This is a genomic window from Halobacillus sp. Marseille-P3879, from assembly GCF_900240285.1.
GTDB lineage: Bacteria > Bacillota > Bacilli > Bacillales > Halobacillaceae > Halobacillus_A.
Map to the genome: position 1 here is coordinate 861,722 of NZ_OESS01000001.1, position 57,671 is coordinate 919,392.

57 protein-coding genes (2 of these 57 running past the window's edge) are annotated in these 57,671 nt (G+C 41.6%); 48 read left to right on the forward strand and 9 right to left on the reverse strand.

Features of this window, described 5'->3' with window-relative positions:
* From C1A12_RS04315 to C1A12_RS04335, 5 genes are all read left to right on the forward strand, one after another.
* On the forward strand, positions 1 to 1,257 hold the 3' portion of the coding sequence (locus C1A12_RS04315; RefSeq protein ID WP_101842602.1) for a sodium:solute symporter. 249 nt of this gene lie to the left of the window's left edge; only the last 1,257 of its 1,506 coding nucleotides appear in the window; its start codon lies beyond the left edge, outside the window; its stop codon occupies positions 1,255 to 1,257.
* A gap of 19 nt (positions 1,258 to 1,276) precedes the next feature.
* Complete coding sequence (locus C1A12_RS04320) at positions 1,277 to 2,440, forward strand: iron-containing alcohol dehydrogenase (protein ID WP_101842603.1); 1,164 nt, start codon at positions 1,277 to 1,279, stop codon at positions 2,438 to 2,440.
* 18 nt (positions 2,441 to 2,458) lie between these two features.
* Positions 2,459 to 3,907, forward strand: coding sequence for an NAD-dependent succinate-semialdehyde dehydrogenase (locus tag C1A12_RS04325; protein WP_101842604.1), 1,449 nt, complete (start codon positions 2,459 to 2,461; stop codon positions 3,905 to 3,907).
* A 354-nt stretch (positions 3,908 to 4,261) separates the two neighbouring features.
* Positions 4,262 to 5,725 (forward strand): flavin monoamine oxidase family protein, encoded by a 1,464-nt coding sequence (locus tag C1A12_RS04330; protein WP_101842605.1) that lies wholly within the window; start codon positions 4,262 to 4,264, stop codon positions 5,723 to 5,725.
* A gap of 215 nt (positions 5,726 to 5,940) precedes the next feature.
* Positions 5,941 to 6,387 carry a CHRD domain-containing protein gene (locus C1A12_RS04335; RefSeq protein ID WP_101842606.1) on the forward strand — a complete coding sequence of 149 codons (447 nt, stop codon included), beginning with the start codon at positions 5,941 to 5,943 and terminating at the stop codon, positions 6,385 to 6,387.
* Between the two features lie 316 nt (positions 6,388 to 6,703).
* Here the strand turns inward: C1A12_RS04335 and C1A12_RS04340 are convergent, their stop codons facing one another.
* Positions 6,704 to 7,975, reverse strand: a complete 1,272-nt coding sequence (locus tag C1A12_RS04340) for a TRAP transporter large permease (RefSeq protein ID WP_101842607.1) — start codon at positions 7,973 to 7,975, stop codon at positions 6,704 to 6,706.
* A gap of 50 nt (positions 7,976 to 8,025) precedes the next feature.
* Positions 8,026 to 8,538, reverse strand: coding sequence for a TRAP transporter small permease (locus tag C1A12_RS04345; protein ID WP_101842608.1), 513 nt, complete (start codon positions 8,536 to 8,538; stop codon positions 8,026 to 8,028).
* Between the two features lie 315 nt (positions 8,539 to 8,853).
* On the opposite strand from C1A12_RS04345, the gene C1A12_RS04350 reads away from it, so the two are divergent.
* The 3 genes from C1A12_RS04350 (at position 8,854) to pcaC (ending at position 11,694) form a co-directional block, all read left to right on the forward strand.
* Complete coding sequence (locus C1A12_RS04350) at positions 8,854 to 9,870, forward strand: DctP family TRAP transporter solute-binding subunit (protein ID WP_101842609.1); 1,017 nt, start codon at positions 8,854 to 8,856, stop codon at positions 9,868 to 9,870.
* An 81-nt stretch (positions 9,871 to 9,951) separates the two neighbouring features.
* A complete protein-coding gene (locus C1A12_RS04355) occupies positions 9,952 to 11,298 on the forward strand; it encodes an MmgE/PrpD family protein (RefSeq protein ID WP_101842610.1) in 1,347 nt (448 codons plus the stop codon).
* A 15-nt stretch (positions 11,299 to 11,313) separates the two neighbouring features.
* On the forward strand, positions 11,314 to 11,694 hold the full coding sequence (gene pcaC, locus C1A12_RS04360) for a 4-carboxymuconolactone decarboxylase (RefSeq protein ID WP_101842611.1): 381 nt from the start codon (positions 11,314 to 11,316) through the stop codon (positions 11,692 to 11,694).
* A 97-nt stretch (positions 11,695 to 11,791) separates the two neighbouring features.
* Here the strand turns inward: pcaC and C1A12_RS04365 are convergent, their stop codons facing one another.
* Positions 11,792 to 12,715: an AEC family transporter gene (locus C1A12_RS04365; RefSeq protein ID WP_101842612.1), complete on the reverse strand. Its 924-nt coding sequence runs from the start codon at positions 12,713 to 12,715 to the stop codon at positions 11,792 to 11,794.
* A 116-nt stretch (positions 12,716 to 12,831) separates the two neighbouring features.
* Between C1A12_RS04365 and C1A12_RS04370 the strand changes: the two genes are divergently transcribed.
* The 8 genes from C1A12_RS04370 to C1A12_RS04405 all read left to right on the forward strand — a co-directional run bounded on the left by C1A12_RS04370 (position 12,832) and on the right by C1A12_RS04405 (position 20,596).
* Positions 12,832 to 13,761 carry a hydroxymethylglutaryl-CoA lyase gene (locus tag C1A12_RS04370; protein WP_101842613.1) on the forward strand — a complete coding sequence of 310 codons (930 nt, stop codon included), beginning with the start codon at positions 12,832 to 12,834 and terminating at the stop codon, positions 13,759 to 13,761.
* A gap of 11 nt (positions 13,762 to 13,772) precedes the next feature.
* The gene (locus tag C1A12_RS04375; RefSeq protein WP_235001532.1) at positions 13,773 to 14,570 is read left to right on the forward strand and encodes an enoyl-CoA hydratase/isomerase family protein; all 798 of its coding nucleotides are present in this window, start codon (positions 13,773 to 13,775) and stop codon (positions 14,568 to 14,570) included.
* A gap of 37 nt (positions 14,571 to 14,607) precedes the next feature.
* Positions 14,608 to 15,960, forward strand: coding sequence for an MmgE/PrpD family protein (locus C1A12_RS04380; protein ID WP_101842615.1), 1,353 nt, complete (start codon positions 14,608 to 14,610; stop codon positions 15,958 to 15,960).
* Positions 15,961 to 15,987: 27 nt separating this feature from the next.
* Complete coding sequence (locus C1A12_RS04385; protein ID WP_101842616.1) at positions 15,988 to 16,539, forward strand: Fe-S-containing hydro-lyase; 552 nt, start codon at positions 15,988 to 15,990, stop codon at positions 16,537 to 16,539.
* Between the two features lie 59 nt (positions 16,540 to 16,598).
* Positions 16,599 to 17,486 (forward strand): NAD(P)-dependent oxidoreductase, encoded by an 888-nt coding sequence (locus tag C1A12_RS04390; protein ID WP_101842617.1) that lies wholly within the window; start codon positions 16,599 to 16,601, stop codon positions 17,484 to 17,486.
* A 19-nt stretch (positions 17,487 to 17,505) separates the two neighbouring features.
* Positions 17,506 to 18,186: a GntR family transcriptional regulator gene (locus C1A12_RS04395; RefSeq protein ID WP_235001533.1), complete on the forward strand. Its 681-nt coding sequence runs from the start codon at positions 17,506 to 17,508 to the stop codon at positions 18,184 to 18,186.
* A gap of 19 nt (positions 18,187 to 18,205) precedes the next feature.
* Positions 18,206 to 19,270 (forward strand): tartrate dehydrogenase, encoded by a 1,065-nt coding sequence (locus C1A12_RS04400; protein ID WP_101842619.1) that lies wholly within the window; start codon positions 18,206 to 18,208, stop codon positions 19,268 to 19,270.
* A 132-nt stretch (positions 19,271 to 19,402) separates the two neighbouring features.
* Positions 19,403 to 20,596: an acyl-CoA dehydrogenase family protein gene (locus tag C1A12_RS04405; protein WP_101842620.1), complete on the forward strand. Its 1,194-nt coding sequence runs from the start codon at positions 19,403 to 19,405 to the stop codon at positions 20,594 to 20,596.
* A 5-nt stretch (positions 20,597 to 20,601) separates the two neighbouring features.
* On the opposite strand, the gene C1A12_RS04410 is transcribed toward C1A12_RS04405, so the two are convergent.
* Positions 20,602 to 21,486, reverse strand: coding sequence for a LysR family transcriptional regulator (locus C1A12_RS04410; RefSeq protein WP_101842621.1), 885 nt, complete (start codon positions 21,484 to 21,486; stop codon positions 20,602 to 20,604).
* A gap of 67 nt (positions 21,487 to 21,553) precedes the next feature.
* Between C1A12_RS04410 and C1A12_RS04415 the strand changes: the two genes are divergently transcribed.
* The 11 genes from C1A12_RS04415 to C1A12_RS04465 all read left to right on the forward strand — a co-directional run bounded on the left by C1A12_RS04415 (position 21,554) and on the right by C1A12_RS04465 (position 32,875).
* The gene (locus tag C1A12_RS04415; RefSeq protein ID WP_101842622.1) at positions 21,554 to 22,405 is read left to right on the forward strand and encodes a CoA ester lyase; all 852 of its coding nucleotides are present in this window, start codon (positions 21,554 to 21,556) and stop codon (positions 22,403 to 22,405) included.
* A 168-nt stretch (positions 22,406 to 22,573) separates the two neighbouring features.
* Positions 22,574 to 23,419, forward strand: coding sequence for a fumarate hydratase (locus tag C1A12_RS04420; RefSeq protein ID WP_200816546.1), 846 nt, complete (start codon positions 22,574 to 22,576; stop codon positions 23,417 to 23,419).
* A gap of 25 nt (positions 23,420 to 23,444) precedes the next feature.
* Positions 23,445 to 24,599 (forward strand): CaiB/BaiF CoA-transferase family protein, encoded by a 1,155-nt coding sequence (locus C1A12_RS04425; protein ID WP_101842624.1) that lies wholly within the window; start codon positions 23,445 to 23,447, stop codon positions 24,597 to 24,599.
* Positions 24,600 to 24,886: 287 nt separating this feature from the next.
* Positions 24,887 to 25,630, forward strand: coding sequence for an IclR family transcriptional regulator (locus tag C1A12_RS04430; protein ID WP_101842625.1), 744 nt, complete (start codon positions 24,887 to 24,889; stop codon positions 25,628 to 25,630).
* Between the two features lie 16 nt (positions 25,631 to 25,646).
* Positions 25,647 to 26,387 (forward strand): type I 3-dehydroquinate dehydratase, encoded by a 741-nt coding sequence (gene aroD / locus C1A12_RS04435; protein WP_101842626.1) that lies wholly within the window; start codon positions 25,647 to 25,649, stop codon positions 26,385 to 26,387.
* Positions 26,388 to 26,492: 105 nt separating this feature from the next.
* Complete coding sequence (locus C1A12_RS04440) at positions 26,493 to 27,701, forward strand: CaiB/BaiF CoA-transferase family protein (protein ID WP_101842627.1); 1,209 nt, start codon at positions 26,493 to 26,495, stop codon at positions 27,699 to 27,701.
* Entirely contained in the window at positions 27,701 to 28,663 is a 963-nt protein-coding gene (locus C1A12_RS04445; protein WP_101842628.1) for a hydroxymethylglutaryl-CoA lyase, read from the forward strand. The genes C1A12_RS04440 and C1A12_RS04445 overlap by 1 nt, the downstream gene beginning before the upstream one ends.
* A gap of 161 nt (positions 28,664 to 28,824) precedes the next feature.
* A complete protein-coding gene (locus C1A12_RS04450; protein WP_101842629.1) occupies positions 28,825 to 29,859 on the forward strand; it encodes a TRAP transporter substrate-binding protein in 1,035 nt (344 codons plus the stop codon).
* A 42-nt stretch (positions 29,860 to 29,901) separates the two neighbouring features.
* Positions 29,902 to 30,468, forward strand: a complete 567-nt coding sequence (locus C1A12_RS04455) for a TRAP transporter small permease (RefSeq protein ID WP_101842630.1) — start codon at positions 29,902 to 29,904, stop codon at positions 30,466 to 30,468.
* Positions 30,465 to 31,736, forward strand: coding sequence for a TRAP transporter large permease (locus tag C1A12_RS04460; protein ID WP_101842631.1), 1,272 nt, complete (start codon positions 30,465 to 30,467; stop codon positions 31,734 to 31,736). The genes C1A12_RS04455 and C1A12_RS04460 overlap by 4 nt, the downstream gene beginning before the upstream one ends.
* A gap of 122 nt (positions 31,737 to 31,858) precedes the next feature.
* Positions 31,859 to 32,875: a LacI family DNA-binding transcriptional regulator gene (locus C1A12_RS04465; protein ID WP_235001535.1), complete on the forward strand. Its 1,017-nt coding sequence runs from the start codon at positions 31,859 to 31,861 to the stop codon at positions 32,873 to 32,875.
* A gap of 243 nt (positions 32,876 to 33,118) precedes the next feature.
* On the opposite strand, the gene C1A12_RS04470 is transcribed toward C1A12_RS04465, so the two are convergent.
* Entirely contained in the window at positions 33,119 to 33,673 is a 555-nt protein-coding gene (locus C1A12_RS04470) for a shikimate kinase (protein WP_101842633.1), read from the reverse strand.
* A 208-nt stretch (positions 33,674 to 33,881) separates the two neighbouring features.
* Here C1A12_RS04470 and C1A12_RS04475 point away from each other — a divergent pair, with 208 nt between their 5' ends.
* A complete protein-coding gene (locus C1A12_RS04475; protein WP_101842634.1) occupies positions 33,882 to 34,934 on the forward strand; it encodes a hypothetical protein in 1,053 nt (350 codons plus the stop codon).
* Complete coding sequence (locus C1A12_RS04480; protein ID WP_101842635.1) at positions 34,918 to 35,241, forward strand: hypothetical protein; 324 nt, start codon at positions 34,918 to 34,920, stop codon at positions 35,239 to 35,241. Before C1A12_RS04475 ends, C1A12_RS04480 begins: the two co-directional genes overlap by 17 nt.
* Before the next feature lie 2 nt (positions 35,242 to 35,243).
* Here the strand turns inward: C1A12_RS04480 and C1A12_RS21030 are convergent, their stop codons facing one another.
* Positions 35,244 to 35,402 carry a hypothetical protein gene (locus tag C1A12_RS21030; protein WP_159462137.1) on the reverse strand — a complete coding sequence of 53 codons (159 nt, stop codon included), beginning with the start codon at positions 35,400 to 35,402 and terminating at the stop codon, positions 35,244 to 35,246.
* Positions 35,403 to 35,706: 304 nt separating this feature from the next.
* Between C1A12_RS21030 and C1A12_RS04485 the strand changes: the two genes are divergently transcribed.
* From C1A12_RS04485 to C1A12_RS04535, 11 genes are all read left to right on the forward strand, one after another.
* A complete protein-coding gene (locus C1A12_RS04485; protein WP_101842636.1) occupies positions 35,707 to 37,134 on the forward strand; it encodes an aldehyde dehydrogenase family protein in 1,428 nt (475 codons plus the stop codon).
* A gap of 47 nt (positions 37,135 to 37,181) precedes the next feature.
* Positions 37,182 to 38,189, forward strand: a complete 1,008-nt coding sequence (locus C1A12_RS04490; protein WP_101842637.1) for a zinc-binding dehydrogenase — start codon at positions 37,182 to 37,184, stop codon at positions 38,187 to 38,189.
* A complete protein-coding gene (locus C1A12_RS04495; RefSeq protein WP_101842638.1) occupies positions 38,177 to 39,937 on the forward strand; it encodes a thiamine pyrophosphate-binding protein in 1,761 nt (586 codons plus the stop codon). Before C1A12_RS04490 ends, C1A12_RS04495 begins: the two co-directional genes overlap by 13 nt.
* A gap of 21 nt (positions 39,938 to 39,958) precedes the next feature.
* Positions 39,959 to 40,195, forward strand: coding sequence for a hypothetical protein (locus C1A12_RS04500; protein WP_101842639.1), 237 nt, complete (start codon positions 39,959 to 39,961; stop codon positions 40,193 to 40,195).
* A gap of 42 nt (positions 40,196 to 40,237) precedes the next feature.
* Positions 40,238 to 41,095 (forward strand): sugar phosphate isomerase/epimerase, encoded by an 858-nt coding sequence (locus C1A12_RS04505; protein WP_101842640.1) that lies wholly within the window; start codon positions 40,238 to 40,240, stop codon positions 41,093 to 41,095.
* Between the two features lie 177 nt (positions 41,096 to 41,272).
* Entirely contained in the window at positions 41,273 to 41,515 is a 243-nt protein-coding gene (locus C1A12_RS04510; protein ID WP_101842641.1) for a hypothetical protein, read from the forward strand.
* Between the two features lie 36 nt (positions 41,516 to 41,551).
* Positions 41,552 to 41,980: a hypothetical protein gene (locus tag C1A12_RS04515; RefSeq protein WP_101842642.1), complete on the forward strand. Its 429-nt coding sequence runs from the start codon at positions 41,552 to 41,554 to the stop codon at positions 41,978 to 41,980.
* Between the two features lie 812 nt (positions 41,981 to 42,792).
* Positions 42,793 to 43,983: a sodium:proton antiporter gene (locus C1A12_RS04520; RefSeq protein ID WP_101842643.1), complete on the forward strand. Its 1,191-nt coding sequence runs from the start codon at positions 42,793 to 42,795 to the stop codon at positions 43,981 to 43,983.
* Between the two features lie 127 nt (positions 43,984 to 44,110).
* A complete protein-coding gene (locus tag C1A12_RS04525) occupies positions 44,111 to 44,398 on the forward strand; it encodes a YrhK family protein (RefSeq protein WP_101842644.1) in 288 nt (95 codons plus the stop codon).
* Positions 44,399 to 44,652: 254 nt separating this feature from the next.
* Positions 44,653 to 44,994: a hypothetical protein gene (locus tag C1A12_RS04530; RefSeq protein ID WP_101842645.1), complete on the forward strand. Its 342-nt coding sequence runs from the start codon at positions 44,653 to 44,655 to the stop codon at positions 44,992 to 44,994.
* 93 nt (positions 44,995 to 45,087) lie between these two features.
* The gene (locus C1A12_RS04535; protein WP_101842646.1) at positions 45,088 to 45,270 is read left to right on the forward strand and encodes a YjzC family protein; all 183 of its coding nucleotides are present in this window, start codon (positions 45,088 to 45,090) and stop codon (positions 45,268 to 45,270) included.
* Between the two features lie 186 nt (positions 45,271 to 45,456).
* Here the strand turns inward: C1A12_RS04535 and C1A12_RS04540 are convergent, their stop codons facing one another.
* Positions 45,457 to 45,636 carry a type Z 30S ribosomal protein S14 gene (locus C1A12_RS04540; RefSeq protein ID WP_101842647.1) on the reverse strand — a complete coding sequence of 60 codons (180 nt, stop codon included), beginning with the start codon at positions 45,634 to 45,636 and terminating at the stop codon, positions 45,457 to 45,459.
* Between the two features lie 71 nt (positions 45,637 to 45,707).
* Positions 45,708 to 46,406: a DUF421 domain-containing protein gene (locus C1A12_RS04545; RefSeq protein WP_101842648.1), complete on the reverse strand. Its 699-nt coding sequence runs from the start codon at positions 46,404 to 46,406 to the stop codon at positions 45,708 to 45,710.
* Between the two features lie 308 nt (positions 46,407 to 46,714).
* Here C1A12_RS04545 and C1A12_RS04550 point away from each other — a divergent pair, with 308 nt between their 5' ends.
* Positions 46,715 to 47,764: a 2,3-butanediol dehydrogenase gene (locus C1A12_RS04550; RefSeq protein ID WP_101842649.1), complete on the forward strand. Its 1,050-nt coding sequence runs from the start codon at positions 46,715 to 46,717 to the stop codon at positions 47,762 to 47,764.
* Between the two features lie 415 nt (positions 47,765 to 48,179).
* Here C1A12_RS04550 and C1A12_RS04555 read toward each other — a convergent pair whose 3' ends face one another.
* Complete coding sequence (locus C1A12_RS04555) at positions 48,180 to 49,133, reverse strand: nucleoside hydrolase (protein ID WP_101842650.1); 954 nt, start codon at positions 49,131 to 49,133, stop codon at positions 48,180 to 48,182.
* Positions 49,134 to 49,383: 250 nt separating this feature from the next.
* Between C1A12_RS04555 and C1A12_RS04560 the strand changes: the two genes are divergently transcribed.
* The 7 genes from C1A12_RS04560 to hutU form a co-directional block, all read left to right on the forward strand.
* On the forward strand, positions 49,384 to 49,974 hold the full coding sequence (locus tag C1A12_RS04560) for a YdeI family protein (RefSeq protein ID WP_101842651.1): 591 nt from the start codon (positions 49,384 to 49,386) through the stop codon (positions 49,972 to 49,974).
* Between the two features lie 149 nt (positions 49,975 to 50,123).
* On the forward strand, positions 50,124 to 50,543 hold the full coding sequence (locus tag C1A12_RS04565; protein WP_101842652.1) for an Rrf2 family transcriptional regulator: 420 nt from the start codon (positions 50,124 to 50,126) through the stop codon (positions 50,541 to 50,543).
* Between the two features lie 67 nt (positions 50,544 to 50,610).
* Entirely contained in the window at positions 50,611 to 51,198 is a 588-nt protein-coding gene (locus C1A12_RS04570; protein ID WP_101842653.1) for a class I SAM-dependent methyltransferase, read from the forward strand.
* A 181-nt stretch (positions 51,199 to 51,379) separates the two neighbouring features.
* Positions 51,380 to 52,873 carry a helix-turn-helix domain-containing protein gene (locus C1A12_RS04575; RefSeq protein ID WP_235001536.1) on the forward strand — a complete coding sequence of 498 codons (1,494 nt, stop codon included), beginning with the start codon at positions 51,380 to 51,382 and terminating at the stop codon, positions 52,871 to 52,873.
* Positions 52,874 to 53,140: 267 nt separating this feature from the next.
* Positions 53,141 to 54,721, forward strand: coding sequence for a BCCT family transporter (locus C1A12_RS04580; protein ID WP_101842655.1), 1,581 nt, complete (start codon positions 53,141 to 53,143; stop codon positions 54,719 to 54,721).
* A gap of 16 nt (positions 54,722 to 54,737) precedes the next feature.
* On the forward strand, positions 54,738 to 56,276 hold the full coding sequence (gene hutH, locus C1A12_RS04585; protein WP_101842656.1) for a histidine ammonia-lyase: 1,539 nt from the start codon (positions 54,738 to 54,740) through the stop codon (positions 56,274 to 56,276).
* 29 nt (positions 56,277 to 56,305) lie between these two features.
* Positions 56,306 to 57,671 carry the 5' portion of a urocanate hydratase gene (gene hutU / locus C1A12_RS04590; RefSeq protein ID WP_101842657.1) on the forward strand. Its footprint extends 314 nt past the window's final position, so the window shows 1,366 of its 1,680 coding nt (coding positions 1–1,366); the start codon lies at positions 56,306 to 56,308; its stop codon lies off the right edge, out of view.

Consider the following 57,671-nt stretch of genomic DNA (forward strand, 5'->3'; position numbering starts at 1 on the left):
CCCGTGGCGACTGTGATCGGGATGTTATTTGTCGCAAAAACGATTAAAAAATATGGGGATGAATTCGGAACACGGACGATTCCTGAATTTATCGGAGATCGTTTTAAAAGTGAATTCCTGCGCATTGTTTTAACGGTGATTTCTATTCTATTAATCTTCTATGTCGTTTCCCAGCTTGTTGCAGCTGCCACGATGTTTCAAATTATGATGGGGGTAGAATACCACTGGGGTATTATGATTACGGGGGTTGTACTGGCGATTTATGTGTTTATGGGTGGCTCCCATTCAGACATTCTCACCGATTCGATTCAAGGTTTTCTCATGTTGATTACATCCCTCGTCGTCGTTGGCGTTTTCGTATTTAGTGTTGGAGTGGAAGGTGGCTTTGGGGATATGATCTCCACGATAAAGGAAAGGAACCCGACTGGCGGCTTTGATCAGCTGTTCCTTCCTGGTGACAATACGTATGGCTCATTTTGGCTGGTGGCCCTACTGTTTATCGCCCACCTTCCCTTTGGTATTTTACCACATTTAGGGAACAAATTCTTAGCCGTAAAATCCAACAAAGATATGAAGAAGTTAATTATGTACTGCACGATTTTCGCAACGGTTCTTCCTTTAATGGGTCTTGGCGGTATGCTTGGGATCGCCGTGATTGATCCAGGGATGGAGATTCGGCCCGATCAGGTCATTCCTGTTTTATTTCAGGAGATTTTTCCTCCATTCCTGGCAGCGTTCCTGGCTGTTACGGTTCTTTCTGCGATTATGTCCACCTCGGACGGCTTGATTGTTTCTTTAACGCAGTTATTAGCCAATGATCTCTTCCGTAAGTCTGTTGTTCCGAGAACGAAGATCGGTAAAGATCAAGCAGAGAAAGCTGAACTGGTGATCAGCCGTTACTCTACGTTTGTGGTCATCCTTATCGCTTCCATCATGGCATGGAATCCGCCGCAGTATCTCTCTATCTTCATGTGGATTGGAATTGGAGGAATCGTCTCCGCCACCGCAGGTCCATTAGTGGTCGGAGCGCTGTGGAGCCGGGCGACGAAAGCAGGAGCTATTACTTCTCTGATGGCAGGTACACTTTCTTATTGGTATATTTACCTGCCGATCGGCATGGGAGTCAGTAATCCATTTGCGGCGGCCGGTGCAGGGGTTCTGTTAAGTATGATCACGATGGTGGTATTTACTTTAATAGCCGGGAAGAAAGAGGAATCGACTATGGAATCTACGAAAGAAGTATCGATCAATTCTTAGAAAAGGAGAGTTTTAAAAAATGAATTCTTTCATTACACCGCAGAACATTTATCACGGAGTGAACTCAATTGAACAGCTGAGAACGATCATTCAGGATTTAAATGTGAACCATGTGTTTTTGCTGACAGACCCTATGCTGAAAGAGCTTGAAGTCATCCGCCCGATTGAAGAGATCTTAGAAAAAGAGGGAACGCGATACACGATTTCAACAAACGTCGTCCCTGAGCCTCCTTTAGCCATTGGCAATGAAGTGCTTCATGAAATAAGAGAAAGTCAACCGGATCTTGTGATCGGCGTTGGCGGAGGCAGTGCGCTGGATCTGTCAAAAGCTTCTGCTGTACTCGCGGATCACGGAGGAACGGTAGAAGATTATTTGAATTTAACAGGTACGAGAGAGCTCCACTCTCCCGGGATCCCGACGGTTCTTATTCCCACTACGGCGGGCACAGGAGCAGAAGTCACAGATATTGCTGTTTTTTCCTTAGACGATACGAAAGACGTGATTACTCATAAGTATCTACTAGCGAATTACGCCATCGTCGATCCGCAGTTCACTTACACCCTGCCGGCAAAAGTGACGGCAGCGAGCGGAGTTGATGCTTTGACCCATGCGATTGAAGCCTTTACTTCTGTGAACGCCACGCCGTTAACAGATACTTTGGCTTTAGATGCGATGAAACGCATTGTAGATAATTTAAGAAGTGCCGTCTGGAATCCCAGGGCTTATGAGGCTAGAAAAGAAATGTCACTCGGCAGCTTAATTGCCGGCCTCAGCTTCTATAATGCCGGCGTAGCAGGCGTGCATGGGCTGGCTTATCCGCTTGGAGGATTATTTAAGATCCCTCACGGCGAAGCGAATGCAGTTCTACTACCGTACGTTTACCACAGGATCTGGCCTTCTTGTTTAGAAAAAATGTTTACGCTCGGAGAGGTTTTCTCCATACCTCAAGAAGGGAAGAGTAAACGAGAAGTAGCTTTAGAGGTTGTGGAAGCTCTCCATGAACTCGTAAAAGACGTCGGCCTGCCGACTACAATCTCCGACTACAACATCACTCAGGATGATATCGAACAATTAACGAGCAATGGCACGAAGCAGACCCGTTTACTGGCAAGAAGTCCGATGCCTTTTGACGAGAAAAGCATTCGCAGCGTTTATCAGCATGCGTTTGCCGGATGGAAATAATTTAGAGGAGGAATACTGATGAAAATGCAGCACAGTGAGTTAAATCTATTAAACTATGTAGATGGAGAATGGGTAGGAGAAAACTTGGAAACCTTTGATGTTATCAACCCGGCTACCCAGGAACGAGTAGGAACGATGCCAGTCGGTACGAAGGAACATGTGCTCACCGCGATTGAAGGGGCAAAGAAAGCCTTGGAACATTGGAAGGAATTATCGGCGGAAGAACGAGCCAATTACCTGGAGAAATTCTATCAGCGGGTCATCGAACGCCAGGAAGAAATCGCGCGCATTCTCACGCTTGAAAACGGCAAGCCGCTGAAGGAAGCAAAAGGAGAAGTCTTATATGCCGCTTCCTTCATTAAATGGTACGCAGAAGAAGGAAAACGAGTCTATGGAAGAACCATTCCATCGAAAGGACCAGGCCAGCGAATCCAAGTATTGAAGCAACCCGTGGGGGTTGTCGCAGCCATCACACCATGGAACTTCCCGGCCGCAATGATCACAAGAAAACTGGCACCGGCTCTTGCGGCAGGCTGTACGTTCATCGTAAAACCACCAAAAGAAACACCACTGACCGCAGCCAAATTACTAGAATGCGCCCAGGAAGCTGGTATCCCGCAAGGCGTGGTGAATATGACCGTTGCACCAAACGAACTATTCAGCGAAACCATTCAAGAGAGCAAAGACGTCCGAAAATTGACCTTCACAGGATCCACCGAAGTCGGAAAATTACTCATGAAGCAGAGTGCGGATGAGATGAAAAATATTTCTCTTGAACTCGGAGGGCAGGCCCCGTTAATCGTTTTCGATGATGCGGACGTAGACACAGCTGTAGAAGGAACGATTGCCTCTAAATTCCGAAACGCAGGCCAGACGTGCATCTGCGCCAACCGCCTGTATGTCCAGAGCGGAATCTATGATGAATTCGTAAGCAAGTTGAAAGACAAGATCAAAGAACTTAAAGTAGGGAACGGACTTGAAGAGGGCGTAGACATCGGCCCGCTCATCAACCAAAAGGGTTATGACAAAGTGGTAAGCCATGTTAAAGATGCCAAAGAAAAAGGTGCAGAAGTCGTCATTGGTGGAGACGCCGATCGTTATGAAGCTCCATTTTACGAACCGACCCTTCTGCTTGGTGCCAAAGACAACATGCTGTGTATGACCGAAGAAACCTTTGGACCAGTCGTACCGGTCCAAAAAGTAGAATCCGACGAGGAAGCCGTCCGCCTGGCTAATGATACGCCATTTGGATTAGCTGCCTATTATTTCACGGAAAATATGAACCGCGGTACAAAGATTGGAGAAGCGCTGGATTATGGCATTATAGGCTGGAACCACGGCGCCCCTTCAGCCCCTCAAGCTCCGTTTGGAGGAATGAAGCAAAGCGGACTAGGAAGAGAAGGGGGAGCGGAAGGCATAGAAGCGTTCCTTGAGACAAAATATCTATCGATTGGCATTAAAGAATAGTGTAGGTGTTGAACAAAAAGGTTCTAAGGAAAAGATATAGTGATAGTATAGTTTACCTGCAAAAAGCCTTGAAAAGTTACCATCTTTTCAAGGCTTTTAATGTTTGGAATGGGGATAATGCACTCCACTCCCTCCGGCTGATCCCCCTGTGACAACTCTCCGGTCGAAACGAGAAGGGGTCCGCATAAAAAAAGAGGTGCAGAACTCAAGGAGATCCTTCTGGTTGGTCGGATGTTTCCCTTTCTTCATGCCTCTGGTAATTTTTGTGATTGGGAATTATTGTTTATAGTTTGCCCCGGATGCTCATACATATCTATTAGTACCATAATGATGGTGGGAAAGCAGGTGTCTTTTATGAGAGAAGAAGTATGTGAGTTAGACTATCCAGATGATTTTCTTTCTATAATTAGAAACGGATTAGACAAAATGTCGCAGCCTAGGCAGGTAATAATTATTGGAGGAGGGATGGCAGGACTTGTTGCCGCTTCCCTTCTAAAACAAGCAGGCCATCAAGTTACCATTTTAGAAGGGAATAATCGTATAGGCGGAAGAGTTCATACCGTTCGACAGCCCTTTACTGCAGGCAATTACTTAGACGTTGGCGCTATGCGGATACCGGACAACCATGCCCTTGTGTTGGAATACATTAAAAGGTTTCAGCTGCCTGTTCATTCTTTTATTAATTCTTCGCCTGATGATTTGATTTTCGTAAATAACGTATTAACGACTAGAAAAGAATATGAGGAAAACCCTGATATTCTAAATTTTCCAGTAGAAGAAGATGAAAAAGGAAAAACGGCCCTCGAACTGCTTCTTGAGGCTACCCAGCCATTTTTAGATCTATATAAAGAGAGTTCTCCTGAAGAACAGGAAAGATTAGAAGAGGAATTTGCTGATTATTCCATGGGAGAGTTTCTACGGTTAAATCCGCTTGGGAAGCCACTGTCTTTAACCGCTATTAGAAGTATTGGAGTGATGCTGGGTATTGAGGGGTTCCCTAACTTTTCTTTCGTCGATATTTTAACAGACATCATCTATCCGATCTTTAGTAATACCGTGGAGTTCTTAGAAATTGAAGGAGGAAATGATCATTTACCGTACTCATTTCTAAAGGAACTTCGTCCAAATATCCATCTCAATCGGAAAGTGGAACGTATAGATCAGACAGGGGATCGAGTACGAGTGCAAACTCGAGATCCGCAGACAGGAAAAATTGATCAATACGAAGGAGACTATGCGATTGTAACGGTGCCGTTCCCCGTCTTTCAGTTTGTTGATGTAGTACCCTATCACTCTCTTTCCTTTGAGAAATGGAAGGCTATTCGAGAATTAACGAATATCCCGGCTATTAAAATTGGAGTCGAATTTAAAAGTCGCTTTTGGGAAAAAAGAAAGGCAGGAAATGCTGTATCGGATCGAACAACCCGCTTTTCTTATATTCCCAGTCATGGAATCGGTTCAAAGGGACCGGCTGTGATGCTCGCCAGCTACAGCTGGGGAGAGGATGCTATTATTTGGGCAAGCGTGCCTTCGGATGAGATGACTCGAGAAGTTCTAAAAGACTTGGCCAAAGTTTATGGGGATATTGTGTATAAGGAATATATGCAGACCGTAGCTTTTAATTGGTCATTAAATCCTTATTCAGCAGGATGCTTTACTCTCTTCAGTCCTGGTAAGGGAGAGGACTTTACTGAAGTTATTCGAAGACCTGAAGGCCGGCTTCATTTTGCTGGAGAACATACTTCTTCCTTTCATGGCTGGATTGAAGGGGCCATCGAATCAGGCATACGTGCAGCCTGTGAGGTCAATGCCCGGTAGGCTTTTTAATAAAAAGAAACAGGGAGAACCCATTGACGTTCTTCCTTTTTTTAATGGGCCCGGCTTGGGCATAAACTTTAAGATTCAATCCTCGAGGAGAGTAGATAAGCGTTATTACTTCACTCTCTCTTAATTTCTGAATCTCTAACCTCCTACCTATTCACTTTATTTCGCTTTACATACAATAAAGTAGTTTTACTCAGGAGGTGAAAGATATGGATAAATTTATCGCAAAGCTAAAAGGAAAAAACGAAGTACCTCAACCAGTCGATACAAAGGCAACTGGCTTCGCTAAATTCCTCGCAAATGATGACTGTACAAAAATTAAGTTTGAGCTGGAAGTCTGTGATATTAAAAATTTTGTGCAAGCGCATATCCATCTGGGGGCACCAGGTGAAAACGGGCCTGTGCTCGCTTTCCTTTTCGGGGCGGATTTAATGACTTTAGAGGACCAGCATGGGATCAGCACATGCCGGGGAGTCATCAGGGGAGTGATTACAGATAAAGACATCGTTAAAAATAATGAAGGAATTAAATGTGTGAGAGGCTTACTCGAATGTATGGAAGAGAAAATGACCTACGTAAACGCGCACACTGAACAAAATCCTGACGGAGAAATACGAGGGCAGATTATTCCTCTTCATCAAGAATACGATTGTTAGGTTTACCTACTACTCACTATCAATGCTAACTTTAATTGGAGGTCGTTTCCAGCCTATGGTGACGGGCTCCCTAAGAATAAACACCCCATAAGTATGTAATTAACAAAGGGAAAAACTAAATGCTGCAAAGGTAGCCTATAGAATTATAGGCTGGAGCCATGGTTGCTCGTCTGGAATGAAATGCAACTAAAAGATATTACTCTCAATTGTGTGTCAAAACTCCAAAACAGCTTGTTTAAATAATTAAAGCCTTGAAAAGTCAAAATCCTTTTCAAGGCTTTAATTGAGTTTTAATCGATGAATTCTTAACTTAGAGCTAAAGAATATCAGTAAGGTATAGTGAGATATCAGGGAAGATAACAATTAGAATCAGCACTACAACAAATATGGCAAAGAAAGGAATAACCCCTCGTATGACCTTTTCGACTTTTTCTTCAGTTATCCCGCTAACTACAAATAAATTTAAACCAACAGGTGGTGTGATCATTCCCAACTCCATGTTTACTACCATAATGATTGCAAAGTGAATGACATCTATATCCAGCGTCGCAATGATAGGTAAAAAGATTGGGAGCGTGATCAAAATGATCGCAGTTGGCTCAAGGAACATTCCAAGGATAAAAAACAATATACTGACTATAAGTAAGAATGTCCATTTGTTGAATCCACTGTCGCTTACCCATGAAGCAAAATCCTGAGGTACTTGCTCTGTAGTTAAAAACATTCCAAACACAAGCGCAGCGGCAATAATCAAGAAAATCATCGCAGTTGTATTAATAGATTCTAGTAAGATTGAATTGAATTTTTTAATGGACAGCTCCTTGTAGACTACTACGGAAACAATAAGGGAATATAACACAGCGATAAATGACGCTTCTGTTGGTGTGACTATTCCTGTATAGATGGAACCTAGAATTAAAACAGGCATGATCAATCCCCATGTAGCCTTTAGTGTAGGCATCCACCTATCTTTTAGTGGAACCTTCTCCAACCCGCCGTACCCTTTTCTATATGCGACAAATACAGCATAAGCTATCAATGTTAATCCTAGTAGGATCCCAGGTAAAATTCCTGCAGAGAAAAGTCTGCCCGTCGATTGTTCTGAGACTGATCCATAAAGTATGAGAGGGATGGAAGGGGGGAGTAATATACCAAGTGTGCCGGCAGCAGCTACTAACCCCATAGAATATCTTTTATCATACCCTGCTTTTACCATCATGGGAATCATGATAGCCCCAATTGCAGCAGCTGTTGCCGGGCTTGATCCGGAAATTGCAGCAAATATCATACAAGTTATGACGGTAACAACGGATAAGCCGCCTCTTGTATGACCAATCCAGGCTTGTATGCAACTGATTAAATACTTGGAAATCCCTCCGTTCGCCATGATTAACCCTGCAAATACAAATCCCGGGATAGCCATTAACGTAGTACTGTTGACACCGGTGAACATTTTCTGAATCACGGTATCAATTGAAAAGTCAACCAACCATAGCCCGATTACGCTTGATAAAGCAAGACTAATTGCAATTGGTACACGAAGAAAAGCGAAAAAGAACAATAGCAGTAATACTATACCTGCCTCCATTTACATCCTCCTCCTGGTATTTTAAGTTTTTCATTGACAGTTGAGTTTTGTTACTCAACTTTTCTTACGGGTGTAGATTCATTTTGTTGCTCCTTTGTATAGATCTCTTTCTTAATAAAGAATCTAAAGGCTTTCTCACAAAAACGTATGAACAATAATGTGCCAGCTATCGGCATGATTAAATAATTTATCCATATTGGGAAACCGACGTCTATCGTTTTAATTCCTTGAGCGTAGGCGGTTAATACCATATCGACTCCTGTCTGGATGATAAAAATACTAAAGGCTATCCCAAGCGCTAAGGTCATTACTTCACAAATTTTTCTAAATAAGGGCCCGGCACGATCGTATAAGAGATCAATAGCAATATGCTTGTTATCCCTCAGCGCCGTAGAAAATCCTATGAAGATCGCCCAAACAAGCAACATAGTGTAAATTTCTGTTGCCCAACTCTGTGATTCTCCTACTATGTATCTCATGAATACGGAGTAGAGGCTTACAGAAATACCTACAAGAAAAAATAATCCTGAGAAAGCGTTTTCAATAATGGATAAAACTTTCAAGACAATATCCTCCTTTTAAAGATTGAATTTTGGATACAATTTTCTGAAATCATCATAATACATATAAAACTCCAAAACAACCCCAATATTCACAATAAACAAAAAATTTTGAGTATTCTTTACATTCGGATAGATATTGTGTTAATTTATATATTGTATCCAAAATCCACTGAAGTTTAGGTTGAATCGTTCTATTAGTTTAAATGTTGTTTATAAAGGCTTAATTTTTTTGTTGAAAAATGTAAGCCTTTTCACAGAGAGGAGGATAGGTGAAAAAATTAATTTAGATTAAATCATTAAGGAGGAATCTTACTTATGAAAAAGATTATTGTTTTTGGTTTGTTTTTGGCTGCAGCAATTAGTTTAATAGCTTGTGGTCAGGGAGCATCTGGGACGGATGAAGGTGGAGTAGAGGAAATGAAGATTAAGTTTTCTCACGTAGTTTCCGAGAACACTCCTAAACACCAGGGCGCTTTGGCAATGAAGGAATACATCGAAGAAGAGTCTGATGGAAAAATAGAAATGGAAATTTATCCAAATAGCTCCCTTTTCGGGGATCAAGATGAATATCAAAATCTAGCTTCTAATAACGTACAATTTATTGCGCCAGATTTAACGAAATTTGTGGGTAACAATCCACAGTTTAATATTCCTGCACTGCCATTTTTGTTTCCGGATGATGAATCTGCAATCAAATTCTGGGATGGAGAAAAAGGTGAAGAAGTACTTAGCAGTCTAACGGATGATGGAGTTCTTGGATTATCTATGTGGCCTAATGGAGGAAAACATATCACAAATGCCGAAAGAGAAATTACTTCCCCTGATGACTTTGAAGGACTCAAATTTAGAACCCAGGGTGGACAAGTTTTAGAGTCATTGTATTCAACGATGGGAGCGGGATCTGAGTCAATTCCATTTGGAGAATTATATACTGCCCTTGATCAGGGGGTAGTAGAAGGTCAGGAGAATACCTTTAGTAACATAGAATCCAAAAAGTTTGACGAAGTACAAAGCTATATGACAGTTATGAATCATACACGCGTTGACTATGCAATCTTTACCAACACCGAGTTCTGGGACGGTATGAATGACGAGACGAAAAAGATTGTTGAAGGCGGTGTAGAAAAAGGTACAGAAGTAGCAAGAGCCGAAGCACAAAGTTTAAATGAAGAAGCATATGAAACAATCAAAGAACGTGGACAAGTGGAAATAAAAGAATTATCAGAGGAAGAGATTCAAGAGTTCCAGGAAACGTTGGAGCCGGTATATGAAGAATATGAAGAGGACATTGGTACAGATGTGATTGAAGCAGCTCGTGAAGCAAGCGAATAAATACTTCTTGTTTACTAGATGAAGAGTTAACTGCTCCCAGTCGACTCTTCATCTTCACTAGAATGTGGAGTTGAATCAATAATGGTGACAAAAAAATTAATTGCTAATTGTTTATCAACAACATTTAACCAAATTCCTGAGGAGGTTCAAGTTCACGGTAAAAGGAGCTTGTTAAATTGGCTGGGCGCAGCTATAGGCGCTGCTGAACATTCCTCAATTGACATGCTTGTCGAATTATCCAACGACCTTTCATCCAGCGGTGAAGCCACTATTTTCGGCAGAAGAGAAAAAAGTGATATTTCAACGGCAGCGCTGGTCATGGGAACGGCTTCCCACATCTTTGATTATGACGATACCCATTTAGACACTATCCATCACCCGAGCGGACCAGTTGCTCCAGTAGTTGTTGCACTAGGAGAGCATTTAGAGGCCAGCGGGGAAGAAGCTTTAAAAGCATTTATTCTTGGCTGCGAAGCTGAATTAAGAATAAGTAACGCTGTGTATCCTTCGCATTATAAATTAGGCTGGCACATTACAAGTTCGACCGGGGTTTTTGGAGCTGCCATTGCAGCAGGGGTATTACTGGGACTCGATGATGACGAGCTAAGCAATGCCATGGGGATTGCCGGTACGCAGGCCTTTGGTTTGCGAGCATCATTCGGCACGATGGCGAAGCCGCTTCATCCAGGTAAAGCTGCACAAACTGGGCTGTTATCTGCTTTATTAGCACAAAAGGGATTCACTGGATCACAAGAAATACTTGAAGCTAAAAGAGGATTTGCTAATGTCTTAGCTCCTGAGCACGAGTTAGAAAAGGTGAACTTCAATTGGGGAGAAGATTGGGAACTATTGAAGAACACTTTTAAACCTTACGCATGTGGTATTGTACTCCATCCGTCTATTGATGCCTGCATCTATTTTAAAGAGAGAATATCTTTTGAAGAATTAAAATCTATTCAACTTACTGTAAATCCTTATGTTTTAGAACTTACGGGAAACAGAAATCCAAAGACGGGCCTTGAAGGAAAGTTCAGTATTTATTTTGCAGCAGCAGCGGCATTCATCTATGGTGAAGCAGGGTTCAAACAATTCACGGATGATATAGTATGCCAGCAAAACATTCAGCAGGTGCAAAGAAAAATACAGGTGAAGGTGGATGAGACAATAAAAGAAGAGCAAGTAGTTGCCAGAGCTGAACTTTTTAATGGTGAAACTATGGAGTACAAAGTCGACCATACCACGGGAAGCCTGTTAAATCCAATGAAAGAATCAGATTTAACCAATAAATTCAATGAATTAGCGGGTGAATGGATGGAGCAAAGCCAAATTCGAGATATCGTTTCTAAGCTGTTAGATTTGGAGAATCTCCCTTCTATTAACGAACTGACCGAACTTAATAATTTCACTGTTGCTAAAAGATTTCATTAATAAAGGAGCTTGTTTATGAATAAAGAGTTATTTGAAAAAGGATTAGAAAACAGAAAAAGTGTACTAGGAGCTGAATATGTGGAAGCATCAATAAATAATGCTACTGATTTTAATATGCCTATGCAAGAGCTTGTTACAGAGTACTGCTGGGGTGAGGTTTGGGGGAGAGAAGGACTTTCTAAACAGACGAGAAGTATGCTGAACCTGGCGATGATCACTGCACTGAACCGTCCTCATGAATTAAAGCTTCATGTGAGAGGCGCGATTAATAATGGATTGACAAAAGAGGATATCCAGGAAGTATTTTTACAAGCGGCGATTTATTGTGGAGTACCCGCAGCCATAGATAGTTTTAGAACTGCTCAGCAAGTATTTGATGAAATGGAACAGGAATGAATAATACCCAATTATTAATCAAAGCAGTATGAATCAGCACTAGACTGATTGCATACTGTTTTGGTTATTCTCAGGTTTTGCTAAGCTTCACTGCCATTTATTTAAATAGTATGCCTGATAAGTAAATGACAAGAGTTACTGTGATCACACTGAATATGGTTGAAAATAGCACAGCCTGAGAGGCAAAAGAAGGTTCGTTCTCGTATTCCTGAGCTATAATTGCACTATTGACTGAACTTGGTGCGGCGGAAGCTATAAACATAGCCTGGGCCGTCATGGTATTAACATCCAAAAAGAGAATAATAATATAAGCTGCCAGTGGAGCTACCATGAGTCTTACGCTAATACTCAAAAAGACGTTCCACATGTTTTTAGAAAAATTCAATTGAACCACTTGTGCCCCTAGTGTTAATAACGCTATGCCTATCAAGGCATCAGCAATATAGGAACCAGGTGTGTAAATGAAATCTGGCAGTCTAATATCAAATACATTCAATCCAATTCCAAGCAGCATAGCATATGTAATAGGCATCTTAAAGTAAGGAATCAGTGATTTGAAGAAGCCTTGACTGCCTGCTTGGAGCGTAATAATTCCATATGAATAAACTAATAGATTTTGAAAAGTTAAAATCAGGACCTGTATCGCCATGGCAAAAGGATCTTGTTTAAAGGCAAGGTCGTTTACAGGAACCCCATAGTTTCCAGAGTTAAAAAACATGGTACTATGCGAAAATGCCAGCTGCATTCCACGATGAAAACGAAAAATTTTACTGATTATCTTGGATACAAAATACAAAACTGCACTTAAAGCCAGAAAGAAAATAAGAACATCAGCAAACATATTCCAAGCTAAATCGGTTTCATAAAGTCTTGTAAAGATGAGACCTGGGATTAAATAATAAATGTTGATTTTAGCCAGCGTACTCAAATCAAACTGAAATTGTCGATGTAGAAAGGCTCCAATACTTATTAAGATGAGAATGGGTAATAACACATTTAAAAATATATTTAAGATTTCCAATTGTTTCTCCTTTCTTACAAAAAATAAAGAATAATCAGAATATAACACAATTCTTGGATTTTGGATAAACGTTTTGATTGATCTGCAAGTTTACTCTATATACGGGAGGTTTTAACATGAAGCTGCCGGAAAGTGTTTGTATTAATGAGGTCGTGTTAAGGGATGGGCTGCAGCTGGAGAATCAAGTAGTCGGTGTAGAAAGTAAAAAGAAATTATTTGATCACTTGCTGGAGGCTAATGTAAAAAGCTTTGAGTTCGGCTCCTTTGTTCATCCTAAATTAGTTCCTCAAATGGCTAATAGTGGCGAGTTGTATACCGCAATAAGTGGTCAAAATAAACATATCGATTTAATCGGCCTCGTACCTAATTTAAAAGGAGCTGAAGCTGCCAATCGTGTAGACGTAAAGAAAGTGAATTTTGTTTTCTCAGCCAGTGATACTCATAATCAGCAAAATGTTCGTAAGCGAACGGAACAATCGTTGGAGGAATTGAAATCACTTCAGCATTATTGTGAAAGGAATGATATGGAGGTCGGTGTAGCATTAGCCACTTCCTTCGGTTGTCCTTTTGAAGGAGTTATACCAGCAGAGCGGATTGAATCTATCGTGGATGTTATATCTGATTTAGATATAGCTAATATTACCTTAGCTGATACAACAGGGATGGCTAATCCAAAGCAAGTCTATGAATTACTCGATCGTTTAGTAGATCAATTTCCAAACCAAACGTTTAACTTGCATTTTCATAATACGCGAGGCATGGGTCTCTCCAATATAATGGGCGGCCTGCAGGCAGGTGTTCGAAGGTTCGACACAGCATTAGGTGGGTTAGGGGGCTGCCCGTTTGCACCAGGAGCCACAGGTAATGTGTGCACCGAAGATGTGGTACACATGCTGCACGAGATGGGGATAGAGACGAATATCGACCTTGACCAATTGATCTCTGCTTCCGAGCTTTTAAGTGAAATCCTTAACCACGACACCCCAAGCTACATACGAAAAGCTGGCAAGTCGACTCGCAAATACCCTGTGCCCAATCAAATTTGATGGAGGTTATCATGATGAAATCCTATGAAACAATCAATGTGATAGAAGAACATAAGAGTGACAGTATCGTTGTAATTGAACTGAATCGTCCGGGAGCCATGAATTCCTTAAATACTAAAATGAGTGAAGAGCTTATTGATTGCTTAAAATCTTTAAAAAACAGGAATGATACCTGCGTTCTGATCTTGACTGGTTCGGGTGAAAAAAGTTTTTGTGCAGGAGCTGATTTAAAAGAACGGAAAGGAATGACCAACCAACAGTGGAAGGAGCAGCATGATTGTTTTGAGGAGGCCTATAACCAATTAAGGAATTTTCCGTTTCCGACCATAGCAATGGTGAATGGGTTCGCATTAGGCGGGGGAATGGAAATGGTGCTTAGCTGTGACCTTCGCTATGTTTCTGAAAATGCAAAGATGGGATTGCCGGAAGTGACCCTGGGGATCATTCCTGGAGTGGGAGGTACTCAGTTGCTGCCAAGAACGATATCTGTAAACAAAGCTAAGGAGTTTTTATTTAGAGGGAATCACATATCTTCTCAGCAGGCATTAGAGACAGGGATTGCCAATGGCGTATTTAAAAGTGAAGAACTATACACCCACACCTTAGAAGTTGCTAACGAAATTGCCCGTAATGCTCCATTATCTCTGAAAGCGCTTAAAAAATCTGTTAACTTGGGGACAGAAACAGATTTAACAACGGCATTATCGATAGAACTTGATCAATATTATACATGCGCAAATTCTAAAGACAGACAGGAAGGCATTAAGGCGTTTAACGAAAAACGCGATCCAATCTGGCAAGGAGAATAGTTTTATAAGGATCAATCACTTATCGAGGAGGATGGTTATGGACTTAAGTAAGGAGATGGCCAAATACTGCGTCAACTTGAGTTATGAAGATATTCCAGAAGAGGTTCGTCAATATACAAAGCTTTGTATATTGGATTATTTTAGTTCAGCTATTGCAGGTTCCGATAAAGAACCGATTCGAATCATCAATGAAATGATGCAGGAAATGGGGGGACAGGATCACTCTACGCTTTTTACGGGTGGTCAATCCAGTGTAATAAATGCAGCACTGATAAATGGAGCTTCCAGTCATATCGTAGAGTTGGATGATATCCATAAAGCTTCTATTATACATGCTGCTACCGTTGTTATACCAGCCGCTTTAGCCGTAAGTGAGTGGAGAGAGATGTCTGGGAAAGACCTCATTACTTCGGTCGTTATTGGATATGAAGTTTGTTACAGGATAGGGGAAGCGGTGTCTCCATCTCACTATTACTATTGGCATAACACGGCGACATGCGGAACATTTGGGGCTGCTATAGCGACTGCGAAACTAATTGGCTTAAATGAGAAGCAAATAGTTGCTGCTTTAGGGAATGCAGGAACCCAGGCTGCTGGCTTATGGGAATTTATTGAAGACGGAGCTATGACGAAGCAGCTGCATCCAGGTAAAGCTGCTATGAATGGAACGATGGCTTCTCTGCTTGCGCATAAAGGTTTTACTGGCGCGCAAAAGATTCTTGAGGGAAATAGAGGGTTTTTTAAATCAATGAGCACGGATCCTAAGGCACATAAAATAACCGAGAACCTGGGGGACGAATTCAAGATCTTGGAGAACTCATTCAAAGTTCATGCTTCCTGCCGCCATACCCATCATGCGATTGATATTCTTATGAAGATGTCTGATTCAAATCCTATTCCTATTGAAAAAATTGAAGCTGTAGATGTGCGTACGTATCAAACAGCAATTGATATTACAGATAATCCGTCCCCGGACACCATTTACGCATCTAAATTCAGCCTGCAGTACTGCACCGCTTTAGCTCTATCAAAAAAACAGGCCGGGATTCATGATTTTAATGAAACAAGTTTGTGGGATGAGGAAATACGTGAGCTTATGAAAACCGTAACACTTCACTCTGATCCATTAATTACGGGTGAGTATCCAGAAAAATGGGGAGCTGAGGTAACAATCACCTTCACAGATGGTCGTTCTATTCAAAGCGGAACAGATTTTCCGAAGGGAGATCCTGAAAACCCGGTCTCCACGGAAGAATTAATAGAGAAGTTTCATTCTTTGTCTTATCAATTACCTTTAGAAACTAGAGAACATCTAACTGACAAAATTATGAATGTAGAACAAGAAGAGAACGTAGCAGACGTGATGCAAATATTGAAGCAGCCCGTTTAAAAATATTTTAATGAGGGGGGAAGGCTATTGGCTATTCACGTTCAACTGCCCATTGAAGAAAAGGAGCTCGCTTCACTAAAGGCTGGCGATCGAGTGCTATTATCGGGAGTTGTTTTTACAGCTCGTGACGCAGCTCATAAACGAATGGTAGAAGAAGAAAAGAAGGGAGTCCCATTACCAGTCGATTTGAACAATCAAGTCATTTATTATGTTGGACCTACTCCTACGAAACCTGGAGAAGTGATCGGTTCAGCAGGACCTACAACAAGTGGTCGAATGGATGCCTTTACACCACTGTTACTGGAAAAGGGCTTAAAAGGAATGATTGGAAAAGGTTACCGCAGTGAAGAAGTTAAAGAATCAATAAAAAAGAACAAAGCCATATACTTCGGAGCAGTTGGAGGGGCTGCTGCATTAATCGCACGTTCTATTAAATCCTCCGAGGTCATAGCGTATGAAGATTTAGGAACAGAAGCTATTCGAAAGCTGGAAATCGAGGAGTTTCCGGCAGTTGTCATTAATGACGCTTACGGGGGCGATTTATATGCTGATGGGGTGGCTCAATATAAGAAGGATTAAGTCATAAGCTTTCATTTCTGACACAGGAATGGAAAATACATTCAGAGAGGAAATAAACTATGAGAGTCGGTATCATTGGGTTAGGAAACATGGGAGGGAGAATCGCTAAAAGGTTATTAACAGAAGGTTTTGAAGTGGGGTTATTTGATGTAAATGAAACAGCTGTAAGCCAACTCGTGGAGATGGGGGGAAAGTCTTTTTCTACTCCCGGCGAATTAGCCGAAGAATTCCAATATATCATTACGATTCTCCCGAATGTTTCTATTGTAAAGGAAACCCTATTAGGGGAAAGTGGCTTACTTAATCGTCTAACGGAAAAAAGTCTTCTCATCGAAATGACTTCTTCTGAACCTTCTGTAACAAAAGAGTTGAATGATATAATGACAGCTAATCACCTGAGGATGATAGATGCGCCGGTGAGTGGAGGGATTCAAAAAGCAGAAAACGGTTCTCTGGCAATCATGGTAGGTGGCAAGGCAGAAGACGTTCAGGAGGTCTATCCCTTATTACAAAGTATAGGAGAAAATATTACCCACGTTGGAGAAGTAGGCAGCGGTCATACGATGAAGGCATTAAATAATTTAATATCCGCTACTACACTTGCAGCAACGGGGGAAGCCTTAGCTCTTGGGGTTAAATTAGGGCTGGATCCTAACCGGATGTTGGATGTTGTTAATTCGAGTACCGGAAGAAGCTTTTCAAGTGAATACAAATTACCGAAACAAGTTTTAACACGTGAGTTTGAAGTAGGATTCACCTTAGATTTGATGGTGAAAGATTTGAAAATTGCATTAGGTATGGCTGAAGAACAGAAGGTACCGATGATGATAACAGGGGCCAGTTATCAGCTCTGGAAACAAGCGTGGTCTAAAGGCAGAGGGCCCAGGGACCACACTGAAATTATTCAGCATATAGAAGAAATGATCGATATTGAAATCAAAGGATAGTTTTAAGGAGATGAAAGCCTTGGCAGATTACAAAATAGAGAATTTCGACCGGACGACTTTACAGTTTAAAGTGACGACCAAATTGAGAGAATTGATTTTAAAAGGTGAATTTAAAATGGGGGAACGCCTCATGCAGGAAGAGTGGGCTGAAAAGCTTGGGGTGAGCAGGATGCCGGTTCGAGATGCTTTAAGACAATTAGAGTTGGAAGGTCTCGTAAGAATAGAACCGAGGAAAGGAGCCATTGTCACCCCTATTTCTGAGGAAGATATTAAGGAGATCTATCAACTTCGTGCGCTCTTAGAAGGGGAAGCGATCGTTAAGTCCTTACCTTATTTAGAAAAACATGACTTGGAAAAACTGGATTCCCTGTACAATCAAATGATTGAATTAAATGCAGATAGCAAGGACGTTAAAGAGTACTTAAGCCTGAATGCGGAGTTTCATAAAGTTTTGCGAAGCGGCTGTCCCTGGAGGAGAACGCAAGGGTTCATTGACACGTTGTGGAAAGGGATACCATCTTATACGCCAAGTGTACTGCCTAATCACCTGGAGGAAGCTCACAAGGAGCACCGTTTGATGGTCGAATATGCTATTGCGAGAGATGCGGACAAGCTTAAAGAAGTGACCGTAAATCATATCCTAAGAACAAGGGACGAATTGATTAAAATGGTTACGAATAATGAGGAAGTAAATAACTAGTCAGTTAGGAGAGGATGAGATGAAGAAGTACGAGATATCCGTCATACCTGGAGATGGAATTGGAAAGGAAGTAGTACCTGAAGCGATTCGTGTGTTAAATAAGCTTAGTGAAATCCATGGAGGTTTTCAGCTGTCCTACAAGGAGTTTCCTTGGGGATCCGACTATTATATGCAGCATGGAAGAATGATACCGGAGGATGGGATGGCACAGCTTGAACAAAGTGATGCCATATTTTTAGGAGCGGTAGGAGACCCGGCTCTTGTACCAGATCATATCTCTTTAAATGGATTACTGCTTAAAATTCGCAGGGAATTCGAACAAGTCGTAAACATTAGACCTGCTAAACAATTGGAAGGGGTAGCATCTCCACTCTCTCATCCGAAGGATTTTGATTTTATAGTTGTTAGAGAAAACAGCGAAGGAGAATACAGCAGTTCGGGAGGAAGAGTACATTCAGGCGAGGATGAGGTAGTCGTACAAAATGCAGTCTTTACTAAAAAAGCAGTTTCGCGTGTGATGAAGTATGCTTATCAGTTAGCTGAAACGCGAGACTCCAGGCTGACAAGTGCGACAAAATCAAATGGAATTGTCCATTCTATGCCATTTTGGGATGAGGTATTAAAAGAACTATCTAGTGATTATCCTTCAGTAGAAGTTGAAAACTTCCATATTGACGCACTTTCTGCCTTCATGGTTACGAAGCCGCATAGTTTTGACGTGATTGTAGGCAGTAATTTATTTGGTGACATATTAACAGACTTAGGGTCGGCTATTATGGGAAGCATAGGGATCGCGCCTTCTGGCAATCTTAATCTCAACCACAAGCATCCTTCTATGTTTGAACCCGTGCATGGCTCTGCCCCTGATATAGTTGGCCAGAATCTAGCAAACCCGATTGGTCAAATTTGGACGGCTAAGATGATGCTGGATCACCTTGGAGAAAATGAAGCGGGAGCTGAACTACTAAAAGCTATGGAGTATGTGTTGAAAAATGGTGTGAAAACCCCTGATATAGGCGGCACAAATTCAACGGAAGAAGTTTCAAATGCGATAATCGATCGATTTTCTGCTGTTTTACAATAAGTATCTATGAGATTAATACATGAAATGGATGCAATTTTTGCTTTGTTCGTTCCTATGGTCTCCCTTTATAATTAAAAGTGCAAATATAATTTTTTGAATTTTTAAAAATATAAAAGCTAGGAGAGTGCTAAAATGGAAAAATTAAAAGAACAGGGGTTTCAGTCGCTGACGGAAAAAGAAAGAGATGAGCTTAGACAAGATGTCCGAGAGTTATGCAGTAAGTTTCCAAATACATACTGGCAGAAGTTAGATAAAGAACGGCAGTATCCCTATGAATTTGTAGAAGAATTAACGAAATCCGGCTATCTATCCATCCTGATTCCAAAAGAATATGGAGGCAAAGGATATGGGATGACAGAGGCCACCATTGTGCTGGAAGAAATTAACCGATCTGGAGGCCATGCTGCAGGCTGTCATGCGCAAATGTATACGATGGGAGCGTTACTAAAGCATGGAAGTGAAGAACAGAAAAGAACTTATTTACCTGGCATTGCTGATGGTTCGATTAAATTTCAAGCTTTTTCAGTAACAGAACCTAACGCTGGGTCCAACACGACAGCCATTGAGACATTTGCTGAGAAAACGTCAGATGGATATGTGATCAATGGACACAAAAACTGGACGAGCAGGGTATTACAATCTGATCTTGTCATGCTGCTGGCTCGAACGAAAGAAGTTAACCCTGATAAACGTACCGAAGGACTGAGCCTGTTTTTAATTGATCTCCGGGAGATTAGAGAGAATCAGCCTGAATCCTTTGTAGTGGAACCGGTTCGAACCATGTTTAATTATGCGACCAATAAAGTGTGGTATAACGACATGAAAGTACCTCTCAACAGCTTAATAGGTGAAGAGGGTAAAGGATTCCGTTACGTTTTGGATGGAATGAATGCAGAAAGAATCCTCCTCTCTGCTGAAGCCATTGGGGACGGCTATTTCTTTATTGACAGAGCGACAGATTATGCTAAAGAACGAAAAGTATTTGAAAAACAAATTGGAGAAAATCAAGGCATCCAATTTCCATTGTCACGCGCTTATATGGCTGTTAAAGCGGCTGATACCGTGAGATATGAAGCTGCAAGAAAGTTCGATAATAACGAGAAATGCGGGGAGCAAGCGAACATGGCCAAGTTCTTATCAAGTGAAGCCAGCTGGCAGGCTGCTAACACTTGTCTCGATACCCATGGCGGCAACGGATTTGTCGATGAGTATGATGTAGAACGAAAATTTAGAGAAACGAGAATGTACCAGGTAGCTCCTGTCAGCAACAACATGATTATGGCTTATATTGGCCAGCATGTGTTAGGACTGCCAAGGTCTTATTGAATCCTTTACTTCCTATTAAATGTGAAATCGAAAGTAAAGTTTTTGAATGATTTAGCGGCATTTGAGATATAATCTTTCTTTTTATGAATAAGGTAGATTGTTCTTTCTAAATCAAATGACGGAATCGAAGAAACGTGGATGTTCTGAAGGTTCCTTACAGTTGATTCAGGCACAAAGGCAATCCCCATATTGGCGGAAACTAATCCAATGACACTATTAATTTCCAATCCTTCATAAATCACATTGGGATAGATGTTATATTGAAATAAGGTAGAATCAATAACATTCCGTAACTCCGTATTTTTATTGTAATGGATAAAAGGTTCATCCATGATTTCTTCAAGAGGAACAACTTCAATTTCAGCAAAACGATGGCTCTTAGAAGTGATCAATATAATTTTTTCTTTGAAAATAGGGTAATACATTAAATCAGCTAAAGGTTTATAATGAGTAGCAAATCCTAAATCTATTTCATCGGTAAGCAGGTTTTTGATGATAAGTTCTGCATTGTCTTCGTGCAGGGACAGTGTATGATTCGTATTTTTCTTTTGAAAAGCATTTAATAAGGAAGGGATGTAATTCAGTCCAAGACTATGAACATAAGATATTGTCACATTCCGGTTTGTAGAATTCGTGAGGTTGATGAGTTTTTCTTTCGAAACTTCCACCTTATTAACGATTTCCTTCGCATCCTTTAGAAAAGCTTTTCCTTGATTGTTCAAAAATATTTGTCGGTTCTTTCGATTAAATAAAGAAACCCCTAATTCTTTTTCTAATGACGTGATGGATCGGCTCAAGGCAGACTGCGAAAGTGCCAGTGTTTCAGAAGCTTTCGTCATATGTTCTTGTTCTGCTGTAACGATGAAATAATATAATTGTGAAATATCCATTAGGAAACTCCTTTATTTTGTTATAAAGTGAAGGAAAACAATAAGTAGAAGGAGGTCTCTGACTCCTATGTTTAACCGCCGTTCCTACCTTTTTGTACCTGCATCCAGTGGGAAAATGGTTGAAAAAGCTATACGATCTGAAGCAGATAGTGTAATCATAGACTTAGAGGATGCCGTGGCACTTACCGAGAAAAAGAGAGCTAGAGAAGTTATCAAAAGCTCTGTTGATAATTTAGAGTACAATAAACAAATCTTCGTCCGAATTAATAACCTAAATACCCCTTTCTGGGAAGAGGATGTTGTCTGCGCTATTCGGATAAAAGCTGATGGGATTATGCTCCCTAAAGCAGAGTGCGCGCAGGACATCGAAAGATTATGTGAAAAAATACAGCAAGAAATTGAAAGCGATACCAATCCTGGGTTTAGAATAATCCCTTTAATCGAAACGGCAAAAGGGATTCAGCAGGCATATGAAATTGCCAGTTCAAGTAATTTTATTGATCGATTGGCTTTTGGATCTATTGACTATTCTTTGGATATTGACTGCCAATTATCACCTGAAGGCTTTGAGTTGTTATTTGCACGATCTCAAATTGTAAATGCATCAAGAGCAGCTGGGATACACTCTCCAATTGATGCCGTTTATCCTGATTTGAATGATGACGATGGTTTAATAAAGGAAGCATCATTTGCCCGGCAGCTGGGTTTTAAAGGAAAAATGATTATCCATCCAAAACAAATTGAGAGCGTTCATAAATTATTCTCTCCCTCTAAAGCAGAAATGATTTATTGCCAGGAGGTTGTAGAAAAATTTGAAGAAGCGGAAAAACAAGGTATAGCATCTATAAGATATAAAAATAAGCTGATAGATTACCCCGTTTATTTAAAAGCCAAGCAAGTGCTGGATAAACTAGGATAATATAAAAAGAATAAAAGAAAAACAGTTTTTTGTCTATGAGGCAGGGAACCGCATATTTAATCTAAGTTGAATCCCCTAATAAAGGGAGTTCAACATTTTATTATCATTTCTTGTGTATCCAATATCCGATGCAGTAGAATTCAAACTTATTGAAAGAAGGTGGAAGAAGTGAAAACCATCCCCTATGAAAAAATTGTTGAGGAAGTTGCCGGGATGTGTCAGGAAGCTAACTATGATTTAGGAGAAGATGTGGTTAATGCGTTTAAGACTGCGGTGAAAGAAGAGGAATCGGAAACAGGCAAGGATGTATTAAATCAGTTAATTACGAACGCCAATATAGCGACTAGTGAACGTGTTCCTATGTGCCAGGATACAGGGGTGTCAGTATTCTTTGTCGAGCTCGGGCAAGATTGTCACATCATCGGTGGGAATTTAAATGATGCTATTAATGAAGGGGTGATGAAAGGCTACGAGGAAGGATATCTCCGTCACTCCATTGTAGATCACCCGATCACTAGAAACAAAAGCTCAGAATACAATTCTCCTTCAGTCATTCATATAGATGTGGTTCAAGGAGATACGTTATCCATTCATATGACAGCTAAAGGAGGTGGGGCTGAAAATATGAGCACCTTAAAGATGCTGAAACCTTCAGATGGCTTGGAGGGGGTCAAAGAATATATTATTGATACGGTTAAAGTAGCCGGCCCCAATGCTTGTCCGCCTTTAGTAGTAGGAATTGGTATTGGCGGCAATTTTGAGAAATGTGCACTATTAGCGAAGAAATCTTTATTCCGACCGGTAGGGGAAAGAAGTGATCGTGAAGATATTGCACAGCTAGAAGAAGAATTGATGGAGGAGATCAATCGTTTAGGTATTGGCCCTCAAGGGTTAGGAGGAAGTACGACTGCCCTAGATGTGAAAATCGAAATTGCTCCTTGTCATATTGCTGCCTTACCAGTAGCTGTAAACCTGAATTGTCATGCCAGCCGCCACAAAAAAGCAGTTATCTAGATATTAATTATATAGGAGGACTTACATGTTACCGTTAGAAGGAATTACTGTAGTATCGTTAGAGCAGGCAGTAGCAGCCCCATTCGCCACCAGGCAATTAGCCGATTTAGGGGCACGTGTCATTAAAGTCGAGAGGGACGAAGGAGACTTTGCTAGAGGATATGATCAGACGGTGAAAGGAATGTCGAGCCACTTTGTGTGGTTAAATCGTTCTAAGGAATCCATCACATTAAATTTAAAATCAGAAAATGGAAAAGAAGCTTTAGATAAAATTTTATCGCAAGCCGATGTGTTTCTCCATAACTTAGCCCCCGGTGCCGTCGATCGACTTGGTTTTGCAGCTGAAGATTTAAGAAAGAGATACCCACAGCTCATTATATGTGGTATTTCCGGTTACGGTACAAATGGATCTTACACCCAAAAGAAGGCGTATGACCTCCTGATCCAATGTGAAGCAGGGCTCGTTTCTATCACAGGGACTGAAGAAGAACCTTCGAAAAGCGGAATATCTGTAGCTGATATTGCTGCAGGGATGTATGCTTATACCGGAGTATTGACAGCGATTATTGCAAGATATAAAACGAACCAAGGTACCGTTATGGAAGTATCCATGTTGGAAGCATTATGCGAATGGATGGGGTACCCTATGTATTTCTCCGAATACGGGGGACGAGATCCGAAAAGAACAGGAGCAAGGCATGCAGCCATTTATCCATATGGTCCCTTCCAAGCAAAAGATAAAAAGATGGTTTTTCTAGCGATACAAAATGAAAGAGAATGGAAACAATTCACCGAAAAAATATTGAGACAGCCCCATTTAGCAGATGATGAACGTTTTAATAACAACTCCAAGCGAGTTGAAAATAGTGAAGAGTTAAAGGAAATCATTGATGAAGCACTGGAGAAACTAAATTCAGAGCAAGTGATCGATATTTTAGAAGAAGCCAAAATTGCTAATGCACACTTGAATACTGTCCAGGATGTTATAAACCATCCCCAGTTAAAAGATAGAAAACGTTGGGGAGAAGTAGACTCTCCTGTTGGGAAATTAAAAGCACTAATTCCTCCGGTAACATTTGAAGATTTTGATACAGTTATGAACCCTATCCCTGAAATTGGTGAGCATACTGAGCATATCTTGAAGGAGTTCAATGTTAATAATAAACAGTGGACAACATGATAGTTAGGAACGGTGCTCTACGATAGGATTACCATAAAGCGAACAGGTTTTATATAAAAATGAGTGAGTTGACCTCATGAATGAAAAAAAGGAGATGGCCTGGCTGTCTCCTTTTTTGTACGGTTAATGAGTATATAAAATGAAGACCTCATTTTATATAATTGAAATTTTCTAAAAACTAAAGCTTCAGGGGTTGAATAATGAAACAATTATGTTTAAGATGAAGGTAGTTCCATTAAATAAAACCAAATTCCGTTAGATGGAACAAAAGAAGGTTGAGTAAAGATATGACGAATGCAAAAAGTGAGCAAGGTCTGCGAACGGTTCAAAGAGCGATTGATATTCTCAATTGTTTTAGCGAAGAACAATCTGAGCTTAGTCTAACCGAGATTGCTTCAGAGATAGGATTAGCTAAATCGACTACGAGTAGACTACTAAGCACATTAGAGCAAAACAGCATCATAGAAAAAGATCAGCAAACGCTGAAATATAAGCTTGGAATGAAAGTTTATTATTTAGGATACTTAGCGGGGAAATCAATAGAAACCAGATTAATTGCGAAACCGATCATGAATGAGGTTAGAGATCATACAAGGGAAACGGTGAACCTTTATAGTATCGATGATATCTATCGGGTTTGTCTGGAACAGGCAGAGGGGCTCAGGTCTGTGCGTCACTCTGTAAAAATCGGGCAAAAGCTTCCATTATGGGCTGGAGCAGGAGGGAAAGCGTTGTTAGCTTTTCAAGAGCAGAAATTTATCAATGAGCTGCTTACAATTGTCGATAAACCTGAGCTTGAAGAAGAATTAAGAACCATCAGGGTGGACAGAGTTTGCTGCAGTATTGATGAGCGGGGAGAGGGTACGTCTGCTGTTGCTGCTCCTATATTCGATATAAATGGAAAGGTAAAGGCGTGTCTCTCCATTTCAGGTCCTGCCATGAGGTTCTCTCAGGATAAGATTGCTGAATATCAGCAGTTGGTCAAAGAGTCGGCCTCAGTGATCTCATCTAAATTAGGCTACAGGAATTGAGAAGGGGGAGAAGACGATGAAGGAAATGGAACCAAATGTCTGTACACCGTTAGTAGGTGAAACCGTAGAAGAAATTATCGATGAAGTACATGCGATAGTTCCTCAGGAGCCTGACATTATAGAATGGCGTGCTGATTATTTTAAAGAGGTCCACAATATCGGACAAGTAGAAACGGTGCTTGAACAGACCGCTGATCTCTTAGCTGATATCCCTCTGTTGTTTACGATTCGCAGTGAGAAAGAGGGAGGGCAGCCGCTTTCTTTACGTGAGGATGAGAAAATAGAGATTCTAAAGGAAGTCAGCCGAAATCCCTATATAGAATTCATTGATTACGAGGTAGCTAATTCTGAGCAGTATATCCAGCAGTTAAGATCAGCAACACAGCAGAACGGGACAAAGTTGATTTTGTCGTACCACAATTTTAATCACACTCCCGAAGATTCTGTTTTATTAAAAGCCCTTCATCAGGCTGAATTTTATAAAGCGGATTATGCTAAGCTCGCTGTAATGCCTCAAAGCAACAGTGATGTTCTACAATTGCTCATGGTCACAGAGAAAGCCAGCAGTTCGATGAATATCCCTTTAATTACTATTTCTATGGGTGGTTTAGGGATCATAACGAGAATGTTCGGCTGGGTTTTTGGCTCGAGTATCACTTTTGCAGTAGGAGAAAAAAGCTCGGCTCCCGGGCAAATCCCTTTAAAGGAATTAAAAGACGTCATCGAGCTTACGAAGAAATATAAAGGCGATTCATAGAGCTGCTTTGTAGGAGACACCGCTGCCAGTCATGCTGGCGGTGGTGCAAAGCTTACATTATTTTTTTATTCAAAATTAGATCGATCTAATCAAAGGAGGATAACCATGACTACACCTAAATTTGGTCCATTAACTGGAGTGAAAATCTTAGATATATCAACAATGATTGCTGCCCCGTTTGGAGCTACCCTCTTAGCTGACTTTGGAGCAGATGTAACAAAAATCGAGTTACCCGGTAAAGGAGACACGTTAAGAACAGTAGGTCCGTGGAAAGGAGAAGAAGGCTTAAGATGGCCAGGGCTGGCACGTAACAAGAAATCGATCACCTTAGATATCCGCACAGAGGAAGGCAAAAAGCTCTTTAAAAAGCTAATTGCACAACACGACGTATTAGTAGAAAATTTCCGCCCTGGAACAATGGAGAAATGGGGACTGAGCTATGAAGAATTAAAAAAGGTGAATCCTGATTTGATCATGTCGAGAGTTTCAGGCTATGGACAGACCGGACCTTACAGAGAAAAAGCAGGTTTTGGAACGCCTGGGACAGCATTCAGCGGACACACCTCCATCCAGGGCTACCCGGACCGTCCCCCTGTCAGTCCGTCGTATTCTTTATTGGATTATATAACCGGAGTCTATGTTGCATTAGCTACAGTAAGCGCTTTATATAATCGTGATGTAAATGAAGAGGGAGAAGGGCAGATCGTAGAGATGGGGCTTTATGAATCGATTTTCCGTATGCTTGAGTTCCTAGTAGCGGAATACGACCAGAACGGAAAAGTACGGGATCGCAGTCCTGGACTCTCAGGACATTCAAGCCCCGCAGGTACGTACGCAACCAAAGACGGCAAGTTTGTCGTTCTCGTCACAAGTACCGATTCAACTTTCAACCGATTGGCTGAGGCGATGGATCGAATGGATATGTTAGAGGATGAGCGGTATTATACCAATTCTGAACGGTTGAAGCATGATGATGAAGTCCAGGAGATTGTATCCAACTGGATTAGAAAGCATACCCAGAAAGAATTATCCGAGCTGCTCGACTCTTACGGGGTGCCGGTAAGCCCGATTTACACTATTGAAGATATCTTCGAGGACCCTCATTATAAAGCTCGTGAAAATATCGTTGAAGTGGAGCATCCTCGTTTAGGAAAAGTAAAAGTGCCGGGCATAGTGCCTAAATTTTCAAAAACTCCAGGCGCTATTCGCCACCGTGCTCCTGATCTTGGAGAGCACAATGAGGAAATCTATAGTGAAACCTTAGGGCTGTCTAAAGAAGAGGTCACTCAATTACAAGAAAAGGGGATTATCTAATGATGAATGCTCAGAATCTAGTATTGCCTTCGAAAGCGGTTGTGTGTGAAGTAGCACCTCGTGATGGCTTCCAGGCTGAAAGAGAATGGATTCCGACAGAAGCTAAAGTGAACATCATTCGGGAGCTTGCGAAAACAGGGGTTCAATCCATGGAAGTTACGTCTTTTGTCCATCCCCAGGCGATACCCCAGTTAAAGGACGCGGAGAAAGTTGTACACCAGGTCCAGGACTTAGAAGGTCTGAAATTTCGTGCGCTCGTTCCTAATGAAAAAGGGGCTCAAAGAGCAATTGATTCAGGAATTAAGAAATTAAAACTGATGCTTTCAGCTACCGATTCCCATAGTCTGTCTAATGCCAATGCCAAAGTCGTAGATGCTCAAAATAAGCTGGAACCGATTATTGAGACCGCCCATAAACAGGATGTAAAGGTGGGAGGCTCCTTATCTGTCGCTTTCGGCTGTCCTTATGAAGGAAAAGTACACGTTGAACAACTGATTCCGATCATAACAAGGTATGAAACTATGGGAATAACTGAGATATCACTTGCTGATACGACAGGCATGGCTAACCCTAAACAAGTGTACGACACGTTAGGAGTACTCAAGCAGGAATTCCCCGCGATTACTTTTTCGATGCATTTTCATAATACACGGGGGATGGCGCTTGCGAATACTTTTAGCGCCCTGCAGCAAGGAGTGATCCATTTTGATAGTTCCATCGCTGGGCTGGGAGGCTGTCCGTATGCTCCAGGTGCCTCAGGGAATGTAGCTTCAGAAGATCTTGTTCACTACTTACATGAAATGGGGATCGAGACAGGGATTGACCTTCAGTCCTTAATTCACACCGCCGACTATACAAAACAAGTGATCGGGCATGATGGGGGAAGCTATATGTTACAAGCCGGACCTTGTTCACTGCTTTCTAGTAAGCCTGAAAGTCAGGAGAAAGTTTTAAATAAATAACGTGTTACTTTATTTTAATAGAAGGATTCAAAGAATTTTCTGAAAACACATTGATTAATAGAATGAGCTCATTTAAAATGTAGTAAATGTTCCAATCAATTAGATCGATCTAATTAAGATGCCCTCTTATTAGATCGATCTACTAAAGAGGAGTGGATTTCATGAAGAAAATAACGCTCATTGGATTATTGGTCGTTGTTGCGATCTGGGGTGCTGGCTATTATCTTAATACCTTACAAGCCGCTGGTAAAGAAACGAAAACGATGAGACTGGCTGTAGTAACTTCAGAAGACCGGTCTTTAACAAAAGGACTCTATAAGTTTCAGGAAATCGTGGAAGAGAAGACAAATGGAGAAATTAATGTAGAAGTCTACGCTAATGGAGTACTAGGCGGGGACAGAGAAGTGCTGGAAGGGTTACAGCTTAACACCATTCAAGGGACAACGATGTCTACCGGCCCTATCGCTCAATTTGCTGAACGATATCAGATTTTCGATCTGCCTTTTTTATTTCCTGATCGAGAAAGCGCTTACGATGTTCTGGATGGACCTGTCGGCGATCAGCTGTTGGACGATTTAGATGAACAAAATTTAAAAGGATTGGCTTACATGGAGAACGGGTTTAGGCAGCTTACGAATAACAAGAAAGAAATCAGTAATCTGGAGGATATTCAAAGGTTAGATATACGAACGCTTGAAAATGAACTTCATATGTCCATATGGAATCAACTAGGCGCAAACCCCACTCCTATTAGTTATACGGAATTATATTTAGCGCTTGAACAAGGAACGGTAGACGGACAGGAGAATCCTGTTGGTAATGTGACGACAGCTAACTTCTATGAAGTTCAGGAGTATTTAACGAAAACAAATCACGTTTATAATGCAAGCGCCTTCATGGTTAGTAAGCCGTTTTGGGATTCTCTGACGGAAGATCAAAAGGATGTTATGTCAGAGGCTGCGATTGAATCTAGAGACTATCAGCGAGAACTCAACCAAGAAGAAAGTGAAGAAGGCTATGACTTAATAGAGGAAGAAGGAATGACGGTTACGGAATTATCTAAGGAAGAAAGACAGGAAATGGTAGAGGCTGTTAGACCTGTTTATGAAAAATACAAATCCATTGTCGGAGAGGATTTATTAAACCAGGTTTTTGAGGATGCGAATGGATTTCCATTGGAAGAGTTAGAAAACTAGGGAGACATCGATCAGGGAGTTCGAATAAAAGGAGATGAACGGATGAAAGCCATCAAATGGTTAGACAGACACTTTGAAGAATCGCTTCTCGTGTTCTTTTCAGTGATTATGGTTACTTCTATCACTTTACAAATTTTCATGAGATTATTTGGGGAGTCCTTAGGGTGGTCGGAAGAGTTAGGAAGATATTGTTTCATTTGGCTGGTGTATATAGGGATTAGTTATGGAGTTAAAAAACAGAGACATATAAAAGTGGATGTGCTGCTGTTATTGCTTAAGGAAAGAGGCAAAGTGATTCTAACTATGATTTCAAATGTCATTTTCCTAATCTTTGCTGTGTTCGTAGTCTTTTATGGATTAGAGATTGCCTACAAAATTCTGGAGTGGGGCCAGACGTCTCCGGGTTTGCATCTTCCTATGGGGCTTGTTTACCTGGCAACACCAGTAGGCATGGGGATTACGGCTGTTCGAATTATTCAACAGATCATTAACCAGTATGCTTCTTTAAAAGGGAAAGAAGGTCAGGATGAAGAAAAAGTGGACAATCTTAATACGAGAACCCATGTGCTCGTCCATGAACAAGAAATGACAGGAGGAGGAAGATCATGACAGCTACACTTTTGTTTGGCGGTTTAGCGGCTTTGTTACTCATAAGTGTTCCCATCGGGATTGCACTTGGGGTAGCTTCTCTGCTTGTACTGCTTTATAGTAATGCGCTGCCTGTTGAATATATCACTCAAACGTTAATTACGGCTGTGGATTCCTTCCCGATCATGGCCGTTCCTTTCTTCATCCTAGCTGCTGAAATTATGGGTAAGGGAGGGATCTCTAACCGCCTGTTTAACTTAGCTAATACACTGGTAGGCCACAGAACAGGTGGTTTTGCGATGGCTACCATTGTCACGTGTATGTTCTTTGCAGCCATATCCGGGTCGGGCCCAGCCACTGTGGCCGCGATCGGGGGAATTATGATCCCACCCATGGTAAAAATGGGGTATGACAAAAGGTTTGCCACTGGTCTGGTCGTTGCGGCCGGCTCGATCGGCGTTCTTATCCCGCCAAGTATTCCAATGGTGATCTATGGAATTGTCGGAAGCGCATCTGTCGGCGAGTTGTTCATCGCAGGTATTTTGCCTGGCAGTTTAGTAGCTGTTGGGTTAATGGTTTATGCCTATTTCTACTCGAAAAAGATGGGCTATAAAGGTACAGGTGAAAAGTTCACGCCTCAGCGCTTTCTGAAATCCTTAGGTGAGGCTAAATGGGCACTGCTGATACCGATTATTATCATAGGGGGAATTTATGGAGGAATATTTACCCCCACTGAAGCAGCGGCAGTTGCCGTCATCTATGCATTGGTAGTAGGATTTTTCTTATATAAGGAACTTAAACTAACAGACCTCCCCCAAATATTTGCTGATTCCGCTTTGACCACGGCTACCGTGTTGATCATTATTGGGGCAGCTACTGTATTTGGACGAATCCTGACCATTGAACAAATTCCTTCTCAAGTCGCCAATTATCTGCTGTCCATTTCGGAGAATCCGATTGTCATCGTTATGCTGATCAGTTTGCTTCTGCTAATTGTCGGCTGTTTTATGGACACACTTGCAGCCATTATTATTCTAACTCCTATCCTGCTTCCTATTGTGGCAGACATTGGATATGATCCTGTTCACTTTGGTGTGATTATGGTGGCTAATCTTGCAATTGGGTTTATCACGCCTCCGCTGGGAGTTAATTTATTTGTCGGCTCAGGCATCTCAGGATTATCTATTGAATCTCTTTCGAAGGCTGTGATTCCATTCTTTATCGTCATGATTTTTACATTGATGCTTATCATATTCATCCCGCAGTTTTCTCTCATGTTTTTAGAGTAAAAAGCGACGAATTTTAAAATTGAATCCATGATTCTCTCGTAAATTGACAGTATAAACCAATGCCAATATACTTAGTAATAATTGAAGGATTTAATCTAATTCGTTTGTTTGAGGTGAACAATTTGAGCAAAAAAAAGGCTCGCGTGACTTTAAGCCAGGTTGCAGAACACGCTGGAGTGTCTCGAGCGACCGCATCCCTTATCGTACGCAACAGTCCAAACATTAAAGATTCGACTCGGGATAAAGTATTAGCCTCTATGGAGGAATTAGGGTATGTTTACGATCGTGTAGCGGCGAACTTAAGAGGACAGAGTTCTACGACAGTAGGCTTAATTATCACAGATATTGCCAACCCATTTTTTGCCGAACTTCTAGTGGGTGTCCATAGCAGACTTGAAGAAGAAGGATATACGGTTATTCTTGGTACCACGTTCGATTCAGAGGATAAGCAGAAGAAACTAATCTCAACCATGATGGAGCATCGGGTCGGAGGAATTATTTTATGTCCGGTGTCTGACAGCTCATCGATCAATATGGAGAAATTGAAAAACTGGAATTTATCTATCGTAACAGCTGTTAGAGAAATAGAAGGACTGCCTTGTGATTACGTAGGGATCAATTATCTTGAAGGGGCCAAGATGGCCGCCCGGCACCTTATTGATAAAGGACATAAGCGTATTGCTTTTGTCGGAGGGAACTCCGAATCTTCCGCCTGGAAAAACCGGAAAAAAGGATTTGAGCAGGCCCACAAGGAAGCGGGGATAGAAGTAATTGAGTCCCTGATCGTAGAGAGCTCCGCTGAAAGAGTAGGCGGTGTGGAGGCGATCGAGCGTGTGATGGCAGAGCCTGATCCACCTAGTGCAGTCTTCTGTTTCAATGACCTGGTTGCCTTTGGAGCGATAGAAGCTTTGCGCAATGCAGGGTATGAACCTGGAAAAGATATAGCAGTGGTCGGATTTGACAATGTGGAAGCATCAGCCACTTTATCTTATCCGCCCCTGACTACGATTTCTTCCCACGCTAAAGAAATCGGAAGTAAAGCTGCAGATTTACTGCATCACCGTATCCAAAACAAAGGGGAAGAAGAAAACCAGCGCATTATCCTGCCGCCAGACCTTGTCATAAGAGCGTCAACTTAATGAACATTAAAAGGCTGAGACAAAACTGAATAAAGCATAAAATAATCCGAACGATTCTATGAAATCAGTTCGGATTATTTATGTTAAATCGCGCGCGGGGTACCAGGTACCGAAATACACACCTGGCACTTCGCTCTTTGTCAGCTTTTAGGTACCTGGAACCCTTATGTTCCCTGGCTGCAATAGAGCTGCTCCACTGTTGCAGTCGTTTTTTGCCATTATTGCTTAAAACCTCTTTTGAATTCAGTCATACAGACTCCATGCCATTTTTAAGGAATCTGTAATATAATCAGCCGCCTCTTCTTCATTAAAGTCATCGGTAACGAGTATAGAATTATGATCAGAATACGTGTTTTTTCTTTCATAAAACAACGCTTCGATTTCCTCCACTGTTTTTCCCTGCAGCACGGGCCGGCTGTCTACTAAAATACTGAGCCTCTCTTTCCAGGAATCCCAGGAAATATCTAAATAGAAAACAATACAATTCGAAAGACACGCATTACGTATTTCCTCTTGCAGAAAAGCTCCTCCTCCAAGAGAAATAACTTTCAATTTTTGCTGACAAGTAGTCATAACCATATCTTTCTCTTCTTCACGAAAGGCCTTTTCCCCAATGGCTTTAAAAATTTCCGGAATCGGTTTTTGATGCTTTTCTTCAATTTCTTTATCTATATCGATAAAGCTCCTGTGAAGCTTCTGGGCCACCAATTTCCCGACCGTGGTTTTCCCTACTCCCATGAATCCAATGAATACAATACTTTTCTCACGCAGAGGGATTTCCTGCTCCAGTTTTACCATGCACATCACCTTTTCTGCCGTTCATAAAATTATAAAGATTGCAACGATTATATTATATTTGGTGGTATTTGTACAATTCCCATGCATAGTTTTTCTTAAGTGTTCGCTTTAAGAGTTCATGGTTATGACTTAATGGAATTTTAAGTAAATTTATAGTGGATATTCTTTTTACCATTGTCACTAATCTGCAAAGAAACGAGGGGGTTCCATGTCTGCAAAACAAAACAAACGAGATATTGAAGCCCAATTGGAAGATTTATCAAAAAGCTACGATGATTTTTATGAGAAGCTCCGAACAGCTCGAACCACTTCAAAAGGGACCTATTCCTTTTCCCAGCACATAAAAGTGATTGGGTCCTTGCTGATGGATTTTCACAATAACTTGTGGCCGCTTATCACTAGCGGTTTTGGCGGAATTGCTTTAATCTGGGGTACCTTTGGTTTTGACAGCTTATCTTTAGAATATAAATTATTGAGCTGGATTTTATTTGTACTCATTCTCGTTTGGTATTATGACCGGAAAGCAATACTCCTTTCTACCAATGCGTCGGATGAGAAATTTAACTTAGATGCTTACCGTAAATATAGAAAAGATGATTTTATTCGTCACTATGATTACTTTTATGATCAGTTATTCTCGTTTAAAGAGTTGTTGGATGACTTTAATGCAGTTATGGGAGACAATGACATCGTGGAGCGGGAATTTTTTATCAACACTCTTAAAGAAAAAGATGAAGAAATTGAAGAACTCTCTAAGTCTCTTGTTATCACTACGGAATCCATGGAAATGCATGAATACCGAAGCAAAATTTCTTTGAACACTTTAAGAATATTTGATTTCTTAGCTCAGGGACGATTAGATTATAAGGACCTGCATTTTGGGGTGGATTTTGCCATATATAAAGTAGAGGAAGATCATCTATCTTTGCAGGAAAAAGATGCCGTCGATTACATTTTTGAGAAAAGGGTGCCATTAAATACGGATCACCATTTAACGAACGTACTAAATAAGAAACCAAAAGAATATGTAGTTGAACGGGAGAGACATATAACGTGGTACCTGGAACCTACATCGACCGAGAAATACGTCGTGACACTTCCTTTGAACGAGAGAGACAACGACAAGTTGAACCCTTATTCGGAACTTGGTAAGATGAACATAAGAACCGTCGTTACGTTAATGAGTAACTTCATCGTTTTGATCGGGATGCTCAACGATTTAGCTGGTAACGGAGAGGATGATAATGATCAAGAGAGCTAAATATGTAAGAAATGCTAAGATCACTGACCAGTCCCTGGGAAGCATTAAACTCATCCGTTCTACTACGAGCAAAGCAGCTCGCGTTGTAAGCAGCAATGAGTTAAGCGTTCATAATCTTAAGCATTTAAATACGATTAACTTATCTCCCTTAGATGAAAAACAGCTTGAAGAACTATCTCGATCTACACATCAACTTGCGGAAGACAATTATAAATTGATTAACAATGTCAATCGTTCACGGAACAGAGACTATATAAAAGAATTAGAAGAATATAAGAAACAACGGAATGTATATGCTAAACCATAAGTTCAGGTCTCAGGCCTGAACTTTTTTAATATTTCTTTGGCTTCGCGCGAATTTTTTTCGATCTTTCCAATTAACTTCTGGTTATGTTCTTTGATGGCCTCTGTGTGCTTCTTATTCATTTCGATGAGCTCCTGGTAGCTGTCGTTAAAACTTTTTTCCACCTGACTATGCCTCCTAATGGTTTAACTCCCTAAATGATTCTATGTAAGTCTAGATTCCCTTGTGATTGGTGGACTGGCTCTTTTATAGTATGTGCTTCACTTAAACTATTAACCTTATCGCTACGCATCTATTCTATCTTAATAAAGAATCACCGAAAGTTAGCTATTGATTTTTTTAAATGTTTATCGTAGGATGATGATAACGGTTACATTAGATCGATCTAATTTTGGCGGTTTCAATGAATACTCTCTTTTTTTAAGCTTTTATTAGATCGATCTAATAAAATTCAAAGAGGTGATAGCAATGCATAAATCACAACCCTTTATCGGAGGAGAATGGATCTCAGCCGACAGAGAAAAACTTGAGATAAGAAGCCCTTTTACTCAAGAAGTCATTGGAGAACAATATTTAGCTACAGCAGAAGATGTAGAGCAGGCACTCAACCAAGCTTATACAAGTAAAAAGGAAATCAGAAACATTCCTACGTTTAAGAGAGCTCAAATTTTGAAAAAGGCATCGGAGTTATTAGAAGAAAATAAACAGAAATTTGCTGAGATTATTTCCAGTGAATTAGGCAAGCCTTTGAAGAACACTTTAGGTGAAGTAGATCGATCTATTGAAACAATGGAATTATCTGCGGAAGAAGCAAAACGGCTTCATGGAGAAACTTTGCCAGGAGATGCTTCAGAAAGAGGAGTAAACACTGTGGCCTCCACTCACCGCGTACCTGCGGGTGTAGTAGCCGCCATTACGCCATTTAATGCCCCGTTAAATCTAGTTTGTCACAAAGTAGGTCCTGCATTTGCAGGAGGGAACGTCACCATCTTAAAGCCTGCCCCGCAAACGACTTTGGTGGCAGCTGAATTTATTAAACTATTATTAGAAGCCGGCTTTCCTAAACAAGCCATTCATATGGTACTTGGCGGTGTAGAAACAGGTCAGCAAATCGTTCGCGATGATCGAGTGAATGTGATTTCGTTTACGGGAGGCACGGTCGCTAGTAAAAATATTTGTGAAACAGCCGGGATTAAGAAAGTGCTATTGGAATTAGGCGGCAATGCAGCAACCATCGTTCATGAAGATGCAAACATAGCCGATGCAGCCACTCAATGTGCGAAAACAGGATACAGTAACTCAGGTCAAAGCTGCATCTCTGTTCAACGAATTTATGTTCACAAATCGATCGTCGACGATTTTGTTCCTCTTTTAAAACAAGAGGTTTCAAATCTGAAAACGGGTGATCCGTTACTTCCGAATACGGATGTTGGCACGCTTGTTGATGAAAACGCTGCGGACCGAGTGATGGAATGGGTTAACGAAGCTGTTCGTTTAGGAGCTGAAGTAGTAACCGGAGGAGAGAAAAAAGGAGCTTCTGTTGAACCGACTGTTCTAATTAACCCGCCTAAGCAAAGTAAAGTCGTTTGTCAGGAGGTTTTCGGTCCTGTCGTCAGTGTCATTCCCTACGACAACTTAGAAGAAGCTGTGGCAGAAGCCAATGACTCTTCGTTTGGCCTGCAAACAGGAATATTCACCAACCAAATTGACCTGGCTTATCAAGTAGCTGATGAACTGGAAGCAGGCGGTGTCGTGATCAACGGCACTTCGAATTTTCGATTAGATCATTGGCCATATGGAGGAGTGAAACAAAGCGGGATTGGAAGAGAGGGTCCTCGCTATGCCATCCAGGAAATGACCGAACCCAAATTGATCGTACTTAAACTACCTAAATAAGAATCTGCCATACAAGGGATCAGCAGAAAAGGATTGGGGTGATAAACATGATGGGATTATATTTGAAAAATCCGAGTGATCTAGAATTAAAAGAATTCGAGTCTATACCAACGCTTCAAAATGATGAAGTGAAAATCAAGTTAATTTACGGAGGAATTTGCGGATCAGACGTCAATGTTTACAAAGGAATGATCGAGCATGCCAGCTATCCTGTTTTACCTGGGCATGAATTAGTCGGTGAGATTGTGCAGAAGGGGCAGCACGTCAAAGAAGAAATCGGACAGCGGGTCGTTATACAGCCGAATTCATTTTGCGGAGAGTGTGACTACTGCAAAGAGGGCCGCACCAATATTTGTCCTGAAAAGAAATCTTTAGGGGTGAATGAGAACGGAGGATTTGTGCAGGAGTTTGTCATTTCCTCGAAATACATCTTACCGATTCCAGAAGACGTATCCAATGAAAAAGCAGTGTTAATCGAACCCCTTGCCGTCATTGTTCACGGATTTAAAAAAGTGACGATCACTCCAGACACTACACTTGCCATTATCGGCTGCGGGGCCGAAGGGATGCTGGCCATCGCTCTTGCTTATTATTTAGGCGCCAATATAACCGCCGTGGATATTAATGGAGAGAAATTAGAGAAAGCCAAACATCATTACAGTGGGATAACGACCTGTTACCCGGAAGAAATAAACGATGGAACAATTGATGTTGTGATTGAAGCTGCAGGTGCAAAGCAATCGTTTGAGCAAGGTGTTGATATCTTAAAGCCAGGAGGGGCCATGGTAGTAGTGGGGATGGCTTCGAAAGCTGAAATACCAGTCATTCGAATGGTACGTAAAGAATTAACGCTGTTTGGATCGATCATTTATAACTTTCCGGAGGACTTTTTAACAAGTATTGAATACTTACAGGAAGAGGAGTTTAGTGTACAACCTGTGATTTCAGAAATACTTCCTTTGAAGGAATATAAAAAGGCTTATCAATATGCGGCGTCAGGTGAACACGGAAAAGTAATCCTAAACTTTCAGGAGGGTGACACATGGAGAAGTTAGTTTCGAATTTGCTGGTTAATTACCTTGAAGATCGAGGAGTCGAGCACGTCTTTGGATTATGCGGCCATACCAATATTGCTGTACTGTCCGAACTTGAGAAGAGTTCAGTGAATTTCGTTAATGTAAGACACGAACAGATCGCAGCACACATGGCCGATGGTTACGCAAGAGCAAAAAAACAGACATCTGTAGTTCTGAGTCACTTAGGGCCAGGATTAACCAATGCCGCGACAGGAGTAGCGAATGCAGCATTAGATTCGATTCCGATGGTGGTGATTGCAGGTGATGTGCCAAGTCATTACTACGGTAAACATCCACACCAGGAAGTAAATTTACATGCCGACGCTTCGCAGTATGAAATCTATCGCCCATTCGTCAAACGATCCTGGCGGGTAGACCGTCCGGATCTTTTTCCAGAAATTATCGAAAAAGCCTTTCAGCTTGCGGAAACCGGCAACCCCGGCCCAGTCCTGGTGTCCGTTCCGATGGATATCTTCTCTAAGAAGATTGATGAAGCCTTATTCGAAAAAAACAAGCACCACACGAAAGCCATCTCCAAGCCTTCCATTGATGATAAAAAGGCAAAAGAAATTATCCAGACCCTTATTGATGCAAAAAACCCGCTGTTTTACGTCGGAGGAGGAATCATGCTGGCTGATGCAGCTGAAGAGTTAAGAGAACTAGTCAACCATCTGGATATACCTGTCGCTCATTCCTTAATGGGCAAAGGTGCTGTCTCTGATGAGATCGATCTAACGCTTGGCATGACTGGATTCTGGGGAACTAAGTTTATTAATGATAAATGTAAAGAAGCCGACTATATATTCGCCATGGGCACCCGGTTTGCAGAAGCGGACAGCAGTTCATGGGAATCAGAATATACCTTTAACATTCCGGATACTAAACTAATTCAAATCGATATCGACCCGAATGAAATAGGCAGGAACTATCCAGTTGAATTAGGAGTCGTAGCGGATTTGAAGCAAGCGCTTACTGTCTTAAATCGCATTGCCAAAGAAATGATTCCTGAAGGATTAAATAATGAGCAAATCAGGAAGGAAATTGCGAATAATAGACTAGCCTTTAATGAAAGCAATCGAGAGCTAAAAGAAGATAACAGCTTTCCTATGATGCCTCAACGAATTTTAGCCGATGTACGTGAGGTACTCCCAAGAGACGCTTATATTACAACAGATGTAGGCTGGAACAAAAATGGAGTCGGTCAGCAATTTCCTGTCTATGAAGCGGGAACCATTTTCACCCCGGGTGGATATGCCACTATGGGCTTCGGTGCCCCGGCTGCTATGGGAGCTAAAATCGCCTCCCCTGAGAAAGTTGTGGTCTCCCTTGTCGGAGATGGAGGATTTGGCCAGAACCCAGCCTTATTAGCCACCGCTGTTGAAGAAAATATCCCTGTTATATGGGTGGTTATGAATAATTCCGCTTACGGAACAATCGCCGGACTTGAAAAAGCTCATTTCGATACCACTCACGGAACGGTGTTTGAAAGAAATGGAGAATCATACAGTCCTGATTATGCAAGCATTGCAAAAGCATACGGAGTCGATGGGGTGAAAATCAAGTCAGCGGATGAATTTAAACCTGCTTTACAGCAGGCGATTAAAGCCAATAAGCCTTTTGTTATAGATGCACCGATGATTAATAACCCTGTTCCTACGGATGGACATTGGAACATTATGGACATTTATTCCCCTGATAAAAAAGTTCATCACGCGAGTGTCAATTAGAGAAGAAAGGAGGAGTCGGCCATGCGTCTAGCTCACCTGAATGAAATGTTTAGTTCGTTTGGATACGATGCGCTTAATGACATTTTTGCTATTCAACAAGAGAACTTATTAGAAACAGAACGAAGAAGATTAATCAGGCTGGCCATGGAGCAGGAGTCAGATGAACACTTAAAAGAGCAAGTGAGCCAAATTAAAGAAACAACCGAAGACGAACAAGTGAGAGCCCGACAGCTTTTAGATTTAGTGAAGGATCATTAGCCATGAGTCATTTATTCGGATCAGTTATAAGGAGGAATTGAAATGACCAAGAAGTTCTCCCTGGCTCATCTAACCGCCCTCGGCTGTTCACCGCCCGAGCTGACGTATATAGCTTCTCGGGCGGGCTATGATTACGTAAGCTTGCGTCCAATTTATATGGGGCTTCCTGACGAACCTAATTATGAATTAGCCACAAATAAACAAATGTTCCGGGAAACCAAATCAGCTCTTTTAGATACCGGGATTCAATTACTAGATATTGAATTGGCCCGCGTATATGACGGAGTCGACCCCAAAAGTTATGTACCTGCGATGGAGGTAGCTGCAGAGCTGGGCGGAAGTCATATCCTCAGTAGTATCTGGACGGATGATCGTAACTATGCGATCGAGCAATTTGCTGAAATATGTGAGTTAGCGAAACCATTTGGACTGACAGTGGAATTAGAATTTGTTCCTATCGCAAGTGTGGATAATCTATCGGGGGCGATCGACGTTCTTAGGCAGGCAAACCAGGAAAACGCCGGCTTAATGATCGATATCAATCATTTCTATCGCTCAGGAGATAAAGTAGAAGATTTAGATGCTGTCCCGCAGGATTGGTTTCGATATCTTCATTTATGTGACGCGTCGACCAAACCTCTTAACTCTAAAGAAGAAATGACGAGAATCCTTCGGGAAGAACGTCTGTATTTAGGAGAAGGGGGAATTGATGTAAAGAGTATAGTAGATCGCATTCCGGAAATCCCTTATTCTATTGAAATGCCACATGCTAAGCGTGTGCAAGAATTAGGATATGAAGAGTTTGCCCGTCGTTGTTTACAAACGGCCAAAGATTATTTCAACGAGCTTCTCCGCTCGAACGATCCGCCATATAGTCGTGCGTATGGGAATGGAGGCTGAAGCTAAATAAGCGTTATCGAAGGAACAACCTCGATAACGCTTTTTTTAATTCTTCTAACAATGTTTAACTCAGTTATAATGAAACCTACTCACAATTTGTATCGTTATAAGATAAAAATAGGAATATATGGGAAATCATAGTTGCGATTTATAAAATTAAGTAACGGGAGGGGCAACATGCATTTACAAGATAGTAATAAGCTGATTACAGGTGCACTCTTTATCTTAACTTCGGCCATTTTACTTTCAGCCCAGTTTATAACGGCAGCGATTCTTTCTGTTAACCGTAACAGCTGGTCGTCTGAGGCCATCTTTAGTGTATTGGGTAGTGCAGGGTATGTGTTGATTTCGTTGAGTATTGGTTCATTGGCGGCAGGGATTTTTTTCATGGTTTCAGGACTGCGTGGGCAGTCTGAGTAATACGCCCGTTTTCTATTCATAAGGAGGCTTGTTCTTATGAAAAAAATAGCTTCATTATTTATAGCTTTTTTCCTTTTTTCGTCTATCTCTGTGCATGCGCTAGACTGGGCTCCCTTCGTTGTATGGGAGGGAAAAGTTTACAATGTAACAGAAGAAATAATACCTGAAGAAGAAATAGGAGAGGTCATCGGAGAAGTGAACACAAAACCGAATGAGAGAACAGGGAGTTATTACGGAAATGCTTCCAATGTATATCCAAAAGGTACCAATTACTATGAAATAGAAGGCACTTCCACCGATGCTGAAATAGCAGTAAAAAAAAGCAATAGCAATGGGGTAAAAGCGGAGTACGCACAAGACGCTCCTTTTCACTTGATGAATTTAGCCGTCAATCCTTTCGTGATGATGCTACTAGGAGTGACGCTGGTGATTCTGGTTATCGTCTCTTACAGAAGGTTCAAATAGAATCGGTTTAATAGATAAAGATTTGTTGGATAGGAGGAAATTGTGAGAAAACACTTTAATAATAAAGTGTTACTATATACGTTTTATTGTTTTCTGGATTTTCTATTATAGTTGGAATTATTACGGAATCTATTAAAAAGAATAAGAAAAGTTACACCCATTAAAATTTCAAAAAATATAATGTACAGCTCTCATGATGGAATCATTAATCGAAGGCCAGCCTACATAAAAAATAAGTTTGCACCTAGATCTCATAAAGCTGCGAAAAAAATTATTCAAGAAAGGAAGAGGTTTTATTTATATTGGGGACATAGTAATCCAAGTATTTTTCCTCGTTCTAATTGTTGCCATTATTGGAGGAGGTGTATGGTTATTAACTTCTAAAAAGAATAAATGGAGATGCAATTACTTGTGTATGAGCAGTTAATAATAATTTGAGGAGGATAATTATGGGGTTTTGGTCCGTCGTAATCGTTGGAGTGCTTTCCATAGCAGGCTGGATTTCCATTTCTTATTTTCAATCAACATCGGAAGAATATGACAGTAGGAAGAAAAGTTAAAAGGCTTTTCTTCAACAAGAATCACATAGTCGATGGTATTGCCAACCACTATTTCTCATTAAAAATGAATTTCTTGGTAATAAGGCCGCTTCCTTAAACTCGGATGGTAAATAAAAACTTTCCCGAATGGTGGAAGTTTCAGTCCTCAGGAAATCGGATAATCAACCACTATAACTGAAATTAGTCCTTATCAAGAATTTTGCCTCCACAGGACCCGGAGGTTTTCATATTTTAATGAGAGGTGGGTTCATCTTGCAGACTACGCACTATATTTTACTGATTTTCATTGGGTATATTATCTTCACCATCGATAAAAAACAGAAAAACTTCCCTGTTCCGACGATCCTGGTCCTGCTAGGGATCGGCCTTTCGCTGATTCCTTATTTCGCATCAATCGAAGTGACCAAGAACATGATTTATCATATTTTTCTGCCGCCTCTGTTATTTTCCTCTGCCTATCGGTTTCCTGCCAAAGGGTATAAGGAAAATGCGGGGATCATCAGTGTACTTGCTTCAATCGGGATCATGCTCACCGTTACATTGCTTGGGGCAGCGATATTTGCGCTTAGTGGACCGTTTGTCTCGTTATCATTTGTCGGCGCTTTAATGATCGCTTCAATCTTGACGCCGACAGACCCGGTATCTGTGACTTCAATCCTGAAAAATTCGACCGGGAATGAAAAAATGGCAGACATAGTGGAAGGGGAATCCTTGATCAATGATGGGACAAGTATCGTCATCTTCACCGTTCTCGCGGGGATTCTCACAGAAGAAAAATCATTTGGGTTTTTCTCGTTTTTAGGTGAATTTCTGTTCGTGTCCCTGGGCGGTGCTTTGATTGGTTTATTATTTGGATGGCTTGTCAGTAAGGCTGTACATTTTACGCATAATCGAGAGTATCAGGTGATGCTTTCCATTGTATTAGCGTTTGGGGTATTCAACCTGGCCGAACATTTTCATTTTTCCGGGGTTCTGGCGACGGTTTTTGCCGGAATCATGCTTTCCTTTGAATTTGGACGAGCGATCAAGGAAGACGACCTGCGTGACAAGCTGGATGGTTTCTGGAATATCATTGAGCTGACAGTATTAGCTTTGATCTTTCTTTTAATCGGCATTCAATCGGCACAGCATCTTTTATTTGGTGCCTGGGGATTTGCTATCATCATCTTCGTACTCTCCTTGATCATACGTTTCCTGATCATATTCAGCACAACCCAGCTATTTCCGCACTGGAGACAAAAGATCAGCGCTCGAGAGTCGATTATGCTTACCTGGTCAGGGCTAAAGGGAACAATGTCCATTTATCTTATCCTAAATCTCCAATCGAGGGGCGGGGAAGAAGTCGGTTTGATTCTATCGCTTGGATTTGCCGCCGTGTTGGTTTCATTAGTCGTCCAGAGTCTGGGGGTTTATCCGCTCTCCAAAAAATTGATGAAACAATAAATATAGGGAAGAGGATCCTGATCGGAAAAGCCCCCAGTTGTTGGGGCTTTTCTTATTGGATACGTTTAAAAGAAACTAAACGTAGGTAATGTAATACAGAGAATAACAATAGAAAGGGGAAAGGAGAATGCCTAAATTAGCAGAGGATAAAAATTATTTAGATTTAAAAGCTGGCCGGTTTCGTGTGTTTTTCTGGAAAAGATATAAGTTCATCTCTCTCTTTAACGATGTATTAGTCGGAGTGTTCTTTATTACGGGCAGCAGTTTAAACTTCTTTTCGATCACGGCATTGTGGGGAAATCTTTGTTATCTTCTGGGGAGTTTATTCCTGGGGACACGTCCAGTCCTCAAATTTATACATGATACAACGTTAAAAAATGAAGCGAAAAAAGCTTATTCACGGGAAGGCTATTAGCCACAAGGCATGTGCGTTGCATTAAACTTTCTGGTGTGAGTTATAGAGACAAAAAGATCTCCTATGCGTTATGTTAGTAATAAGAAAATGTCAACAGGCCATAAGCGGCATTTGTTATTAAAAAACAATTACCAATATTTCAATCATTTTACAAGTCGAATTAGCGGGAACTTTTATGGTTTAACTCTACTGGAAAACGAGAATGTACCTTAATGTAAGATAATAAAACTGAAACTTGAAGGAGGCTAGATACCATGGCTAAGAATAATAACAACAATAGAAACACGATGAGTGTGGAAGAAGCAGGAAAGAAAGGCGGAGAGAAAGTAAGTCAGAAATACGACCAGGAACATTTTGAGAATATCGGTCAAAAAGGTGGAGAAACCACTTCTCAAGAACACGGTCAGGACTTCTATGAAGAGATAGGCCAAAAAGGCGGCGAAACAACCAGCCAGGAATATGACCAGAAACACTTTGAGAACATCGGCCAAAAAGGTGGGGAAACCACCAGTGAAAAATACGGTGAAGAACATTATGAAAAAATTGGACAAAAAGGCGGCCGTAACTCAAGCAGCGGATCCAACCGAAGCTCATAATTACAGCCGCAGTGACTCAAATGTAAAGGTCTTAAGAAATTGGTTACTGGCATAAACAATTTCTTACCCAAATTATAACGGAGGTGCTTAATCATGGCAAATAACAAACAGTATAAAACAGGTGAAAAAGCTCCAGAAAGCGGTAAGTATAAAGTAGACAAGCTGCAGAACGGCAATTCCGCACAGGATAATACAGAAATCAATCTTAATGAAGGAGATCAGTTCCCGCCTTCTCCTTCAGAGAATGAGGCGGCATATTGGGTAAAATCTTCATAAAACTCTCAAAGTAATCCCCTTTTGTATACTTAGGGGATTACTTTTTTGCATTGTAATAAGATGTAGGAATAGGTGATCACCTTGAGGTCCTTAGAAAGCGGAAATATAAACATAAGTTCCAATTGCTTTTAATAATGAAAAGCTGTTTTAACGCCGACCCCTTTGATTAAAACAGCTTTTCTATAATTACCAGCTAGCCTTTTTAACTCCTGGGATTTGCCCTTTGTGGGCGAGTTCTCTAAAGCAGATTCTACATAGTCTGAATTTACGAAGTACTCCACGAGGACGTCCGCATCTTTGGCATCTTCTATAGTATTGAATTGATTTCTTGTTCTTTTGTTTTTCTGTCAAAGCTTTTTTAGCCATTAAGCAACACCTCCCTTTAAATAAACAGATCTCTGCAAGTGATTATCTTCCTTAATAAGAACTCCCCAAGATTACTGAGTCATTTCATCATCTTTTCTGTCGATATATAATGTCCCGTTCGGGAGAACCTCTGCGTAAAAAATTTGCTCAAGGTTTGATTGGTTCAGGCTTTCCAGCTGCCGATACAGCCAGTTTTCGTCCTTCCCTAACCTTTGTAAATTTTGGGGAATTATTTTCCCGTCACTAATTACTTCGGTGGCAAGAGGGTAAATATTATCTGTAGGAAAGATGTTTAAGTCTTTCTTCGTTGCAGGCTGATTGCTTTCATACTTCATCACAGAAAGCTTGCCGCTGGTCTCAAATATAGCAAATTGTACCTCTTGCAGAGTGAAAATATTTTTTTGTCTTAGTAAGGTGCGGAGAGCGTCAATATCAAACCGAGTGGATCGAAGGGCGTCTTCCATAACCCGTCCTTCTTTAATCACAATAATGGGTTCACCTGTTGTTATTTTACGAGCTCTTTTCGATTTTATATCGATAATGCCCATAACTAGAGTAAAGGCCGTCCATAAAATTAGTGCGGTGACGCCGTTTGTTTTACTTAGATTGGCATTCACTGCTAAGTTCGCAGTAATCGATCCTATAGCTATGGCTGACACAAAGTTGAAAAAAGTCATTTGGCTTATTTCTTTTCTTCCCATAATTCTAGTAAGAATAAAAAGCACAAGGAAAGATAATAAAACTCTCAATATAAGCTCAGATGTATTCACTTTATCAAACCCCTTATTATTATTTTGCGAAAATAGGTTCCGCGTATTATAGCTGGAAAGGAAACTGATGGATGTAGATCTCAAATATATTTCCTGTGTTATAGACGGCTCACATATTAAGCTTGGGTTAATAAGGGTCTGGTTATGCATACAGAAGGAATGTATAAGCAGGGCGTCTTATTGAGAGAGTAAGAAATCAAGACTGTCCGTAAGAAGTTTAACCGTTAATACAGAACAAAATGATACGTTAACTCGATAAAAACTTCGGGTAAACTACCTAAGATACTTACTTATAGGAGGGGGTTACAGTGAAAGCAGCTGTATGGCATGGCCAAAAAGATCTTCGAGTCGAAGAAACTGAATTAAGAGAGCTTAAAGATTCGGAAGTCAAAGTGAAAGTTGCCTGGGCTGGAATTTGTGGCAGTGATCTCCATGAGTACGAAGAGGGACCTGTATTTGTCCCTACGGAAAAACCTGATCCTTTAACGGGAGAGACCACTCCATTGACTATGGGCCATGAATTCGCAGGAGTTGTAGAAGAAGTAGGGTCAGAGGTGAAGGATTATAAGCCTGGTGATCGTGTCACGATTAATCCGACACTGACGTTTGGGAAGAAATCAGAAGACCTGGATCCCTACTTTGGCTTCGCTTTTATCGGTTTAAGCGGGGATGGCGGGTTTGCCAAATTTGCCAATGTACCGGAGAAGAATGTGTATCACTTACCGGACCCGCTTTCTTTGCAGGATGGTGCTTTAGTCGAACCGACGGCAGTAGCGGTACAGGCTGTCAAAGAGGCTGAACTTCTTTTCGGCGATACAGTGGCCGTATTCGGGGCAGGACCAATCGGTTTATTAACGATTGATGCGGCCAAAGCAGCTGGTGCCAGCCGGATTATTGCTCTGGATCTATCGAAGGAACGATTAGAAAAGGCAAAGCAAATGGGAGCTACAAACGTTATTAATTCTGGAGAAGTAAACGCAGTGGAAGCCATTAAGGAATTGGAACCAGAAGGCGTGGACGTTTCTTTTGAAGTGGCTGGTGTAGGAGCGACTTTTGAGCAGGCTGTTGAAGTGACTACACCTCGAGGAACTATGGTCGTGGTATCCATCTTCGCCAGTCCTATTGAATGGAACCCATTTCAACTGACAGCGAAAGGCATTACGATTAAGTCTTCACTTGCCTATACACCAACAAGTTTTCGTCAGACGATTGATTTAATGGCAAGAGGGCAGTTAAAACCACAAGAAGTTATTACTGATCATATTGGGCTTAATGATATCGTCGAGAAAGGCTTTGAGGAATTGTCTAACAATAAATCCCAGGCAAAAATCTTAGTAGAATTGAGCGGCGAAAACTAACTCGTAAAGACATAAGGAACTTCCTGCAGAAGGAAGTTCCTTTCAGCTTGTGGAGAAACCCCTGTTTTTCCGCAAGCTTTTTTCTTGCCGCCAGGAGCGAAGGCGCCTTCCCTTTTTAGCGGACGAGCGCACGAGCTTCCTCGCGAAACCCACGCTCGGCGATCTCGGCTCACTCGTTCTTCCGCAGGAGTGGAAGGGGCCCCGCTCCTTAGAATTTTTTTAAATCCAGAAAAAGACTCTCCTCCACCTGGCTCATCTTGGATAGTTTATGGACAATCTTCTTTATGTTCTGGCAGGCAGCTGTCATCAGCACATGTGCGAATATATTTTCCTATTCGGGCGAGTAGCTGGAAGTTCCTTTATTCATTTATAGGCTGCTTTACACCGATGATTCAGTGTTGGTGCTGCTGTCTAGTTAACTCTCATTGGTTAAGACATGAAGCACATTGGTGACAAATATATCCTGGTTTATGCTTAACGCAATACGCGCGCATTTCGGTCCAAAACAATTACTAGTTCCCGGCCTGAAGTCAGCAATACTTTCACCGTAAGCATAGGTGCCTTCATGTTCAACAGTAACCTCTCGTTTGCTGTACTCATACAGACCGCTGATATCAAGCGCGGCCATTAAAGCGGCCAGATCATGTTGAGGAGTTCCAGAAATCCCCGGCTCCAGTTGTTGATAGACCTCATAATAGAAATCTAAGATCGGTTTAATTAACTTTTCTAAAGGTGAATCGGAACGAGCATCAATAAGATTGACCTCTCTTGGGGTCAACAGGGCATTCCTCGTGGCATTTAAAGGTACGATGGTCAGGTTGGCAGCATTTTGACAAATGTAATGAGCAGCAATTGGATCACCGAAAAAGTTTGCTTCCGCTACTTCGGTCGCGTTTCCGGGTTCGTTGAAAGCTCCTCCCATGACATAAGTTTCTTTAACATCTGCCATCACTTCAGGGCTCAAATAATGGGCAATGGCTAAAGAAGTGCACCGTCCCACATTGACGATCGTGACCTCATTACGATGGTCCTTAATTAAGCTGAACAACTTACTGAAATTCGTACGATTAGCATAACGTTCTTCCGGAATGGGAGGGTCAATCGGCCCCAGACCTTCTATGCCGTGAATTTCCGGAAAAAAGTCTGGGTCTTCTCCACTCAGGGGACGTGTCGCCCCAGCGATGACAGGAATATCTGTACGCCCTGCGAGTTCCAATAAGTACTCGACATTCCTAAACGCTTTTTCCCGCTCAATGTTCCCGTAGCCGCTCACCACCCCAATCAGATTGACTTCCGGGCTTTTCAACGCGTAAACGAGCGCAATCGCATCATCTATCCCTGTATCGGCAAATAAGATTATGTTTTTCATTTTTTCACCTCAACCTACATTATGAAAAAAAGACAAGTTTGCTTGTATGTTTGTCCAATTGGTATTTCTTTGTTGTTTTTCTGGGTCTATTAACCTATAAAAGCTGATCGACCTTTCCTGTATATTAGAAGTAATACAGCGCTTATTATGAAGGCGAAAGAATTCGGAGATGATGGTAGAAGAACATTTTACAACCGTTCGAAGCAGTAAGTCAGGAAAAATATAAAAAATGAAAAGGAGTGCTTATATAATGGTAAACAGCAGTAGGAATCCTGAGGTTGATGAATATATAAGGAAAGCTGAAAAGTGGCAGGCTGAATTTAAGAAAATGAGAGAGATCGCACTTGCCTGTCAATTGACCGAAGAAATGAAGTGGAATCACCCTTGCTACACCCTCGATGGGAAAAATATCGTTCTTATCCATGGTTTTAAAGATTACTGTGCTTTTCTTTTTCATAAAGGCGCCCTGCTTAAGGATTCACATGGGATTCTTATTCAGCAAACGGAGAATGTCCAGTCGGCCCGCCAAATACGGTTTACGAATGTGGAAGATATCGTTGAATTGGACTCGATCCTGAAAGCTTATATTGAAGAAGCTGTGGAAGTTGAAAAAGCCGGCTTGAAAGTGGAAAAGAACACCGAAATCGAAATTCCTGAAGAGCTTCAAAATAAATTTGATGAAATTCCTGCTTTACAAACGGCTTTTGAAGAATTGACGCCGGGACGGCAGAGAGCCTACGTTCTATATTTTTCTAAAGCCAAAAGGGCACAAACCCGGGAGTCAAGGGTGGAAAAATGGATTCCGCAGATTCTTGATGGGAAAGGCTTAAATGATAAATAGATAGATTCATCTATAGGAGCGGTTATTCATTAAAAAGTAACCGCCCTTTTTAATGACTGGGGCAGCTTTGTTGACGCGTCTGTAAGAAGATGCTACTATTAAATTATAGATAAAAAGAGTCTCTGATATCTTTATTAAAGGAGCGAATTATGAAATATTCCAAAGCCACCAACTATGCATTACACACGATGGTGTATCTACTGACCTTGCCAAAAGGAAGGACGGTAGGGGTTCAAAGCTTGGCAGAAATGCAGAATCTTTCTTCAACCTACCTGTCAAAAATATTAACCAAACTTGCTAAAGGCGGGTTAATTGAATCCACTCCAGGAGTGAAAGGAGGGTATAAGGTTTCAAAACCGAAAGCTGAAATTTCATTCTTAGACGTCATCCAAACCGTCGAAGGAGAGTCCAATTTATTTAACTGTTCTCTGGATCATAATGAAGACTGCCTGATTGAAAGTGTAATGATAGAGGCTGAGCAAAACATGAAAGACGACCTCGCTGGCAAATTTCTCATCGATATAGCTGAGAAAATGGAGCAAGATTGTGATCACAAGGTCGAAGACTGAGCCAGCTAAGAGATGTTGTGCCGAACTGACTGACTGAAAACTATTAAACGAAAAAAAGGAGAATTATATGAAAAAGTGTAGTAAATCCGATCCTAGGCACCAATTAACCAAAAAGGTAGAGTATTTAGACAGCAGGAAACGAAGAGACCAATTCTCTCCAGAAAGCCTGTTCGAACTGCTCCCTATTCATAAAAACGATACGATTTTAGATATTGGAGCGGGCACAGGATTTTTAACGATACCGGCGGCCAAAGCCACCAACGGCATCGTCTACGCACTGGATATCGATCCCAATATTCTACAAATTGCTGAATCTAAAGCGGAGCAGGAGGAACTTAAAAATATTCGGTTTCTTCAAGGAGAGTTGAGGGATGCCTCTTTATCCAATTATTCACTGGATATCGTACTGGCTTCGTTAGTCCTCCATGAAATCCAGCCTTTGCCTGAAACCTTACAGCGGATCAACCAGGTTCTTAAAGTAAATGGTTACCTGGCCTGTGTTGAATTAGAAGAAGAGGAGACTCCAGATAAAAACCACCCAAGAATCAGCTCCGCCAAAATGGAGCAGGAATTAAACAAAGCGGGATTTAAAGTCAGTAAGAAAGTGTATCCTGCAGCGTCCATCTATGTTTTAATCGCCCAGAAACAACAGTAAAAAATATATTTTTTGTTCTAATTATAGATATTATGAGTATGTAATATATTTAATTGCGCGAGTGCATAGAATCAGAGCGGCTGCCCAACAACAGGGAGCCGCTCTTTTCTTGCTTTTGAGTCAGCGGGGATTGGTGTATAGTTGGGGTATTCAAAGGTTGCTCTAAAAGAAAACAAAGGTGGTGACAGCTTTGAAAATCGTAATAGCCGAAAGGGATAAAAATGAAAGTATTGCCATTGAATGGCTGATTGCTACCTATTCGATTCCAGTGGACGAGGTCTTCATCGCCCACACAGTTAAGGAAACAGTCACGTTACTTGAAAAAGAAATGCCGGATCTCCTGTATCTTGAGCTGGATATGATTTCAAATGAAAACTTGCCCCTGGTGAGAAGGAATGTAAACAAGTATTCCCCCAAAACCATTGCTGTTACGGCAGAAGCTACATTTGAGCGTGCCAAGCAGGCAATTGGATTAGGGTGTGTAGATTTACTCGTTAAACCGCTCGATCCAGTCAATATTAATCAAAGCATCAGGATGGCCCTGTCACTGGCCTCTAAACGAGACAGCATTCCGTCTTCTTCGGCAGCTAACGATGAAGAGGAGTACTCTTATCGGTCGCTGTTTATAGACCGGGATTTAAACCACGGGGACATCGGCTTAATGCTGCTGCATCCAGAAAATAATAAAAAACTCGCAGACTTATATAAGTTTTCGAAATACTTTTCGTTTCGCGAAACCCCGATACTGCTTCCTTTATCAGATATGGTGGTTTGTTTGTTTAGAGAACCAACCCACCATTTAAGAGAAGAAGCCTGGAAAGTTTTAAAAGACTGGGAAGCCACTCATATGGATCCGCTTGCTGCCGTTATCATTCCGCCGAATCATGTCCACAAAACGATCCATGATATGTATTTATCAGCCAGGAGGCTGCTGGATATTACGTTCTTTATCGGCTACAGCCAGGTAATCCTGCCGAATGAAGCTTATGATTCGTGGCATGAGATCGACCCATTTCTCACGTCAGTAGAGCAGCGCGAATGGGTAGAAATGTTAAACAATTTTGATAAACAAAAAATTAAACATACGATGCATCAAGAGTTTTTGCAAATGGAAACTCCATTTCCCAATCCAGAGAAGCTGAGAATCAGACTGACAAGCATTCTGGCCCAGGTGAGGCGATTCATGAAAATCTACCAGCTTGATCAGGGAGAAATGGAAGAGCATTATATGAGAATTTTTTCTGAAATTCTATTTAACCGGGTGTTGTATCGAATTGTGCAGGAAATGCTGCTGTTTCTTTATGAGCTGCTTGACCGTTCGAATACGGGGGAAGTGTTTTCGAAGAAGGACGTGATCGAGAGAGGGATTCTCTATATTGAAAACCACTACGCTGACCCTGATTTAACCTTGCAGAAAGTGGCAGATGCGGTTGGGAGAAGTCCGGCATATTTCAGCCATTTGTTAATGAAAAAGCAAGGAGTCTCTTTCCGGCAGCAATTGGCGAATAAGCGTGTGGAGGAAGCGAAACAGTTGTTAACGGGGACTGAGCTTTCTATTAAAGAAGTTGCTGAACAAGCAGGTTTCCGTCATCCCAGTTATTTTACAAAGTTGTTTAAAGAAATCACTACGATGGCTCCTCGTGAATATCGGGAGCATATGAGGAACAAAACCTAAAGAAAATATAAAAAGACAAAATAATTTATACTATTAAATCAAATTAAAGGAATATTATTGGTATTTTCGAAAGAATTTTATGAATTTCGAAAATTTATCATCTATTTTTTGAAAAATCAATCTTTTATAATTTTTAATAGATTAATATAAAGAAGGATAGGATTATGAATCATTTTATGAAAGCGTTGTCTTAAATCTACTTCTTTATCTTTTTTGATGAGAGGTATAGGTGGGTTTTTCAATTAAACAGAGAAGGGGGATATAAACATGTCACTGGCTGCCAATAAGGAACAGAATACGGAGCCCTCGCTGGAGAAAAAAAATAAAACGAGAAAATCTGTATTTGTTCCGTCATTTTTAATTGTTGGAGGAGGAGCAGTTCTAGGAATTGTAAACAACGAATTGTTAACTGAAATATCTATGAATGGGTTTACCGGATCACTAAAGGGGCTCGGATGGCTTTATCAAATCATCTCGCTTGTGGCCCTGATTATTGTAGGGATCGTAACGTTTTCTAAAATAGGGAATGTCCGCCTGGGCGGAGAAGAGGCTAAACCGAAATTTCCGTTTCGGGCCTGGTTTGCGATGGCCCTGACGGGAGGGATCGCAACCGGAGTCATAACCTATGGGGTTAATGAACCGATTATCTACTTCGGGAACATTTATGGAGAAATGGCCAATACGGGGGTCGAGCCGGGGACTTCGACGGCAGCTTTTTTCGCCATGGGCCGTTCTTTATACAATTGGACCTTTATTCCTTATGCGATGTACTCCCTCAGTGGTTTAGTAGTCGCTTATATGTATTTTAACCGCAAGCAGGAGTTGTCCGTTTCAGGAACGCTGACGCCTTTGTTTGGAAATAAAGTCACAAAAGGAGTGTGGCCGGGCATCATTGACACGCTCGCCGTCTTAGCGATCGCTCTTGGTCTCGCTTCTTCCCTTGGAGCAGGGCTGGCATTAGTAGGCTCTGGCATTGCGACGACATACGGAGTATCTCAGGGACCGGTCGTCTGGTTTATACTGGCGGTGGTTACGACTGGTTTGTTTACCATTTCTGCTTTAAAAGGATTGAATAAAGGAATTCGCCGGATGTCCAGTTTGAATGCGACGGTCTTTTATATCCTTCTCGCTGTCCTCATCGTTATTGGTCCGACCTTATACATCTTAAATTCGACTACAGCTGGGTTTTCCTATTGGCTTGAGAATTTCTGGGGATGGGGACTGGATCCCGGCGTAAGAGGAGGAGAAGCTCTTGTCATGTGGTGGACATTGTATGACTGGGCGATCTGGATTGCTTATGCTCCGCTGATGGGGATCTTTCTCGCGATTATTTCCTACGGGCGGACGATTCGTCAGTTTATGTTCATCAACTGGATATTGCCGGCGGTCTTCAGCATTCTCTGGTTTGGAGTCTTTGGCGGCACAGCCTTGCATTGGCAGGAGAACGGTACCGTCGACCTCATCTCAACGATCGAAGAAAGTGGAGCTGTGGCAGGCTTATGGACATTCTTAGCTAATCTGCCCCTGGCGGCCATCATTATCCCTGTGGTGATGATCGTCCTCATTCTTTCTTTTGCCACGGCAGCTGACTCTATGGTCCGGGCGATATCGACGGTATGTACCGTCAACATTCGCTATGATGAAGAACCGGCAAAATGGAAAATGCTCCTTTGGGCGATTTCCATTGCGACAGTTGCTTTCTTAATGGTTACCTTTGCCGGAGGCGCACAGGGCGTGGACGGTGTGAAATATTTAGCTGCCTTAGGTGGATCAGCTGTGCTGTTTGTTTTTGTCCTTCAGGTTTGTTCTGCCATAAAAATGTTCTTTGTCGATAAAATTGAAAGATAGAAAAGAGGGAGGCTGCATGACAAGTCAACAACTAAAAGGGGTGACTCTTGGGTCTACGATGACTTTAGAAGAGTTTGTCTCTGTAGCACGTGATGGTACGTATGTAGAGTTTTCCGATACTTACCGGCAACGCGTGGAACACTCCCGTTCTCTGCTGAACAAGCGGATGAAACAAGGAAGGGTAATGTATGGAGTCAATACAGGATTTGGCGCTCTATCTACGCAGGTCATATCTACTGATCAAACGAAGCAGTTACAAAGAAATATTCTTCTGTCGCATGCTGCATCCGTTGGAGAGCCTCTTGAAGAAGAATGCGTAAGAGCGATTATGCTTATGGTGCTGCAAAATTTAGGGCAGGGGTATTCAGGAGTTCAACTACGTACCCTTGAAATGTATCGAGAGCTGTTAAACCGCGGGGTTACCCCTTTTGTTCCTCGTGAAGGCTCGGTAGGTTACTTAAATGTAGAAGCCCATATCGCTTTAGTGCTGCTCGGTGAAGGAAAAGCCTGCATAGAAGGAGAGGTCATGCCTGCGAAGGATGCCCTCGCTAAAGCCGGGTTAGAGCCGGTTGAATTGGCTGCTAAAGAAGGACTGGCCTTAATAAACGGAACAACGAGCCCGACTGCAATTGGGGCCCTTGCCTTATACGATATGGTAAAGGCGGCCAAGTCGGCTGATATCATCGCAGCGATGACTTTAGAAGTGTTAAGAGGAACGACTCGTGCTTTAGACGATCGTCTGATGAGTGTGCGCCCGCATGAGCAGCAAAGAAACACAGCTTCCAACATAAGACGGATGCTGGAGGATTCCATGATTGCCAGGCAATCGATCGATCATCGGCTCCAGGATGCCCTGTCCATAAGGGCGATTCCTCAGTTGCATGGAGCGGCGAAGAAAACGCTTTATGATGCCTTATCTACTTTCGAAATAGAAATGAATGCATGCTGTGATAATCCGATTTTATGGCCGGATGAAGAGGACGGGGGTGCGATGTCAGGGAGCAACTGCGACTCCTCCTATATCGGAATTGAGCTGGACTCCGCATGTATCGGGGTAACGTCCATCGCCAAGATGTCTGAAAGAAGAAACAATCGGCTGATCAACACTCATCTTTCAGGCTACCCGCCTTTTCTTATCCAGGGTTCCGGCTTGAATTCAGGCTTGATGATCCCGCAGTACTCCCAGGCTGGATTACTAAATGATATGAGAATGTTATCTCACCCGGCCACTGTGGACAGTATTCCAACCTGTGCGGATCAGGAGGACTATGTAGCCATGGGATACAATTCAGCGAAAAAAGCGCGGGAAGTTGTGAAAAAGCTTGAATATATTTTAGCCATTGAACTGTTGTCTGCCTATCATGCATATCCATTTATTGAAAGCAGCCTCACGCCAGGTTCTGCTTCAAAAGCCGTACTGGAACGTATCGCCCCATCCGTCTCAAGAATGACGGAAGATAAATATTTATATCCTGATATAGAAGCAATAAAAGACTTGATTCATTCAGGAGACATTCTTGCTGTCGTAGAAGAAACAATTGGTGCACTTCACTAAATGACTAAAGTTAAAGGGAGGCCATTTTCATGGTACAGGTAAATAATGATAAAGTGGTTCGTTATCGTGGAACGGAGTTAAATACAAAAGGCTGGCTGCAGGAAGCGGCACTACGCATGTTAATGAATAATTTAGACCCGGAAGTGGCAGAAAAGCCGGAAGAACTCGTCGTGTACGGCGGGATTGGAAAAGCGGCGAGAAACTGGGAGTGCTTCGATGCCATTGTTCACTCATTAAAGGAGCTTGAAGATGATGAGACACTCCTTGTTCAATCAGGAAAGCCCGTCGCTGTATTTAAATCGCACAAAGATGCACCCAAAGTTCTCCTCGCCAATTCAAATATTGTACCTGCGTATGCCAACTGGGATACCTTTCATGAATTAGATAAGAAAGGTCTCATGATGTATGGTCAAATGACTGCGGGAAGCTGGATCTACATCGGTTCACAGGGCATTGTCCAGGGAACGTATGAAACCTTTGCGGAAGTTGGCAAGCAACATTTCAATAACACACTCAAAAATACGATTACAGTAACTGCCGGCCTTGGCGGAATGGGAGGGGCTCAACCGCTCGCGGTCACGATGAACGGTGGTGTTTGCATTGCCATTGAAGTGGATGAGTGGCGGATCGACCGTCGAATTGAAACCCGTTATACCGATATCAAAACCGATTCATTAGATGAGGCCATCCGTATAGCGGAAGAGGCCAAAAGGGAAGGAAAACCATTATCGATTGGTCTTCTGGGCAATGCAGCAGATCTTCTTCCAGACATGATCGCTAAAGGATTTATTCCCGACGTATTAACGGACCAGACCTCTGCTCATGATCCTTTAAATGGCTATGTCCCTTCCGGATTATCACTGGATGAAGCTGACCATCTGAGAGAACATGATGCAAAAAAATACGTCACGTTGTCAAAGGCATCCATGGCAGAGCATGTAAAAGCTATGCTTGAAATGATGGAAAAAGGAGCCGTTACCTTTGATTATGGAAACAACATCCGCCAAGTGGCAGAAGATGAAGGTGTAGAGAATGCCTTTGACTTTCCAGGATTTGTTCCCGCCTACATTCGTCCGCAATTTTGTGAAGGCAAAGGCCCTTTCCGCTGGGCAGCACTTTCCGGGGATCCAGAAGACATTTATAAAACCGACGAAGTGATTCTAAGGGAGTTCAGTGATAATGAACATCTGTGCAATTGGATCCGGATGGCTCGTGAAAAAATCAGCTTTCAAGGACTCCCTTCCCGAATTTGCTGGTTAGGTTACGGGGAGCGAGCCAGGTTCGGGAAAATTATTAACGATATGGTAGCGAACGGAGAATTGAAAGCCCCGATCGTTATTGGCCGCGATCACTTGGACTCAGGCTCTGTGGCCTCTCCTAACCGTGAAACGGAAG

Excerpts from the sequence above, each read along its gene's own strand:
- C1A12_RS04320 (WP_101842603.1), top strand. The coding sequence starts at position 1,277 with ATGAATTCTTTCATTACACCGCAGAACATTTATCACGGAGTGAACTCA.
- C1A12_RS04325 (WP_101842604.1), top strand. The coding sequence starts at position 2,459 with ATGAAAATGCAGCACAGTGAGTTAAATCTATTAAACTATGTAGATGGA.
- C1A12_RS04330 (WP_101842605.1), top strand. The coding sequence starts at position 4,262 with ATGAGAGAAGAAGTATGTGAGTTAGACTATCCAGATGATTTTCTTTCT.
- C1A12_RS04335 (WP_101842606.1), top strand. The coding sequence starts at position 5,941 with ATGGATAAATTTATCGCAAAGCTAAAAGGAAAAAACGAAGTACCTCAA.
- C1A12_RS04340 (WP_101842607.1), bottom strand. The coding sequence starts at position 7,975 with ATGGAGGCAGGTATAGTATTACTGCTATTGTTCTTTTTCGCTTTTCTT.
- C1A12_RS04350 (WP_101842609.1), top strand. The coding sequence starts at position 8,854 with ATGAAAAAGATTATTGTTTTTGGTTTGTTTTTGGCTGCAGCAATTAGT.
- C1A12_RS04355 (WP_101842610.1), top strand. The coding sequence starts at position 9,952 with ATGGTGACAAAAAAATTAATTGCTAATTGTTTATCAACAACATTTAAC.
- pcaC (WP_101842611.1), top strand. The coding sequence starts at position 11,314 with ATGAATAAAGAGTTATTTGAAAAAGGATTAGAAAACAGAAAAAGTGTA.
- C1A12_RS04370 (WP_101842613.1), top strand. The coding sequence starts at position 12,832 with ATGAAGCTGCCGGAAAGTGTTTGTATTAATGAGGTCGTGTTAAGGGAT.
- C1A12_RS04375 (WP_235001532.1), top strand. The coding sequence starts at position 13,773 with ATGATGAAATCCTATGAAACAATCAATGTGATAGAAGAACATAAGAGT.
- C1A12_RS04380 (WP_101842615.1), top strand. The coding sequence starts at position 14,608 with ATGGACTTAAGTAAGGAGATGGCCAAATACTGCGTCAACTTGAGTTAT.
- C1A12_RS04390 (WP_101842617.1), top strand. The coding sequence starts at position 16,599 with ATGAGAGTCGGTATCATTGGGTTAGGAAACATGGGAGGGAGAATCGCT.
- C1A12_RS04400 (WP_101842619.1), top strand. The coding sequence starts at position 18,206 with ATGAAGAAGTACGAGATATCCGTCATACCTGGAGATGGAATTGGAAAG.
- C1A12_RS04405 (WP_101842620.1), top strand. The coding sequence starts at position 19,403 with ATGGAAAAATTAAAAGAACAGGGGTTTCAGTCGCTGACGGAAAAAGAA.
- C1A12_RS04410 (WP_101842621.1), bottom strand. The coding sequence starts at position 21,486 with ATGGATATTTCACAATTATATTATTTCATCGTTACAGCAGAACAAGAA.
- C1A12_RS04415 (WP_101842622.1), top strand. The coding sequence starts at position 21,554 with ATGTTTAACCGCCGTTCCTACCTTTTTGTACCTGCATCCAGTGGGAAA.
- C1A12_RS04425 (WP_101842624.1), top strand. The coding sequence starts at position 23,445 with ATGTTACCGTTAGAAGGAATTACTGTAGTATCGTTAGAGCAGGCAGTA.
- C1A12_RS04430 (WP_101842625.1), top strand. The coding sequence starts at position 24,887 with ATGACGAATGCAAAAAGTGAGCAAGGTCTGCGAACGGTTCAAAGAGCG.
- aroD (WP_101842626.1), top strand. The coding sequence starts at position 25,647 with ATGAAGGAAATGGAACCAAATGTCTGTACACCGTTAGTAGGTGAAACC.
- C1A12_RS04440 (WP_101842627.1), top strand. The coding sequence starts at position 26,493 with ATGACTACACCTAAATTTGGTCCATTAACTGGAGTGAAAATCTTAGAT.
- C1A12_RS04445 (WP_101842628.1), top strand. The coding sequence starts at position 27,701 with ATGATGAATGCTCAGAATCTAGTATTGCCTTCGAAAGCGGTTGTGTGT.
- C1A12_RS04450 (WP_101842629.1), top strand. The coding sequence starts at position 28,825 with ATGAAGAAAATAACGCTCATTGGATTATTGGTCGTTGTTGCGATCTGG.
- C1A12_RS04455 (WP_101842630.1), top strand. The coding sequence starts at position 29,902 with ATGAAAGCCATCAAATGGTTAGACAGACACTTTGAAGAATCGCTTCTC.
- C1A12_RS04460 (WP_101842631.1), top strand. The coding sequence starts at position 30,465 with ATGACAGCTACACTTTTGTTTGGCGGTTTAGCGGCTTTGTTACTCATA.
- C1A12_RS04470 (WP_101842633.1), bottom strand. The coding sequence starts at position 33,673 with ATGGTAAAACTGGAGCAGGAAATCCCTCTGCGTGAGAAAAGTATTGTA.
- C1A12_RS04475 (WP_101842634.1), top strand. The coding sequence starts at position 33,882 with ATGTCTGCAAAACAAAACAAACGAGATATTGAAGCCCAATTGGAAGAT.
- C1A12_RS04480 (WP_101842635.1), top strand. The coding sequence starts at position 34,918 with ATGATCAAGAGAGCTAAATATGTAAGAAATGCTAAGATCACTGACCAG.
- C1A12_RS04485 (WP_101842636.1), top strand. The coding sequence starts at position 35,707 with ATGCATAAATCACAACCCTTTATCGGAGGAGAATGGATCTCAGCCGAC.
- C1A12_RS04490 (WP_101842637.1), top strand. The coding sequence starts at position 37,182 with ATGATGGGATTATATTTGAAAAATCCGAGTGATCTAGAATTAAAAGAA.
- C1A12_RS04495 (WP_101842638.1), top strand. The coding sequence starts at position 38,177 with ATGGAGAAGTTAGTTTCGAATTTGCTGGTTAATTACCTTGAAGATCGA.
- C1A12_RS04500 (WP_101842639.1), top strand. The coding sequence starts at position 39,959 with ATGCGTCTAGCTCACCTGAATGAAATGTTTAGTTCGTTTGGATACGAT.
- C1A12_RS04505 (WP_101842640.1), top strand. The coding sequence starts at position 40,238 with ATGACCAAGAAGTTCTCCCTGGCTCATCTAACCGCCCTCGGCTGTTCA.
- C1A12_RS04510 (WP_101842641.1), top strand. The coding sequence starts at position 41,273 with ATGCATTTACAAGATAGTAATAAGCTGATTACAGGTGCACTCTTTATC.
- C1A12_RS04515 (WP_101842642.1), top strand. The coding sequence starts at position 41,552 with ATGAAAAAAATAGCTTCATTATTTATAGCTTTTTTCCTTTTTTCGTCT.
- C1A12_RS04525 (WP_101842644.1), top strand. The coding sequence starts at position 44,111 with ATGCCTAAATTAGCAGAGGATAAAAATTATTTAGATTTAAAAGCTGGC.
- C1A12_RS04530 (WP_101842645.1), top strand. The coding sequence starts at position 44,653 with ATGGCTAAGAATAATAACAACAATAGAAACACGATGAGTGTGGAAGAA.
- C1A12_RS04535 (WP_101842646.1), top strand. The coding sequence starts at position 45,088 with ATGGCAAATAACAAACAGTATAAAACAGGTGAAAAAGCTCCAGAAAGC.
- C1A12_RS04540 (WP_101842647.1), bottom strand. The coding sequence starts at position 45,636 with ATGGCTAAAAAAGCTTTGACAGAAAAACAAAAGAACAAGAAATCAATT.
- C1A12_RS04555 (WP_101842650.1), bottom strand. The coding sequence starts at position 49,133 with ATGAAAAACATAATCTTATTTGCCGATACAGGGATAGATGATGCGATT.
- C1A12_RS04560 (WP_101842651.1), top strand. The coding sequence starts at position 49,384 with ATGGTAAACAGCAGTAGGAATCCTGAGGTTGATGAATATATAAGGAAA.
- C1A12_RS04565 (WP_101842652.1), top strand. The coding sequence starts at position 50,124 with ATGAAATATTCCAAAGCCACCAACTATGCATTACACACGATGGTGTAT.
- C1A12_RS04570 (WP_101842653.1), top strand. The coding sequence starts at position 50,611 with ATGAAAAAGTGTAGTAAATCCGATCCTAGGCACCAATTAACCAAAAAG.
- C1A12_RS04580 (WP_101842655.1), top strand. The coding sequence starts at position 53,141 with ATGTCACTGGCTGCCAATAAGGAACAGAATACGGAGCCCTCGCTGGAG.
- hutH (WP_101842656.1), top strand. The coding sequence starts at position 54,738 with ATGACAAGTCAACAACTAAAAGGGGTGACTCTTGGGTCTACGATGACT.